The 54,966-nt window shown below is 71.9% G+C and carries 57 protein-coding genes and 2 tRNA genes (1 of these 59 only partly in view); 37 read left to right on the top strand and 22 right to left on the bottom strand.

Translation table 11 applies throughout. The features are described 5' to 3' along the window. From VHA72_RS01365 to VHA72_RS01355, 3 genes are all read right to left on the bottom strand, one after another. Positions 1-756, bottom strand: partial view of a glycine betaine ABC transporter substrate-binding protein gene (locus VHA72_RS01365; RefSeq protein ID WP_325572645.1) — the 5' portion only. The gene continues 144 nt to the left of window position 1, outside the view; only the first 756 of its 900 coding nucleotides appear in the window; the start codon lies at positions 754-756; the stop codon falls past the left edge of the window. A 104-nt stretch (positions 757-860) separates the two neighbouring features. After that, positions 861-1,772, bottom strand: coding sequence for an ABC transporter permease (locus VHA72_RS01360; RefSeq protein WP_325572644.1), 912 nt, complete (start codon positions 1,770-1,772; stop codon positions 861-863). Beyond that, entirely contained in the window at positions 1,765-2,991 is a 1,227-nt protein-coding gene (locus tag VHA72_RS01355) for a quaternary amine ABC transporter ATP-binding protein (RefSeq protein ID WP_325572643.1), read from the bottom strand. The genes VHA72_RS01360 and VHA72_RS01355 overlap by 8 nt, the downstream gene beginning before the upstream one ends. Positions 2,992-3,363: 372 nt before the next feature. Here VHA72_RS01355 and efeU point away from each other — a divergent pair, with 372 nt between their 5' ends. Genes efeU through efeB form a run of 3 tightly spaced genes read left to right on the top strand, consistent with a single transcriptional unit; the run spans position 3,364 to position 7,353 of the window. Beyond that, complete coding sequence (efeU, locus tag VHA72_RS01350; RefSeq protein ID WP_325572642.1) at positions 3,364-4,863, top strand: iron uptake transporter permease EfeU; 1,500 nt, start codon at positions 3,364-3,366, stop codon at positions 4,861-4,863. Beyond that, positions 4,844-6,082 carry an iron uptake system protein EfeO gene (gene efeO, locus VHA72_RS01345; protein WP_325572641.1) on the top strand — a complete coding sequence of 413 codons (1,239 nt, stop codon included), beginning with the start codon at positions 4,844-4,846 and terminating at the stop codon, positions 6,080-6,082. Before efeU ends, efeO begins: the two co-directional genes overlap by 20 nt. Next, complete coding sequence (gene efeB, locus VHA72_RS01340) at positions 6,082-7,353, top strand: iron uptake transporter deferrochelatase/peroxidase subunit (protein ID WP_325572640.1); 1,272 nt, start codon at positions 6,082-6,084, stop codon at positions 7,351-7,353. Before efeO ends, efeB begins: the two co-directional genes overlap by 1 nt. A gap of 21 nt (positions 7,354-7,374) precedes the next feature. Here efeB and VHA72_RS01335 read toward each other — a convergent pair whose 3' ends face one another. After that, entirely contained in the window at positions 7,375-7,944 is a 570-nt protein-coding gene (locus VHA72_RS01335; RefSeq protein WP_325572639.1) for an O-methyltransferase, read from the bottom strand. A gap of 272 nt (positions 7,945-8,216) precedes the next feature. Here VHA72_RS01335 and VHA72_RS01330 point away from each other — a divergent pair, with 272 nt between their 5' ends. The 5 genes from VHA72_RS01330 to cimA all read left to right on the top strand — a co-directional run bounded on the left by VHA72_RS01330 (position 8,217) and on the right by cimA (position 13,791). Then, complete coding sequence (locus tag VHA72_RS01330) at positions 8,217-8,342, top strand: hypothetical protein (RefSeq protein ID WP_325572638.1); 126 nt, start codon at positions 8,217-8,219, stop codon at positions 8,340-8,342. A gap of 10 nt (positions 8,343-8,352) precedes the next feature. Then, entirely contained in the window at positions 8,353-9,402 is a 1,050-nt protein-coding gene (locus VHA72_RS01325) for a 3-isopropylmalate dehydrogenase (protein WP_325572637.1), read from the top strand. A 12-nt stretch (positions 9,403-9,414) separates the two neighbouring features. Further along, positions 9,415-10,491, top strand: coding sequence for a branched-chain amino acid aminotransferase (locus tag VHA72_RS01320; RefSeq protein WP_325572636.1), 1,077 nt, complete (start codon positions 9,415-9,417; stop codon positions 10,489-10,491). An 11-nt stretch (positions 10,492-10,502) separates the two neighbouring features. Continuing rightward, the gene (locus VHA72_RS01315) at positions 10,503-12,008 is read left to right on the top strand and encodes a serine/threonine-protein kinase (RefSeq protein ID WP_325572635.1); all 1,506 of its coding nucleotides are present in this window, start codon (positions 10,503-10,505) and stop codon (positions 12,006-12,008) included. A gap of 220 nt (positions 12,009-12,228) precedes the next feature. After that, entirely contained in the window at positions 12,229-13,791 is a 1,563-nt protein-coding gene (cimA, locus tag VHA72_RS01310) for a citramalate synthase (protein WP_325572670.1), read from the top strand. 1 nt (position 13,792) lies between these two features. Here the strand turns inward: cimA and VHA72_RS01305 are convergent, their stop codons facing one another. Beyond that, complete coding sequence (locus VHA72_RS01305) at positions 13,793-14,509, bottom strand: M23 family metallopeptidase (RefSeq protein ID WP_325572634.1); 717 nt, start codon at positions 14,507-14,509, stop codon at positions 13,793-13,795. A 57-nt stretch (positions 14,510-14,566) separates the two neighbouring features. Between VHA72_RS01305 and VHA72_RS01300 the strand changes: the two genes are divergently transcribed. Together VHA72_RS01300 and VHA72_RS01295 are read left to right on the top strand one after the other, a co-directional pair. Next, entirely contained in the window at positions 14,567-15,154 is a 588-nt protein-coding gene (locus tag VHA72_RS01300) for a GNAT family N-acetyltransferase (RefSeq protein WP_325572633.1), read from the top strand. 9 nt (positions 15,155-15,163) lie between these two features. Next, positions 15,164-16,570, top strand: a complete 1,407-nt coding sequence (locus tag VHA72_RS01295; protein WP_325572632.1) for an amidase — start codon at positions 15,164-15,166, stop codon at positions 16,568-16,570. 1 nt (position 16,571) lies between these two features. On the opposite strand, the gene VHA72_RS01290 is transcribed toward VHA72_RS01295, so the two are convergent. Genes VHA72_RS01290 through VHA72_RS01275 form a run of 4 tightly spaced genes read right to left on the bottom strand, consistent with a single transcriptional unit; the run spans position 16,572 to position 19,651 of the window. After that, complete coding sequence (locus VHA72_RS01290) at positions 16,572-17,711, bottom strand: GGDEF domain-containing protein (RefSeq protein WP_325572631.1); 1,140 nt, start codon at positions 17,709-17,711, stop codon at positions 16,572-16,574. A 52-nt stretch (positions 17,712-17,763) separates the two neighbouring features. Continuing rightward, entirely contained in the window at positions 17,764-18,372 is a 609-nt protein-coding gene (locus VHA72_RS01285) for an energy-coupling factor transporter transmembrane component T family protein (RefSeq protein ID WP_325572630.1), read from the bottom strand. Further along, a complete protein-coding gene (locus tag VHA72_RS01280) occupies positions 18,369-19,055 on the bottom strand; it encodes an energy-coupling factor ABC transporter ATP-binding protein (RefSeq protein ID WP_325572629.1) in 687 nt (228 codons plus the stop codon). The genes VHA72_RS01285 and VHA72_RS01280 overlap by 4 nt, the downstream gene beginning before the upstream one ends. After that, entirely contained in the window at positions 19,052-19,651 is a 600-nt protein-coding gene (locus VHA72_RS01275; RefSeq protein ID WP_325572628.1) for a biotin transporter BioY, read from the bottom strand. The genes VHA72_RS01280 and VHA72_RS01275 overlap by 4 nt, the downstream gene beginning before the upstream one ends. Before the next feature lie 73 nt (positions 19,652-19,724). Between VHA72_RS01275 and VHA72_RS01270 the strand changes: the two genes are divergently transcribed. Continuing rightward, the gene (locus VHA72_RS01270; RefSeq protein ID WP_325572627.1) at positions 19,725-20,300 is read left to right on the top strand and encodes a TetR/AcrR family transcriptional regulator C-terminal domain-containing protein; all 576 of its coding nucleotides are present in this window, start codon (positions 19,725-19,727) and stop codon (positions 20,298-20,300) included. 39 nt (positions 20,301-20,339) lie between these two features. Here VHA72_RS01270 and VHA72_RS01265 read toward each other — a convergent pair whose 3' ends face one another. Together VHA72_RS01265 and VHA72_RS01260 are read right to left on the bottom strand one after the other, a co-directional pair. After that, positions 20,340-21,221 (bottom strand): 3-methyladenine DNA glycosylase, encoded by an 882-nt coding sequence (locus VHA72_RS01265; RefSeq protein WP_325572626.1) that lies wholly within the window; start codon positions 21,219-21,221, stop codon positions 20,340-20,342. A 14-nt stretch (positions 21,222-21,235) separates the two neighbouring features. Further along, the gene (locus tag VHA72_RS01260) at positions 21,236-21,823 is read right to left on the bottom strand and encodes a DUF998 domain-containing protein (protein ID WP_325572625.1); all 588 of its coding nucleotides are present in this window, start codon (positions 21,821-21,823) and stop codon (positions 21,236-21,238) included. Positions 21,824-21,889: 66 nt separating this feature from the next. On the opposite strand from VHA72_RS01260, the gene VHA72_RS01255 reads away from it, so the two are divergent. The 5 genes from VHA72_RS01255 to VHA72_RS01235 all read left to right on the top strand — a co-directional run bounded on the left by VHA72_RS01255 (position 21,890) and on the right by VHA72_RS01235 (position 25,456). Beyond that, complete coding sequence (locus VHA72_RS01255; protein ID WP_325572624.1) at positions 21,890-22,711, top strand: fumarylacetoacetate hydrolase family protein; 822 nt, start codon at positions 21,890-21,892, stop codon at positions 22,709-22,711. Between the two features lie 13 nt (positions 22,712-22,724). Next, positions 22,725-24,188, top strand: a complete 1,464-nt coding sequence (gltX, locus tag VHA72_RS01250) for a glutamate--tRNA ligase (RefSeq protein WP_414689735.1) — start codon at positions 22,725-22,727, stop codon at positions 24,186-24,188. Continuing rightward, positions 24,185-25,162 (top strand): CPBP family intramembrane glutamic endopeptidase, encoded by a 978-nt coding sequence (locus VHA72_RS01245; RefSeq protein WP_325572623.1) that lies wholly within the window; start codon positions 24,185-24,187, stop codon positions 25,160-25,162. Before gltX ends, VHA72_RS01245 begins: the two co-directional genes overlap by 4 nt. Positions 25,163-25,216: 54 nt before the next feature. Next, positions 25,217-25,288: transfer RNA gene (locus tag VHA72_RS01240), tRNA-Gln, on the top strand. A 92-nt stretch (positions 25,289-25,380) separates the two neighbouring features. After that, positions 25,381-25,456 (top strand) — tRNA-Glu (locus tag VHA72_RS01235). Positions 25,457-25,611: 155 nt separating this feature from the next. Here VHA72_RS01235 and VHA72_RS01230 read toward each other — a convergent pair. Then, on the bottom strand, positions 25,612-26,256 hold the full coding sequence (locus VHA72_RS01230) for a class I SAM-dependent methyltransferase (protein ID WP_325572622.1): 645 nt from the start codon (positions 26,254-26,256) through the stop codon (positions 25,612-25,614). Further along, a complete protein-coding gene (locus VHA72_RS01225; RefSeq protein WP_325572621.1) occupies positions 26,256-27,152 on the bottom strand; it encodes an NAD(P)/FAD-dependent oxidoreductase in 897 nt (298 codons plus the stop codon). The genes VHA72_RS01230 and VHA72_RS01225 overlap by 1 nt, the downstream gene beginning before the upstream one ends. A gap of 68 nt (positions 27,153-27,220) precedes the next feature. Between VHA72_RS01225 and VHA72_RS01220 the strand changes: the two genes are divergently transcribed. Next, entirely contained in the window at positions 27,221-27,793 is a 573-nt protein-coding gene (locus VHA72_RS01220) for a helix-turn-helix domain-containing protein (protein WP_325572620.1), read from the top strand. 4 nt (positions 27,794-27,797) lie between these two features. On the opposite strand, the gene VHA72_RS01215 is transcribed toward VHA72_RS01220, so the two are convergent. Continuing rightward, positions 27,798-28,982 (bottom strand): LCP family protein, encoded by a 1,185-nt coding sequence (locus VHA72_RS01215; protein ID WP_325572619.1) that lies wholly within the window; start codon positions 28,980-28,982, stop codon positions 27,798-27,800. Between the two features lie 136 nt (positions 28,983-29,118). Here VHA72_RS01215 and VHA72_RS01210 point away from each other — a divergent pair, with 136 nt between their 5' ends. After that, entirely contained in the window at positions 29,119-30,564 is a 1,446-nt protein-coding gene (locus VHA72_RS01210; RefSeq protein WP_325572618.1) for a DNA-3-methyladenine glycosylase 2 family protein, read from the top strand. Further along, the gene (locus VHA72_RS01205) at positions 30,564-31,043 is read left to right on the top strand and encodes a methylated-DNA--[protein]-cysteine S-methyltransferase (RefSeq protein WP_325572617.1); all 480 of its coding nucleotides are present in this window, start codon (positions 30,564-30,566) and stop codon (positions 31,041-31,043) included. The genes VHA72_RS01210 and VHA72_RS01205 overlap by 1 nt, the downstream gene beginning before the upstream one ends. A 107-nt stretch (positions 31,044-31,150) precedes the next feature. On the opposite strand, the gene VHA72_RS01200 is transcribed toward VHA72_RS01205, so the two are convergent. After that, positions 31,151-31,870 (bottom strand): IclR family transcriptional regulator, encoded by a 720-nt coding sequence (locus tag VHA72_RS01200; RefSeq protein WP_325572616.1) that lies wholly within the window; start codon positions 31,868-31,870, stop codon positions 31,151-31,153. A gap of 105 nt (positions 31,871-31,975) precedes the next feature. Between VHA72_RS01200 and leuC the strand changes: the two genes are divergently transcribed. Together leuC and leuD are read left to right on the top strand one after the other, a co-directional pair. After that, on the top strand, positions 31,976-33,388 hold the full coding sequence (gene leuC, locus VHA72_RS01195; protein ID WP_325572615.1) for a 3-isopropylmalate dehydratase large subunit: 1,413 nt from the start codon (positions 31,976-31,978) through the stop codon (positions 33,386-33,388). Positions 33,389-33,402: 14 nt separating this feature from the next. After that, positions 33,403-33,996: a 3-isopropylmalate dehydratase small subunit gene (gene leuD, locus VHA72_RS01190; protein ID WP_325572614.1), complete on the top strand. Its 594-nt coding sequence runs from the start codon at positions 33,403-33,405 to the stop codon at positions 33,994-33,996. A 132-nt stretch (positions 33,997-34,128) separates the two neighbouring features. Here the strand turns inward: leuD and VHA72_RS01185 are convergent, their stop codons facing one another. Further along, positions 34,129-36,210 (bottom strand): hypothetical protein, encoded by a 2,082-nt coding sequence (locus VHA72_RS01185; protein ID WP_325572613.1) that lies wholly within the window; start codon positions 36,208-36,210, stop codon positions 34,129-34,131. Then, entirely contained in the window at positions 36,207-36,674 is a 468-nt protein-coding gene (locus tag VHA72_RS01180) for a SigE family RNA polymerase sigma factor (RefSeq protein ID WP_325572612.1), read from the bottom strand. The genes VHA72_RS01185 and VHA72_RS01180 overlap by 4 nt, the downstream gene beginning before the upstream one ends. A 200-nt stretch (positions 36,675-36,874) precedes the next feature. On the opposite strand from VHA72_RS01180, the gene VHA72_RS01175 reads away from it, so the two are divergent. Beyond that, a complete protein-coding gene (locus VHA72_RS01175) occupies positions 36,875-37,684 on the top strand; it encodes an HU family DNA-binding protein (RefSeq protein ID WP_325572611.1) in 810 nt (269 codons plus the stop codon). Positions 37,685-37,837: 153 nt separating this feature from the next. Here the strand turns inward: VHA72_RS01175 and cofC are convergent, their stop codons facing one another. Beyond that, on the bottom strand, positions 37,838-38,458 hold the full coding sequence (gene cofC, locus VHA72_RS01170; protein WP_325572610.1) for a 2-phospho-L-lactate guanylyltransferase: 621 nt from the start codon (positions 38,456-38,458) through the stop codon (positions 37,838-37,840). 39 nt (positions 38,459-38,497) lie between these two features. Here cofC and VHA72_RS01165 point away from each other — a divergent pair, with 39 nt between their 5' ends. Both VHA72_RS01165 and VHA72_RS01160 read left to right on the top strand, forming a co-directional pair. Beyond that, on the top strand, positions 38,498-39,244 hold the full coding sequence (locus VHA72_RS01165) for a lysophospholipid acyltransferase family protein (RefSeq protein ID WP_325572609.1): 747 nt from the start codon (positions 38,498-38,500) through the stop codon (positions 39,242-39,244). Then, a complete protein-coding gene (locus VHA72_RS01160; RefSeq protein ID WP_325572608.1) occupies positions 39,241-40,242 on the top strand; it encodes an NAD(P)H-dependent glycerol-3-phosphate dehydrogenase in 1,002 nt (333 codons plus the stop codon). The genes VHA72_RS01165 and VHA72_RS01160 overlap by 4 nt, the downstream gene beginning before the upstream one ends. A gap of 116 nt (positions 40,243-40,358) precedes the next feature. On the opposite strand, the gene VHA72_RS01155 is transcribed toward VHA72_RS01160, so the two are convergent. Next, positions 40,359-41,426, bottom strand: a complete 1,068-nt coding sequence (locus tag VHA72_RS01155; protein ID WP_325572607.1) for a trans-sulfuration enzyme family protein — start codon at positions 41,424-41,426, stop codon at positions 40,359-40,361. 77 nt (positions 41,427-41,503) lie between these two features. Here VHA72_RS01155 and VHA72_RS01150 point away from each other — a divergent pair, with 77 nt between their 5' ends. The 4 genes from VHA72_RS01150 to VHA72_RS01135 are packed head-to-tail and all read left to right on the top strand — an operon-like array spanning position 41,504 to position 44,989. Beyond that, on the top strand, positions 41,504-41,992 hold the full coding sequence (locus tag VHA72_RS01150) for a hypothetical protein (RefSeq protein ID WP_325572606.1): 489 nt from the start codon (positions 41,504-41,506) through the stop codon (positions 41,990-41,992). Continuing rightward, the gene (locus VHA72_RS01145) at positions 41,989-43,341 is read left to right on the top strand and encodes a UDP-N-acetylmuramoyl-tripeptide--D-alanyl-D-alanine ligase (RefSeq protein WP_325572605.1); all 1,353 of its coding nucleotides are present in this window, start codon (positions 41,989-41,991) and stop codon (positions 43,339-43,341) included. The genes VHA72_RS01150 and VHA72_RS01145 overlap by 4 nt, the downstream gene beginning before the upstream one ends. Positions 43,342-43,352: 11 nt before the next feature. Continuing rightward, positions 43,353-44,450, top strand: coding sequence for a D-alanine--D-alanine ligase family protein (locus VHA72_RS01140; protein ID WP_325572604.1), 1,098 nt, complete (start codon positions 43,353-43,355; stop codon positions 44,448-44,450). After that, entirely contained in the window at positions 44,450-44,989 is a 540-nt protein-coding gene (locus tag VHA72_RS01135; RefSeq protein ID WP_325572603.1) for a GNAT family N-acetyltransferase, read from the top strand. Before VHA72_RS01140 ends, VHA72_RS01135 begins: the two co-directional genes overlap by 1 nt. Positions 44,990-44,998: 9 nt before the next feature. Here VHA72_RS01135 and VHA72_RS01130 read toward each other — a convergent pair whose 3' ends face one another. Continuing rightward, entirely contained in the window at positions 44,999-45,946 is a 948-nt protein-coding gene (locus tag VHA72_RS01130; RefSeq protein WP_325572602.1) for a D-alanine--D-alanine ligase family protein, read from the bottom strand. Position 45,947: 1 nt separating this feature from the next. Beyond that, positions 45,948-46,184: an Lrp/AsnC family transcriptional regulator gene (locus tag VHA72_RS01125; RefSeq protein WP_325572601.1), complete on the bottom strand. Its 237-nt coding sequence runs from the start codon at positions 46,182-46,184 to the stop codon at positions 45,948-45,950. Positions 46,185-46,314: 130 nt separating this feature from the next. Between VHA72_RS01125 and VHA72_RS01120 the strand changes: the two genes are divergently transcribed. Next, positions 46,315-47,259 carry a thiamine-phosphate kinase gene (locus VHA72_RS01120; protein WP_325572600.1) on the top strand — a complete coding sequence of 315 codons (945 nt, stop codon included), beginning with the start codon at positions 46,315-46,317 and terminating at the stop codon, positions 47,257-47,259. A 124-nt stretch (positions 47,260-47,383) separates the two neighbouring features. Here VHA72_RS01120 and rpmB read toward each other — a convergent pair whose 3' ends face one another. After that, positions 47,384-47,569 carry a 50S ribosomal protein L28 gene (gene rpmB, locus VHA72_RS01115; RefSeq protein WP_325572599.1) on the bottom strand — a complete coding sequence of 62 codons (186 nt, stop codon included), beginning with the start codon at positions 47,567-47,569 and terminating at the stop codon, positions 47,384-47,386. 164 nt (positions 47,570-47,733) lie between these two features. Between rpmB and fakA the strand changes: the two genes are divergently transcribed. The 8 genes from fakA to mutM form a co-directional block, all read left to right on the top strand. Then, positions 47,734-49,338 carry a fatty acid kinase ATP-binding subunit FakA gene (gene fakA / locus VHA72_RS01110; protein WP_325572668.1) on the top strand — a complete coding sequence of 535 codons (1,605 nt, stop codon included), beginning with the start codon at positions 47,734-47,736 and terminating at the stop codon, positions 49,336-49,338. After that, on the top strand, positions 49,335-51,560 hold the full coding sequence (locus VHA72_RS01105; protein WP_325572598.1) for an ATP-dependent DNA helicase RecG: 2,226 nt from the start codon (positions 49,335-49,337) through the stop codon (positions 51,558-51,560). The genes fakA and VHA72_RS01105 overlap by 4 nt, the downstream gene beginning before the upstream one ends. Then, positions 51,557-52,120, top strand: a complete 564-nt coding sequence (rsmD, locus tag VHA72_RS01100; RefSeq protein ID WP_325572597.1) for a 16S rRNA (guanine(966)-N(2))-methyltransferase RsmD — start codon at positions 51,557-51,559, stop codon at positions 52,118-52,120. The genes VHA72_RS01105 and rsmD overlap by 4 nt, the downstream gene beginning before the upstream one ends. A gap of 21 nt (positions 52,121-52,141) precedes the next feature. Beyond that, on the top strand, positions 52,142-52,624 hold the full coding sequence (gene coaD / locus VHA72_RS01095; RefSeq protein ID WP_325572596.1) for a pantetheine-phosphate adenylyltransferase: 483 nt from the start codon (positions 52,142-52,144) through the stop codon (positions 52,622-52,624). Positions 52,625-52,634: 10 nt separating this feature from the next. Beyond that, the gene (locus VHA72_RS01090; RefSeq protein WP_325572595.1) at positions 52,635-53,192 is read left to right on the top strand and encodes a YceD family protein; all 558 of its coding nucleotides are present in this window, start codon (positions 52,635-52,637) and stop codon (positions 53,190-53,192) included. A gap of 98 nt (positions 53,193-53,290) precedes the next feature. After that, entirely contained in the window at positions 53,291-53,476 is a 186-nt protein-coding gene (gene rpmF, locus VHA72_RS01085) for a 50S ribosomal protein L32 (RefSeq protein ID WP_081790257.1), read from the top strand. Beyond that, positions 53,397-54,197, top strand: a complete 801-nt coding sequence (gene rnc / locus VHA72_RS01080; protein WP_524538560.1) for a ribonuclease III — start codon at positions 53,397-53,399, stop codon at positions 54,195-54,197. Before rpmF ends, rnc begins: the two co-directional genes overlap by 80 nt. Continuing rightward, a partial coding sequence (gene mutM, locus VHA72_RS01075) for a bifunctional DNA-formamidopyrimidine glycosylase/DNA-(apurinic or apyrimidinic site) lyase (protein WP_325572594.1) occupies positions 54,197-54,966 on the top strand: 770 nt, incomplete at its 3' end. The genes rnc and mutM, both read left to right, overlap by 1 nt.

Below are 54,966 nucleotides of genomic sequence, written 5' to 3'. Positions count from 1 at the left end.
GTCGACCTCGGGGAAGTCGGTCGCGAAGCTGCCGGTGCCGATGGCGTGGATGCCGTCGGGCTTGCCCATCGCACCCTTGGGGTCCGTCAGGTCGTGGATGGGGTAGGCGGTGTAGGCCCAGTGCGGCCGCCACAGGTCGACGACGATCGGCTTCTTGGCCTTGGTTGCCTTCTCCAGGGCGGAGAGCATGCCGGACGTCGAGGACGTCTGCAGCTTCCAGTCGGAGAGGCCGTAGGCCTTCATCATCTTCTTGACCACGCCGGTCTCGCCGGCGCCCGGCTCGATGCCGGTGATGGTGCTGTCGAACTCGCTGGCGTGACTCTTCAGGTCGGCCAGCGACTTCACGTCGGTGACGTAGTTCGGCACCGCGATGGTCAGCGGCGCGCTGTCGTACCAGGTGGCGACGTCGGTCAGCTGCGCGCCGTACTGCTTCCAGTACGTCGCGTGCGTGGCGGGGAGCCAGCCGTCGAAGAACAGGTCGATATCGCCCTTCGACAGGCCGATGTAGGTGGGCCCGGCGTCGCCGACCTGCTGGATCTTGACGTCGTAGCCCCGGTCCTGGAGGACCTTCCGCCACAGGTGCGTGACCGCGACGTCCTCGTCCCAGTTGATGTAGCCGATGGTGATCTGCTTGCCGCCGCTGCTGGACTGTCCGCTGTCACCGGCGGTCTCGCTGTCGCCGCTGTCGCAGCCGGTGGCGGCGAGCAGCAGGGCAGCGGCCGCCAGCACGGCGGACGCCATCTTCAGGCGCTTCATCCTCACTCCTTCTCGTTTCATCTCTTGGTCGATCCGTTCCCGAGTGCGTGGGGGCAGGGGAGGGCGCGCCCCGGGAGCGGCTGCTCCGGGGCGTCGCCGTGGGGTCAGGCGGTCGCGGCCGCCAGCCGGGAGCGGCGGACCAGCCGGCGTATCCGGGCCAGGCCGGACTCGGTCTGGCCGCCGAGGCCGGCCGTGACCCGGTCGAGGTAGATGGCCAGGATCACCACCGACACGCCGGCCTCGGCGCCCAGCGGGATGTCGAGCGTCGACAACGCCTGGACCACCGAGCCGCCGAGCCCCTCCGCGCCGACCATGCCGCCGATGACGACCATGGACAGGGCCAGCATGATCACCTGGTTGACGCCGGCCATGATCGTCGGCATCGCGAGCGGGATCTGGACTCCGCGCAGGATCCGACCCGGCGTGGCGCCGAAGGCGTGTCCCGCCTCCACCGTCTCCGCGTCGACCTGCCGGATGCCCAGCTCGGTCAGCCTGACGCCTGGCGGCATGGCGAAGACGATGGTGGCCAGCGTCGCGGTGGCGTAGCCCAGGCCGAAGAGGAACAGCGTGGGCAGCAGGTAGACGAACGCCGGCAGCGTCTGCATGAAGTCCAGCGCGGGCCGGATCACCAGGGACGCGATCCGCGACTTCGCCGCCAGGATCCCCAGCGGCACCGAGAGGAGGACGGCGATCAGCCCGGCCACCACGATCAGCGCCAGGGTCTGCATCGCGTTCGACCACTGGTCGAAGCCGTCGATCAGCAGGAAGCCGACGGCGGCGAGCACGGCGGTCTGCCAGCCGCGGGCGAGCAGCGCGATCAGCGTCAGCACGACGACCACGGCGATGATCGGCAGGCTCAGCAGCTCGCCGGCCAGCCAGTCCACCGTCGAGTTGATCGCATGCGAGATCGCGTCGAAGAAGCCCGAGCAGTGGTCCTGCAGCCAGGTGACGACGTCGTCGACGGCGTTGCCGAGGCGGATCCGGGGCACCAGGTTCAGCGGAGTGAGTTCAGACATGCGCCGCCTCCTCGGTGAGCTCGGTGACAGCGGCGGGATCGGCCGTCCCGGCCTGCTCGCTCATCGCGGACAGCAGCGTCACCCGGGGGATCACTCCGATCAGCCGGTCCTGGTCGTCGAGCACGGGCAGCGGCAGTTGCGTCACGGCGGCCGGGCCGAACAGCTCCGCCACCGGCGTCTGTGCCCGCACCGTGGTGCCGGCGGTGCGCAGCAGGCCGTCGAGGCGGGCCCGGTCGAGGCCGGCGCTGATGTCCTCCTCGGTCACGTAGCCGAGCAGTCGGCGGTCGCGGCCCACGACGTACAGGCCCTTCTGCTGCTGTTCGCGCATCAGCCGGTGCGCGGCCCGCGGGCCCTGCTCGCCGCCGAGGACGGCGACCGGCTTCTCCATGATCGAGGACGCGGTCAGCACGCGCGTCCGGTCGACGTCGGCGACGAACTGGGCGACGTAGTCGTTCGCTGGATCGGTGAGGATCTCCTCGGCCGTGCCGATCTGGACGATCTGGCCGTTGCGCATCATCGCGATCCGGTCGCCGAGCCGCATCGCCTCGTTGAGGTCGTGGGTGATGAACAGGATCGTCTTGCCGAGCTGGTGCTGGAGCTCGATGAGCTGGTCCTGCATGTCGCGCCGGATCAGTGGGTCCAGGGCGCTGAACGCCTCGTCCATGAGCAGGATGTCGGTGTCGGCCGCGAGGGCACGGGCGAGTCCGACGCGCTGGCGCATGCCGCCGGAGAGCTCGTCGGGTCGGTGGTAGTCCCAGCCCTTGAGCCCGCACAGCTCCAGTGCGTCGTGAGCTCTGGTCCGGCGCTCGGCCTTGCTCACCCCACGGGTCTCGAGGCCATAGGCGGCGTTGTCGAGGACGGTGCGGTGCGGGAAGAGCGCGAAGTGCTGGAAGACCATGCTGATCCGCTCGCGCCGGATCCGGCGCAGGTCGCGCCTGGACGCCGTGGTGAGGTTCTCGCCGTACACCTCGACGGCGCCGGCGGTGGGCTCGTAGAGCCCGTTCATCATCCGGATCAGGGTCGACTTGCCCGATCCGGAGAGGCCCATCACGACGAAGATCTCGCCCTCCTCGACGGCGAACGACGCATCGATCACCGCCGGGGTGAGGCCGGCCCGAGCGACCGTCTCCCTGCTCTGGCCGGCTTGGAGGAGGGTCACGCCCTCGCGTGGTCTGCGGCCGAAGATCTTGTAGAGATGGTGCGCTTGGATTGCCGGCACGCGGCCCCCTCGGTCGTCCATTGGTTTACGCCGTTGTGACGCTTCGGTCAGGAAAAAAGCCGTTCCAACCCACCACAGGCAGGTGGTTTGCGCAAACCGGAACGGGATACCGGAGTTGGCCCGAAACCGCCCTGACCTGGGAAAACGCGCTAACGCCGCCTCATCCGCCGCCCAGGATTCACAGCCTGAGCCCAGTGAACGCATGCCTGGCGCACAGAGAGGCGGGGGCCGAATTAGGGAACGACTTCCGCAACTAATTCCGGCCCCGGTCTAGTCGGTAAGCCTTACCTAAGGTAGTCTCCCCTAAGACCGAGACCGCCGGGGCCGACCGCCCCTCGACCCGAATCGCAGAAGCCCGTGCTGCCTACCTTCGTGATCGGCCTCCGAGAGGGCCTGGAAGCGGCGCTGATCGTCTCGATCATCGCCACCTTCCTGCGTCGCAACGGCGCCAGCCTGCGCGGGCTGTGGATCGGTGTCGGCGCCGGCGTGGGGATCAGCCTCGCCGTCGGCGTCGTGCTCCGGCTGGTCGAGCAGAGCCTCCCGCAGGCCAAGCAGGAGGGCATGGAGACGGTCATCGGCCTGGTCGCGGTCTTCTTCGTGACCGGCATGGTCTTCTGGATGCGCACGCATGCGCGGTTCATGAAGCGCGACCTGGAGTCCGCCGCCGCCGACGCGCTCAAGAGCGGCACCACCACCGCGCTGGCGGTGATGGCGTTCCTGGCGGTGCTGCGCGAGGGCTTCGAGACGGCGGTGTTCCTGCTCGCCACGTTCCAGAGCGCCAGCAGCGCGCCGGCCGCGGTCTTCGGCGCGTTCGCCGGCATCGTGGTCGCGATCGGCCTCGGCTGGGGCATCTACCGCGGTGGCGTGCGGCTCAACCTGCAGCGCTTCTTCTCCATCACCGGCTTCTTCCTGATCCTGGTCGCCGCCGGCCTGGTGCTCAACGCGTTCCGCACCGGCCACGAGGCCGGCTGGGTGACCGTCGGCCAGGGCCGCACCGTCGACCTGTCCTGGCTGGCCCCGAACGGCTCGATCCGCTCCGCCCTGATCAGTGGCGTGTTGGGCATCCCGCGCGATCCGCGCGTCATCGAGGCCGTGGCCTGGCTGGCCTACCTCGTCCCGCTGCTGCTGGTCACGTTCCTGCCGGCGCGGCTACGTCCGGGTCAGACGCTCGCGCAGCGCCTGCGGGTCGCCGGTGCCGTGGCCGCGCTGGTGGGCGGCGTGGTGCTGCTCGTCGCCGTACCCTCCCCGACGGCGACGGTTGCTGCCTCGGCGCCGGTCGAGGGCGGCGGCACCGCCACCATCGCCGTGCACGGGCACACCGCCACCCTGACCGAGGGCGGCCGACGCGTCACCCTCACCGGCGGCGGCGAGCACTGGAGTGCCGCGCACGCCGCGGGCAGACTGCCGGCGTCGCTGAGCCTGACCGACCTGCTCGGCTACACCGGAAACCGCATCCCGGTCGGCATCGACGTCCACACGGCAACCGGGCCGTTCCAGGCGACCTGGTCCGACCGCACGGCCGTCACCGCCACGACGTACGGCGCCGGCCTGGTCGACGCCCAGGCGGGCGGCAAGCTGGTGCTCACCCTCAGCGGCGGCGGGCTGACGTCGCCGCGGGTGCTCAGTGTCGGCGCCCCGACGTGGCGGGTGGATCCGGCCCATGCCGCCGCGAGCCGGGCCGACATCGCCCAGGCCCGGGCGACCGCCCACGACCGGTTGATGTGGAGCCGCTGGGTCCCGGTCGCACTGTTCGCCACCGCACTTCTCCTGCTCGGGCAGGCCTACCGACGCTACTCACGCCGTGCATCGCTCCCGGTGCAGCAGGCTCCCGAAACGAAAGGCAGCACCGCCCATGTCGACAGCCTCGCGTAAGGTCGCCGTCGCCCTCGTCTCCGCCGTCTCGCTGGCCACCCTGGCAGCCTGCGGCAGCGGCAGCGACGACAACAGCACCAAGGCGGCCGGTGGCGACACCAGCGCCGCCGCCAAGGGCGGCGTGACCCAGGTCAAGGTCACCCTCACCTCGGGCGCGAACGGCGACACCTGCGGAGTCGACACCAAGTCGGTACCCGCCGGACCGATCACGTTCACCATCGCCAACCAGAGCGCGACCGGCGTCAGCGAGGTCGAGTTGCTGCAGGACCAGAAGATCGTCGGCGAGAAGGAGAACCTCGCCCCCGGCCTGGCGCCGGTCTCCCTGACCCTGACCCTGGGCGGCGGCGACTACCAGATCTACTGCCCGGGCGCGAGCGACGAGATGGTGCCGTTCACCGTCACCGGCAAGGCTGCGGCGAGCCCGACCGGCACTGCCGCCGACCTGCTGCAGCAGGGCACGGTCGGCTACGGCAAGTACGTGACAACGCAGGTCGACGCGATGGTCACCGCCGTCCAGAAGCTGCAGCAGGACATCGACTCCGGCGATCTCCAGGCCGCGCAGAAGCAGTACGGCGTGGCGCGGCCGTTCTACGAGAAGATCGAGTCCGACGTCGAGGGCTTCGTGCTGCCCGGCTACAAGCCGACCGACAACCACGGCAACCTCGACTACCTGATCGACATGCGCGCCTCGAACCTCGACCCGGCGGTGGGCTGGCACGGCTTCCACGCCGTCGAGCGCGACCTGTTCCAGGGTCAGAAGATCACCGCCAAGACCAAGAAGCTGGCCGCCGAGCTGACCACGAACGTGCAGAAGCTCGCTCAGCTGTCCACCTCGCTGACCTACAAGCCCGAGGACCTCGCCAACGGCGCCGCGGGCCTGCTCGAGGAGGTCCAGAAGAACAAGATCAGCGGCGAGGAGGAGAACTACAGTCACATCGACCTGGTCGACTTCGCCGCCAACGTCGAGGGCGCCCAGCAGGCGTTCGCCTACCTCAAGCCGGGTCTGACCGAGATCGACTCCGCGATGACCGACACCATCGCGCAGCGCTTCGACGCGGTGAACAAGATGCTCGACGGCTACCGCGACCCGGCACAGATCGGCGGCTACCAGCGCTACACCGCCGCGCTCAAGGCCTCGGACGCCAACAAGCTGAGCCAGACCGTGCAGGCGCTGCAGGACGCCCTGGCCCACCTCGCGGAGAAGGTCGCCACCGCCTGATGAGCACCAGCAGTACGACGGCCTTCTCGCGCCGGCGCCTGATCCAGGGCGCCGGCGTCGGCGCGGGCGCGGCCGTGGCGGTGGGGGCCGGCTTCCTGGGGGGCCGGGCCAGCGCGGACGAGTCCGGAGCGCCGGCCACCGACACCGGGGACCTCGTCGACCTCACCGTCGCGCACGAGTTCTACACCGGCAGCCACCAGGCCGGCATCGCCACCGAGCCGCAGCGGCACGTGGTCTACATGACCTTCGACCTGACCACCACCAGCAAGCAGGACCTGCAGGTGCTGCTGGCCCGCTGGTCGGCCGGGATCGCCCAGCTGATGGCGGGGCTGCCGGTCGGCGCGGTGCAGCCGAAGGGCGACGCCGCGGTGGCCGCGGACACGGGGGAGGCCTACAACCTGAGCCCGTCCGCGCTGACCGTCACGCTCGGCCTGGGCCCGGGCGTCTTCGACGACCGGTTCGGGCTGGCGGACAAGAAGCCGGCGCTGCTCGCCGACCTGCCGAAGCTGCCCAGCGACGCGCTGCAGCCGGCACTGACCGGCGGCGACCTGTCGCTGCAGGCGTGCGCCGACGACCCGCAGGTCGCCTACCACGCGATCCGCGACCTGGCCCGGATGGGCCGGGGCGTCGTCGACACCCGCTGGACGGTGCTCGGCTTCGGCCGGGCCTCGGCCGGCAAGGGCCAGGCGACCCCGCGCAACCTGCTCGGCTTCAAGGACGGCACCCGCAACATCAAGGAGCCCGAGGACATGGACTCCTTCGTCTGGGTCAAGGACTCCGCCGGGGACGTCGACTGGATGACCGGCGGCACCTACCAGGTAGCCCGCAAGATCGAGATGAACATCGAGATCTGGGACGCCGACCGGGTCTCGGACCAGGAGCGCATCTTCGCCCGCACCAAGGCCGAGGGCGCGCCGCTGACCGGCACCAAGGAGTTCGACACTCCCGACTTCCACCGCACCTCCGGTGGCAAGCCGGTCATCGACCCGAAGTCGCACGTGGCCCTGGCCGCGCACGAGAACAACAACGGCGTACGGATCCTGCGGCGCAGCTACAACTACACCGACGGGATCAACCAGTACGGCCAGCTCGACGCGGGTCTGCTGTTCATCGCCTACATGAACGACCCGGCGCACTTCATCCAGCTGCAGACCAAACTGGGCAGCTCGGACCTGCTCAACGAGTACATCTCGCACATCGGATCGGCGATCTTCGCCGTGCCGCCGGCGCCGGCCAAGGGGCACTACATCGGCGAGGCGCTGTTCTCCTGACTGCCGTGATCGCGTCGGTGCTCAGCGCTTGGTGGCGATGAGCACCGACGCGTCGGTGGCGACCATCACCTCGACGGTGGTGAACCGCTCGTCGGTCAGCCACTGCTCGCGCAGCGTGTCCACCCGGCCGTAGGCCAGCGGCGGCCACTGCTCGCAGGGCACGAAGTCGTCGAGCACGACGATGCCGCCCTCCTCGATCAGCTCGACGATGTTGTCCACGCCGATGTCGCCGGGCATCTCGGCGTCCAGGAACAACAGGGAGAACGGAGCGCGGTCGCGCAGCGTCGCCCAATCCACGGCCAGCACCTCGACCTGGGCGTCGTCGGCGAAGATCTCCGCGGCCGCGTGGGCGAGGTCGGCGTCCAGCTCGGCGCTGACGATCCGCGCCGAGGTGCCGCGTACGCCGGAGCGCAGCCACGCGGTGCCGACGCCGCACCCGGTGCCGAACTCGGCCATGGTTCCGCCGCGGGTGGCGGCCAGCGCCGCCAGCAGCCGGCCGGTCTCGTTGCGGCAGAACGACACGTAGCCCGCGCGACGGGAGACGTCGAAGGCACGGGTGACGATGTCGGGCAGCTCTGGCGGTGCGCTCACAAGATCAAGAGTCTCCCATCACCTGCCGGCGTTGACACCGGCGACATCCTGGGCGAAACGCTTCCGCGCGCCCGCCTGTCGTCGTACCCTCTTCCCATCATGCGTAACGCCCTGGCCATTACCCAGCTCGTCGTAGCACTCGTAGCCGAGTGCCGCGACGGGGCTTCCAGCGTTCGCTGATCGAGAGGCCACCCCGTCGCGGTGGCCCTCCGCTCCCAGCGGTTCCCCGGCTTCTCACCTCATCTGCTGGATCGAGAAGAAGGAATGCCGTCATGTACGCGAACCATCCCGAGTGGGGGCCCGCGAGCCACAACCCGGAGAACCCGCACAGCCTCGAGGCGACCCAGGTCGCGCTCGACATCCGGGCGGAGCACGGCGAGCGGCCGGACGACAACTAGTCTCTGGCCCATGACCAGCCTCAAGCTCGCAGTGATCCCCGGCGACGGCATCGGACCGGAGGTGACCGCGGAGGCCCTCAAGGTGCTCCAGGCGGCCTCCCCGGTGACGTTCGAGCAGACCCCCTACGACCTGGGCGCGGAGCGTTACCTGCGCACCGGCGAGGTGCTGCCCGAGTCGGTGCTCGCCGAGATCCGGCAGCACGACGCGATCCTGCTCGGCGCGGTCGGCGGCAAGCCGAACGACCCGAACCTGCCCCCGGGCATCCTCGAGCGCGGTCTGCTGCTCAAGCTCCGCTTCGAGCTCGACCACTACGTCAACCTGCGTCCCAGCCGACTCTTCCCGGGCGCGACGTCCCCGCTGTCGGAGGCGGTGCTCGGCCAGGGCGACATCGACTTCGTCGTGGTGCGCGAGGGGACCGAGGGCTCCTACACCGGCAACGGTGGCGCCCTGCGCGTCGGCACGCCGCACGAGATCGCCACCGAGGTCTCGGTCAACACCGCCTTCGGAGCCGAGCGGGTCATCCGCTACGCCTTCGCCAAGGCGCAGGCCCGGCCGCGCAAGAAGCTCACCCTGGTCCACAAGACCAACGTCTTGGTCAACGCCGGCTCGGTGTGGTGGCGTCTGGTGCAGGAGGTCGCCCGGGAGTTCCCCGACGTCACGGTCGACTACTCCCACATCGACGCGGTGATGATCTACCTGACCACCGACCCGAGCCGCTTCGACGTGATCGTCACCGACAACCTGTTCGGCGACATCATCACCGACCTCGCCGCCGCGATCACCGGCGGCATCGGCCTGGCCGCCTCCGGCAACGTGAACCCGGACAAGACCACGCCGTCCATGTTCGAGCCGGTGCACGGCTCGGCGCCCGACATCGCCGGCCAGCAGAAGGCCGACCCCACCGCGGCGATCCTGTCCGCGTCCCTCCTTCTCGACCACCTCGGGTACGCCGAGGCCGCCGCCGCGATCGACACCGCTGTCCTCAAGGATCTGTCGACCCGCGGCACGCAGCCGCGCACCACGGCCGAGGTGGGGGACGCCGTCGCCGCCCTCATCTGAGAGACTCACCACATGGAGTTCAGCACCACCCTCTCGACGAACCAGGTCAACGACGAGCGTCTCGCCGAGATCCTGGCCGACCCCGGCTTCGGCACGTACTTCACCGACCACATGGTCACCGTGGAGTGGACCCCCGACACCGGCTGGCACAACGCCCGGATCGAGCCCTACGGCCCGATCTCGCTCGACCCGGCGACGGCGGTGCTGCACTACGCGCAGGAGACCTTCGAGGGGATGAAGGCATACCGGCACGCGGACGGCTCGGTCTGGACCTTCCGCCCCGAGGCGAACGCCGCCCGGATGGCGCGGTCCTCCAAGCGGCTGGCCTTCCCGGAGCTGTCGGTCGAGGACTTCGTGGCGGCCGTCGACGCACTGGTGAAGGTCGACCAGCGCTGGGTTCCGGCGTCGGCGGAGGGTGAGGAGAAGTCGCTCTACCTGCGGCCGTTCATGTTCGCCTCGGAGACGTTCCTCGGGGTGCGCTCGGCGCACCACGTGACGTTCATGGTGATCGCCTCGCCGGCCGGTGCCTACTTCAAGGGCGGGGTGAAGCCGGTCCGGCTGTGGCTCTCGGAGCACTACACCCGCGCCGGCCGCGGCGGCATGGGCGCGGCCAAGACCGGCGGCAACTACGCCGCCTCGCTGGCCGCCCAGGACGAGGCCTACGCCCAGGGCTGTGACCAGGTGGTCTTCCTCGACGCCTCGGAGGGCAAGTACATCGAGGAGCTCGGCGGCATGAACATCTTCTTCGTGTACGCCGACGGCCGCCTGGTGACCCCGGAGACCGGCACGATCCTGGAGGGCATCACCCGCGCCTCGATCCTCGAGCTGGCCGCCAAGCAGGGCCTCAAGGTCGAGGAGCGCCGGGTCGCGATCGACGAGTGGCGCGCGGGCGTGGCGTCCGGTGAGATCAGCGAGGTCTTCGCCTGCGGCACCGCCGCGGTCGTGACCCCGGTGGGCGAGCTGGTCTGGGAGGGCGGCTCGGTCAAGACCGAGGCCGGTCCGGTCACCACCGGGCTGCGCAAGACGCTCGTCGACATCCAGTTCGGCCGCGCCGAAGACACGTTCGGCTGGATGCACCGGATCGTCTGAGCCGGGCTGACGTGAGCGCTGCCGCGTCTCGGACCGTCGGCGACTACACCCTCCTCGGCGTCCTGGGGGAGGGCGGCATGGGCGTGGTCCACCTCGCTCGCAACGAGGTCACCGGCGACCGGGTCGCGCTGAAGATCCTGCGACCGCAGATCGTCGGCGACGAGGAGGGCCGGCGTCGGCTGGCCCGCGAGGTCTCGTCGCTGCGCCGGGTGCACAGCCGCTGGGTGGCCGAGATCGTCGACGCCGACCCGTGGGGGCCGGTGCCGTACGTGGTGATGCGCTACGTGCCCGGCCGCTCACTGCACGACGAGGTGGCCGAGGAGGGCCCGGTGCGGGGGCGAGACCTGCACTGGCTGGCCCGATGTCTGCTCGACGCGGTGGCCGCGGTCCACGAGGGCGGCGTGCTGCATCGCGACGTCAAGCCGTCCAACGTGATCATGGAGGGCCGCACGCCGGTGCTGATCGACTTCGGGCTGGCCCGGGTCGCCGACGACCCTCGGATCACCCACACCGGCTGGCTGCTCGGCACCCCGGGCTATCTCCCGCCGGAGATCCTGCGGGGCGACGACGCCACGCCCGCCTCCGACGTCCATTCCTGGGCCGCCACCGTGGCCTTCGCCGCCACCGGCCGGCCGCCGTACGGCAAGGGCCCCTCGGCGGCGATCATGGACCGCGCCCGCCGCGGCGAGCACGACCTTGCCGGCATCGAGCCGGATCTGCGTCGGGTCCTCGACGCCGCGCTTTCCCCGGACCCGGCGCTGCGGCCCACGGTGACCGAGCTCCGGGCCTGGCTGCGTCATCCGGGCCGCCCGCTCCCGGGGCGTACGGCGGAGCGCCCGCCGCCTCGTCCGGACGTGCCGGAGGCCGCGGGGGCGCCCCGGACGCTCACCATCCTCGAGTCCGAGGACGCCACGCTTCAGGAGCCCGAGGGTCTCGACGAGGTGCCGGCGGGCAGCACTGCCGGAGAGCGGGCGCGGCGGTTCGTGCTCGCGGCCGGCCTGGCGACGCTGGTCGGGGTCGGCTTCGCGGCGTTCCCGTGGTCGACCGGCGCCGTCGTCCTGGTGCTGGTCGCGCTGCTGCGCGGGCTCTCGCTGGCCGGTTCGGTGCACGGCGAGCGCCGCGAGCTGCGCGGGGCGCGCTGGTACGACGGCCCTCGGCTGGTGGTCGGCACGCCCTGGCACCTGGTCAGGTCGCTGCCGAGCACCGTCGTGCTGGTGCTGTGGGCCGGCGGTCTCGCGGTCGCGGCCGGGCTGCTGTGCTACGCGGTCGCCGCCGGCACGACGGTGACCCTGCTCGCCTGCGGCCTCACCTTCGCGGTGATGCTGGCCTGCGGCCCGGGCGGGAGCCGGGTGCGCGGTCCGGTCGGCGCGCTGCTGCGGCCGGCGGCGCGCACCGGCAGGCGGTGGTGCGTCGCCCTGCTCGTGCTCGCCGGCATCGCGGCGTACCTCGGCGTGCGGCTGCACGGGGGTGTCTACTGGACCCCGGCGGGCGGTCCACCGCTGAGCGGGCTGGGTTGAGCGGGCCGGGTTGAGCGGGCCGGGTTGAGCTGGCCCCCGTCGAGAACCGCCCGGATGATGAGAGACGTCTGACGCGGAGCCGGGCGTCGTGGCAGGATGAGCCCGTGACGATCTCCCTGATCATCATTCGCTAGCGCGCTGAGCACCTCAGCGCGCCGACCTCTCGTATCCCGAGAGGTTTTTTTGTTGCCCGATCCCGACCACGAGACGAGTGAAGAAGATGGACCTGCAGGGCGCGTTCCACGTCTACGACACCACCCTGCGCGACGGCGCGCAGCAGGAGGGGCTCAACCTCTCGGTGGGGGACAAGCTGGCGATCGCGCGCCAGCTCGACGGCCTCGGCGTGGGGTTCATCGAGGGCGGCTGGCCGGGCGCCAACCCGAAGGACACCGAGTTCTTCGCCCGTGCCGCCAAGGAGCTCGACCTCAAGCACGCCCGGCTGGCGGCGTTCGGCTCCACCCGGCGCGCCGGCGGCAAGGCGGCCGACGACCCGTTGGTCGCCGCGCTGCGCGAGTCCGGCGCCGGCGTGGTGACGCTGGTAGCCAAGAGCCACGACCGGCATGTCGACCTCGCGTTGCGGACCACGCTCGAGGAGAACCTTGCGATGATCCGCGACACGGTCGCACACCTGCGCGCCGAGGGGCAGCAGGTCTTCGTCGACGCCGAGCACTTCTTCGACGGCTACCGCGCCAACCGCGACTACGCCCTGGAGGTGCTACGCACGGCGTACGACGCGGGCGCCGAGGTGGTCGCGCTGTGTGACACCAACGGCGGCATGCTGCCGGGCTGGATCGCCGACGTGGTGCACGACGTGGTCGACACCACCGGCGTACGGGTGGGCATCCACTGCCACAACGACACCGGCTGCGCGGTGGCCAACACGCTGGCCGCGGTCGAGGCCGGCGCCAGCCACGTGCAGGGCTGCATCAACGGGTACGGCGAGCGCACCGGCAACGCCGACCTTGTCGCCGTGGTCGCCAACCTGCAGCTCAAGGTCGGCCGCCAGGTGCTGCCCGACGGCCTGCTGCAGGAGGCCACCCGCACCGCGCACGCGGTCGCCGAGGTGACCAATGTGCCGCCGGCGTCACGACAGCCCTACGTCGGCTCCAGTGCGTTCACCCACAAGGCCGGCCTGCACGCCTCGGCGATCAAGGTCGACCCCGACCTCTACCAGCACATGGACCCCGTCGACGTCGGCAACGACATGCGGCTGCTGGTCTCCGACATGGCGGGCCGGGCCAGCATCGAGCTCAAGGGCAAGGAACTGGGCTACGACCTCTCCGACCGCGAGCTGGTCACCCGAGTCACCGACCGGGTCAAGGAGCGCGAGGCCGCTGGCTACACCTTCGAGGCCGCCGACGCCTCCTTCGAGCTGCTGCTGCTCGAGGAGGTGGAGGGTGCCCGGCCGTCGTACTTCGACGTGGAGTCGTGGCGAGTGATCAGCGAGGGCACCGGTCAGACCGAGGCGACCGTCAAGATCCACGCCGAGGGCACCCGCTATGTCGTCACCGGCGAGGGCAACGGCCCGGTCAACGCGCTCGACCAGGCCTTGCGCGCCGCGATCGTGCAGGCCTACCCGGTGGTGGAGCGCTTCGAGCTGATCGACTACAAGGTCCGGCTCTTCGACGACGGCCACGGCACCGACGCCAAGACCCGGGTGCTCATCGAGACCAGCGACGGGGAGACCACGTGGGTCACGGTCGGCGTCGGCGAGAACGTCATCGAGGCATCCTGGGAGGCGCTTGCCGACGGGCTCACGTTCGGGCTGTGGCGGCACCGCTGATTCACGCCCGGCTCAGCCGCAGCCAGCGCGCCGGGTCGACGGCCGTCCGATAGGCGCCGCCGGGCGGCCTCACCTCGAAGTGCAGGTGACAGCCGTCGGGCGCGCCCGAGTCGGAGGCCAGCGCGATTCGCTGACCGACCGCCACCCGGTCGCCGGGGTGGACGAAGACGGTGCGGGCATGGCCGATCAGCACGTCGTGTGGACCGCCGGGACCCTCGATCCGGATCCGGAACGGGTGGACGCCGTAGGCCGGGCCGGGCGTGCCGGGTGCGTCGGGCGGGAGCACCGTCCCGGCCAGCCCCGCCCGCAGCACCGTGCCGCAGGGCATCGCGACGTCGATGCCGTGGTGGAAGCCCTCGGTGCCGGGGCAGGCGGGGTCGTGGTCGTACCAGGGTGAGGCGTTGCAGCCGAACCCGATCATGATCCGGTGCGTGCCCGCGAACCACGGCGAGGAGTACCAGTGCCCGTCGGCGGTGTAGAACCGCCAGCGCGGGTCGGGGTGCGCCTCGCGGTGCTGCGACGAGGGCGTCGCGGCGGGTGTGGTGGGTGTGGTCGAGGGCGAGGCGATCGGGGTCGACGGCACCGGCGCGGGTTCGGCTGCGGTCGTCCGAGTGCCGGGTGCGCCGGGCGAAGTCCGGGTGCTCGACGGCGTCGTCCCGCAGCCGGCCAGCAGTACGGCGGCGACGGCGGCGACGGCGGCGTACCGGATCGGCCTCACCCGTCCGAGCCTACGGATGAGCCGACGATGAGCCTGCGGATGGCTAGGGTCTGGGCCATGGAGAGCAGCGGTGTGCGCGCCCTTGCGCCGACCTACCCGATCGAGACCGAGCGGTTGGTGCTGCGCCCGATCGACCCCATCACCGACGTCGACGCGATCCATGCCTATCGATCGCTGCCCGAGGTCTGCCGCTACGTGCCGTTCGAACCGCAGTCGCGGCAGGAGGTCGCCGAGCGGCTCGCGGATCCGGAGCACGTCCGGTCGTCGATCGATGCCCCCGGCCAGGCGCTCGATCTGGCCATCGTGCTGCGTGAGACGGGGGCTGTGGTCGGCGACGTCCTCCTCATGTGGCGCGACGAGACCAACGCCGAGATCGGCTACGTAGTCCATCCCGACCACGTCGGCCGGGGCATCGCCACCGAGGCCGCCGCCCCGATGCTGCGGTTCGCCTTCGATCCCGTCCACGGGCTCGGGCTCCACCGGGTCACCGCACGCATCGACCAGCGCAACCCGGCCTCGGCCGCCGTCCTGCGCAAGCTCGGGATGCGCCAGGAGGCGGTGCTGGTCGAGAACGAGTGGTTCAAGGGCGAGTGGTCCACCGAGGTCGACTTCGCGATCCTCGATCGCGAGTGGGCCGCGGACTAACGTCGTCCCATGGCAGAGCTGCACGACCTCACGGCGCTCGAGCAGGGCGAGCTGGTGCGGCGGTGCGAGGTCTCGCCGGGTGAGCTGGCCGAGCACTACTTGGACCGGATCGAGCGTCTCGATGACGTCGGCGCGTTCGTGACCGTCGCCGAAGGGCGGATCTCCACCTGTGCCCGCGAGCTGGCGATCGAGCCGGTCGGCGCCAGCCCGCTGTGGGGTGTGCCGACCGCGATCAAGGACCTCAACCTGACCGCCGGGGTGCGGACCATGTTCGGGTCGCGTGCGTACGCCGACTTCGTTCCCGACGTCTCCGACAACGTCACGCTCTCGATCGAGGCGGCCGGGATGATCTCGCTCGGCAAGACCAACACCCCCGAGTTCGGCTCGCCGGCCTACACCGAGCCGGACGTCGCGCCGCCAGCCGTCACGCCCTGGGACCGCACCCGGATCGCCGGCGGGTCCAGCGGCGGGGCCGCGGCGGCCGTGGCCGCCGGGCTGGTGCCGGTCGCCCAGGGCAGCGATGGTGGCGGCTCCATCCGGATCCCGGCCTCGTGCTGTGGACTGGTCGGCTTCAAGCCCTCGCGCGGTCGCGTCTCCGGCTCTCCGATGTACGGCGACCCGATCGGACTGGCCGTGGCGGGCCCCATCGCCCGGACGGTGCGCGATGCGGCGGCCTTCCTCGACGTCCTGGCCGGGCGGCGGACCGGCGACCCGTTCTGGGCGCCGGGGCCGATGGGGACGTTTCTGGAGGCCTGCGACCGTTCGCCGGGCCGGCTGCGGATCGCGCGATTCGTCGAGCCGGTGCTGCTGGACACGCCGGTGGACCCGGCCTGCGTGGCCGCCTACGAGGAGGCCTCCCGGCTGCTGGACTCGCTCGGCCACGAGATGGTCGACATCGCGCTGCCGCTGCCGCGCGAGGCGGTGGCGACGTTCGAGACGTGCTGGGCGGTGTTGACGGCGCTCTCGGTGGTGCCGCTGGAGCCGGCCCGGCAGGAGATGCTGCGGCCTCTCACCCGGTGGCTGGGGGCATGGGGCGCGGGCGTGTCGGGTCCTGAGTTCGGGCTGGCCATCGGCGCGATGCGGCGGTTCGCAGCCCAGGCGCTGCAGACGCTGGCGCCGTACGACGCGGTGCTCACCCCGACCCTGGCCACACCACCGCCGCGGGTGGGGGAGTTGCGCGACGACGTGGACCCCAGCCGCGACTTCGAGGCGCAGAAACGGTTCACGCCCTGGACCAGCGCCTGGAACGTCACCGGCATGCCGGCGGTGTCGCTGCCGCTGCACCAGACCTCCGCCGGGCTGCCGGTGGGGGTGATGCTCGCGGCCCGGCCGGCCGAGGACGAGCTGCTGCTCTCCCTCGCAGCGCAGGTGGAGGCGGCGGCACCGTGGCAGGACCGTCACCCGCCCGGCTGGTGAGTCAGCCCCGCACGACCCGCGAGCGGCCTCCGTCCTTGGCACGGTAGAGCGCGTTGTCCGCACGGGCGAGCAACTCCTGGACCGAGACACCGGGCATGATCGGGACCAGGCCGATGCTGACGGTCGGGATGCGACCGTCGGAGAGCCGGACGCTGCGCTGGAACGTGGCGGTCATCGTGGCCAGGATCCGCTCGGCGTCCGCCAGGTTGCGGGCCGGGAACAGCAGCGCGAACTCCTCACCGCCCAGCCGGCCACACAGCGCGTCCGGCCCCAGGGTCGAGCGGACGGCCCGGCCGAACGCCCGCAGCGCCATGTCGCCGGCGGCGTGGCCGAGTTGGTCGTTGATCTTCTTGAAGTGGTCGAGGTCGGCCATCGCCAGCATCGCCGGCTGGCGGGCGGCGATGAGCGCGGCCACCTCGCGTGGCGCCCGGGCGCGGAACTCCTGGCCGCGCAGCAGCCCGGTGAGGCCGTCGTACGTCGCCCGGCGGCGCAGGTCGCCCAGCCGCTGCTGCGTGCTCAGCGACGACATGCTGAAGGAGACGGTCACCAGCAGCACGATCAGCAGCAGCGTGGTGGGTGCGCTGCCGAAGCCGTCGCGGAACAGGACGCTGTCGGGCCCGCCCGCCTCGAAGGTGAGCGTGCGGCCGGCGTAGAACGCCGCGAGCACGCCCGAGACGATCCCCAGCGCCCGAGTCAGGCTGGCCTGCTCGGGGTCGCGGTGGATGGCCACCGCGAGCTCGGCGCAGGCCAGGCCGAAGAAGACGGTCATGAGCAGCAGATAGACGAAGCCGCCGGCCCAGACGTCGTTGCCCGGATGGTCGACGGCTCCGGCGGCGACGGCGACCAGAGGCGCCGGCAACAGCCATGGCCACCGCGGCGCGTGGACGTGCAGCGAGCGCGCGCCGTACCAGGCGGCCTCGGTCCCGGCGACGCCGAAGCCGTTCCCCAGCGGGTTGAGGACGGCCTGGGCGTCGGTGCCGTTGCCGAGGTAGCACAGCGAGCCGAGCACGAAGAGCATCAGCGACACCGTCCACCAGCCGGAGAACGGCGCACGGGTGGGACGGTAGGCGGCGACGTAGAAGAGCACCAGGAGCACCCCGGAGACCACGGCGAGGGTCAAGCGCAGGGTGACGACATCCATGGTGTCGCGTCCTCCGTTTCCCAGCGTGCCGTCCCGAGGCTCGTCTCCGAGCCTAGTCCTGGTCGCCGACGCCGCGGGCGTGAAGTGCGGCACCCGTCTCGTGGGCGCGCGCGACCACCCGGATCACGAACGGCACCAGCCGGGCCCGTAGCGATCGCTCCAGTCCTCGTGCCTGCGCTGCCTGCCGGGTCTCGACGGCGAGTTCGAGGGTGGCCGGGATCGCCCGGATGGTGAGCGCGAACGCGAGGGCCACCCGGTCCGCGTCCACGCCGACACGGCGCAGCGGCCGCAGGCCGGCGGTGATCGCGTCGAGGATGTCCTGCACCCGGGTGGTGGCGGTCAGGACCGTGGCCAGCAGCACCAGCGCGACGATGTCGCCCACCGTCTCGACCGCCCGCGGCCAGCCGTGTTGCCAGGTCTGCCAGGCGAAGAGGAGTACGGCGACCAGGGCGATCCCTCGCAGTGCCTTGACCGTGACCCGCAGCCCGGCGCCGGACCAGGCCAGCAACGCCGCGGCGACGGCGAGTGCGACCAGCGAAGCGGCCCAGCCGCGGGCGGCCACCGTCGCGACCGCTGCCACCAGCATCCCCAGCAGCTTGACGCCCGCCGGAAGCCGGTGCAGCAGCGTGGCGCCGGGGCGGTAGTCGCCGATCATGCTCATGTCGTGGCCCGGTAGTGATCGACCACGTCCTGCGCCGGCCCGTCGGCGACCACTCGGCCGTCGTCGACCAGCAGCGCCCGATCGCAGCGGGCGGCCAGCTCGAGGTCATGGGTGACCAGGACCAGCCGCTGGGGAAGGCCGAGCAGCAGGTCGCCGATCATCCGGGCATTGCGCAGGTCCAGCAGCGTGGTCGGCTCGTCGGCGACCAGGATGTCGGGTTCGGTGGCGAGCACCCCGGCCAGCGCGAGCAGCTGTCGCTGGCCGCCGGAGAGCCCGTGCACGCTGCGCTCGGCAAGGTGCTCGAGGCCGTAGCGGGTCAGCACCCCGAGCGCAGCCGCCTCCCGCTCGGATCTGTTGCGATGGGTGCGGCGCAGCGAGAGGGCGACATCCTCGGCCACGGTGGGCATCACCAGCTGGGCCGCCGGATCGGTGAACGTGAAGCCGACCTTGCGCCGTACCTCCCTGCCCTGGTGGGCCGGATCCAGGCCGTCGACCAGGACCCGCCCGGAGGAGGCGAGCGCGAGCCCGTTGAGCAGCCGGGCGAGGGTCGACTTGCCGGCGCCGTTGGGGCCGACCAGGGCGACTCGCCGCTCGGTCAGCTCCAGCGACGTCGGCTCGAGGATGAGGAGGTCGCCGTCGGCCACGGGGACCCGGACGGTGACCTCCTCGAGGAGGACGCTCACGCGGTCGTGGCGGCGGTGGCCTTCGCGACCGCGACCGGCCGACGGCGCAGCAGGCCCGGGAACGCCCGGTGCACGGCGGTGGCGACCACCGCCACCGCGACGGTCTTGAGGGTGTCGCCGAGCCAGAACACCTTGTCGACGTTCCACGAGGCCTGCCACGACAGGTCGGCGCGCAGGTGCAGACCGGCGATACCGGCGGCGTGGTTGAGCACGACGCCGACCATGCCCGCGACGAAGATCAGCGGGACGCTCCTGGCGATCGCGCGGCTGGGCAGCAGACCGACGATCAGGCCGGTCACGGCGGCCGCGAACGGGAAGGACGCCAGGTAACCGGAGGTCGGGCCGGAGAACGTGCCCAGCCCGCCGGCGCCGGCGGAGTAGACCGGCAGGCCGGCCGCGCCGATCGCCAGGTAGAGCAGCACGGCGAGGAAGCCGCGACGGGCGCCGAGGACCGCGCCGGAGAGGAGTACGCCGAAGGTCTGCAGGGTGATCGGGACCGGCCCCGCGACGTCCACCGCCGGCAGCAGGGCGCAGGCGGTGACCAGCGCGGCGAAGGCGGCGATCAGCGCCAAGTCGGTGGTCGTGCTCTTCTTCACTGCGTCTCTTCTCTCGTCTCGGCCGACCTGAACGGTGGTCAGGTGAACGATGTTCAGGTTAGGCTGGGACGCGATGAACCGCAACCACCGTCGCGATGTCGTCGCCAAGGCGATCGAGGTTCTCGACGACTACGGCCTGGCCGACCTGACGATGCGGCGGCTCGGTGCCGAGCTCGGCGTACGGCCCAGCGCGCTCTACCACCACTTCGCCGACAAGCAGACCCTGCTCGCGGCCGTCGCCGACGAACTGTTGGCGCGGGCGAACTGGCCGGCGACGGGGGAGTGGGCCGACCGTGCCGCCGCGATCTGCGCCACCCTTCGCGACCAGCTGCTGGCCTACCGCGACGGCGCCGAGCTGGTGGCGACGGTGCACTCCTTCGGGCTCGGCGCCCGCCAGCCCTACGAGCTGCTGGTCGCGGCGCTCGCCGAGGGCGGCGTCGGCGGCCTCGCCCCCCAGGCCGCCCGCACGCTCCTGCACTTCGTCTACGGGCATGCCGTCGACGAGCAGACCCACCTGCAGGCCGCTGCCGCCGGTGCGATCGACGACGACCCCCGCGAGAGTGACGACTTCGGCACCGGCCTCGGCATCGTCATCGCCGGGATCCAGGTCGTCCGCGCGGCTCGGCAGTTGGGGCCAACAGGCGCCTGACGGGCCGGCTGTCGGGGTAGTTCGGGGAGAAACGGTCTATTACTCGCTGGTAAATCGACCGTTTCTCCCCGAACTACCCCCGCGGGCGGCCGCGAGCAGCCGCTCGCACTCCCCGGTCAGCCGCTGGCGCAGCGGGGCGGCTCGGTCGGCGAAGGACCGCTGCGCGGCGGCGTACTCCTGCTTGCCCTCCGGCGTCTCGATCCTGACCGGCTCCAGGCCGAGGTCACGCAGGTCGTAGGGAGCGGCGCGCATGTCGAGGACGCGGATGTCCCAGGCCAGCTCGAAGCAGTCCGCGACCAGGTCGGAGGAGACCAGTGGGGAGAGCCGGAAGGCGTGCTTGTAGAGGTCCATCCCGGCGTGGAGACAGGCGGGCTGCTCGAAGTCGGCGCGGTCGTCGCGGCCGGGGCGCAGCGCGTTGAGGCCCACTGCTGCGGGCGTGAAGAAGCGGTAGGCGTCGAAGTGCGAGCACCGGATCCGGTGCGACTCCACCACCGTGTCGGTGCCGGCCGGTCCGAGCCGCAGCGGCCAGTCGTGCCGGGTCTGGTCGGCCCGGTAGACCATCGCCCACTCGTGCAGGCCGAAGCAGCCGAAGTTGGCGGCCCGGCCGGCCGTCGCACGCAGCAGCCGCAGCAGCGTCTCGACCAGCACCCGCTGCGACGCGGCATGGGCGGTGGTGACGGCGCCGTCGCGGTAGCCCTTGAGGCCGTCGTACTCCGGCGCGTCCAGCAGGCGCACGCCGAAGCCGGGGTGCCAGCGCAGCAGCTGGGCCGGGCGCTGGCTGTAGTAGGTGAAGAGAAAGTCGTGCACCGGGTGCTTGACCCGCGCTCCGCGCCGTGCCAGGTGCGGCTCGACGTAGGGGAGCAGGCGCTCGCGATGCGCCCGAGCGCGCGACTCCCACTGCGCCCGGTTCAGCTCCTGCACCGGAGCAGGGTAGGTCAGCATGCCCGTCGTACGGCCAACGGCACGGCCAGCGGCACCGCCACCAGCGCCAGGCCGCAGGCGCCCAGGAAGACCGCCTGGGCGGCGATGACGAGATCGTCGGCGACCACCGAGAAGACCATGAACAGCGCCGCCGCCACCCAGATCCCGATCACCGCCCGCATCCTCGGGGCGCGGCGGACCGCGAGCAGCGCGAGCGCCAGCCCCAGCACCGAGACCAGGCTGGCGACGTCGTGCGGCGCCAGCACCTGCCCGAGCCCGGTGCCGCACGCGGCGACGCTGGCGGCGCAGCGCGCGGAGATCGGGATGGTCGCCTCCAGGATGTTGCCGACGCCGAAGACCACGAAGCCGTCGCCGGCCGGCTCCCCCTGCCGGCGCAGCAACAGCCCGGCGAGTACGGCGGCGGCCCCGGCCACGATGTCGCAGACGACGAATACCTCGGCGTGGGGGTGCCCCGGGGCCTCCAGCACGCTCACGTAGCTGCCGTGCAGCCCGTCCGGATCCAGCACGAAGCCGAGCAGCCAGGCGTTGTAGAGCACGGCCGCGACGACGGCGAGGGCGAGGGTCGGGGAGAGGCGGGACATGGCGCCCCCAGTACAGCAGAAGGTCTCGCTTCGGCCGGGGCGTCGCCGGCCCGATAGGCTCGGTGGGTGCGCATCGCCCGATTCAGCGCCGGCGACGAGCCTCTCTTCGGCATCGTCACCGGCGACCTCGACGAGTACGGCCAACCCGACCCCGACGCGGAGATCGTCGCCCTGGCCGGCGACCCGATCTATGCCGGCATCAACCCGCTCGACCAGCGTCATCGGCTGGCCGACGTGCGGCTGCTCGCGCCGGTGATCCCACGCAGCAAGGTGGTGGCCATCGGCAAGAACTACGCCGACCACGTCGCGGAGATGAAGGGCGTCACCGGCGGCGACGCGCCCGCCGAGCCGCTGTTCTTCCTCAAGCCGAACACGTCGGTGATCGGCCCCGGCGACGCGATCGTCTACCCGCCGCAGAGCCAGAACGTGCACTTCGAGGGCGAACTGGCGATCGTCATCGGCCGGATCTGCAAGGACGTGCCGGTCGAGCGCGCCGCCGACGTGATCTACGGCTGGACCGTCGCCAACGACGTCTCGGCGCGCGACCTGCAGGTCAGCGACGGGCAGTGGAGCCGGGCGAAGGGCTTCGACACGTTCTGCCCGCTCGGCCCCTGGATCGAGACGGAGCTGACGCTGGACGACGTCAAGCAGGGGCTGCGGGTCCAGACGTTCCTGGAGGGCGACGTCAAGCAGGACGGCAACACCCGGGACCTGATCTTCGACGTACCCGCGATCATCGCGCACGTCACCGCGGCGATGACGCTGTTGCCCGGTGACGTCATCCTCACCGGTACGCCGGCCGGCGTCGGGCCGATGCAGCCCGGCCAGGAAGTGGAAGTCGCGATCGAGCGCCTCGGCGCGCTCACGAACACGGTTGCCCAGAAGTGAGTGGAGTGAAGAAGTGAACGTCCGCGTCCGCATGGCCCCCAGCCCGACCGGCAGCCCGCATGTCGGGATGATCCGCACGGCGCTGTTCAACTGGGCCTTCGCCCGTCATCACGGCGGCACCTTCGTCTTCCGGATCGAGGACACCGACAAGGAGCGCTCCACCAGGGAGAGCCTGGACGCGATCATCGACCTGATGCGCTGGCTGGGCCTGGACTGGGACGAGGGCCCGGGCGTGGGCGGGCCCTACGGGCCGTACTTCCAGTCCGAGCGTGGCGAGCTGTACGCCGACGCCCTCGCCAGGCTGCTCGAGGCCGGCCACGCCTACCCGTGTTTCTGCACCAACGACGAGGTCGAGGCGCGCCGCAAGGCGTCCGGCTCCAAGGTGATGGGCTACGACGGCTTCTGCCGCAACCTCGACGCCGAGACCATCGCGGCGTACAACGCCGAGGGCCGCCCCAGCGTGCCACGGCTGCGGATGCCGGACGGCTCGATCACCTGGAACGACCTGGTCCGCGGCGAGGTCACCTTCGAGACGAAGTTCGTGCCCGACTACGCGCTCGCCCGCGCCAACGGCGACCCGCTCTACACGCTGGTCAACCCGGTCGACGACGCGTACATGAAGATCACCCACGTCCTGCGCGGCGAGGACCTGCTCTCCTCCACCCCGCGGCAGATCGCGCTCTACGCCGCGCTGCAGGACATCGGGATCGCCGAGTTCACGCCCGAGTTCGGCCACCTGCCCTACGTCATGGGCGAGGGCAACAAGAAGCTCTCCAAGCGCGACCCCGAGGCGCACGCCTTGGCCTACCGCGACCAGGGCTTCCTGCCCGAGGGCCTGCTCAACTATCTGGCGCTGCTGGGCTGGGCGATCGCCGCCGACCGCGACGTCTTCTCCCTGGAGGAGATGGTCGACGCGTTCGACATCCGCGACGTCAACCCCAACCCGGCCCGCTTCGACCTCAAGAAGTGCGAGGCGATCAACGCCTCCCACATGCACCGGCTCTCCACCGAGGAGATCACCCGGCGCGCGCTGCCCTACCTCAAGCGCGACGGCGTGCTCACCGACCCGGTCTCGCCGGCCGACCAGCAGTTGCTGGAGCTGGCGATGCCGTTCGTCGCCGAGCGGGTCAACAAGCTGACCGAGGTCGGTGACCTGCTCCGCTTCCTGTTCGTCCCCGAGCAGGACTTCGTGGTCGACCCCGCCGACAAGGAGAAGGTGGTCGACACCGAGGACGGCCAGGCCGTGGTCCAGGCGGCGTACGACGCCCTGCTCCGCGTCGAGCCGTGGTCGGCGGCGCGGATCAATGACGCCCTGCAGGAGGCCCTGGTCGAGGAGATGGGACTCAAGCCGCGGGTGGCGTTCGGGCCGGTGCGGGTCGCGGTGACCGGCAAGCGGGTCAGTCCGCCGCTGTTCGAGTCGCTGGAGCTGCTCGGCCGCGAGCGCAGCCTGTCGCGTCTGCAGGCCGCACTGGGGTGACCGCCACGTCGGGGGAGCCGCGCGCCGGACTGGCCTACCACCAGCTGCACCGTGCCGGCCGCAACGGCTGGCTGTGGACGCTGCTGGGCGTCTTCGGGCTGATGCTGCTCACCCTGGTGGTGGCACAGTTCCTGCTGGAGGCGGCGTTCGCGATCGGCTTCGCGGTCAGCGGCGCCGACGTGAGCGCCTCGATGGACCGGATCGCCGACACCAAGCACGTGACGCCGGGCGCCCTGGCCTTCCTCAACCTGTCGCTGGCTGCGGCGATCCCGGTCGCGATGCTGGTCACCCGCTACGTCCACCTGATGCGCCCGGCCTGGCTGGCCTCGGTGCGGCCGCGGATCCGGTGGCGCTGGTTCGGGGTGTGTCTGGGGCTGGCCGTACTCGCCCTGCTCGCGACCCTGGTCGTCTCCGCGCTGCTGCCCTCACAGGGGCCCTCGGACACCAAGGTCGGCGGCGCGGTGAACCCCTGGACCCACCAGATGCGCGACTTCCTGCTGGTGATCCTGTTTCTCACGCCGCTGCAGGCGGCGGGGGAGGAGTACGCGTTCCGCGGCTACCTCACCCAAGCCTTCGGCGGGCTGTTCCGGGCGCGCTGGGCGGCCGTGGTCATCCCGGCGTTCCTGTTCGCGCTGGCGCACGGCGCGCAGGACGTGCCGGTCTTCTTCGACAGGTTCGCGTTCGGGCTGGTGGCGGGTGTCCTGGTGATCGCGACCGGGGGCCTGGAGGCGGGCATCGCGATGCACGTGCTCAACAACTTCCTGGCCTTCGGCCTGGCGCTCGTGTACGGCGACATGAGCTCGACGCTCAACGCCTCCTCGGGCAGCTGGTGGAACATCCCGGTCACGCTGACCCAGTCGCTGGTCTTCCTCGCGCTGGTGCTGTGGGCGGCACGCCGCCGTCGGATCGCGACCCGCACCGGGGCCGATGCCGCCGGGCGGGGCGATTTCGCCTCCACCGAACCGGCCGTGTAATCTTCTGGATCGCGCCCACCGCTCCGGCGGAGGGGCCGTTGACGATAAAGTCAATGGGATATGGTGTAATTGGCAACACGACTGATTCTGGTTCAGTTATTCTAGGTTCGAGTCCTAGTATCCCAGCGAATCCGAGGCTGAAAGCCGAGGATTTGGGTCGAAACCGAGGCTCCCGCTAAGGTTTCTGCTCGTCGGTCGGAAGGCCGACAATCGTGCGAGCCCCCGTTGTGTAGCGGCCTAGCACGCCGCCCTCTCACGGCGGTAGCGCCGGTTCGAATCCGGTCGGGGGTACCACAACAGCCGAGGGGCCCAGCGCAGTGCGCTGGGCCCCTCGGCGTCTCAGGCCGGCGCCGGGCCTCGGAAAAAGAACAGTTGACTTGGCCGGTGACACGCCAGCGTGTCGGTCGACCAAGTCAGCTGTTGCTCCCCGCTTGACCGGCTAATGGCGATCAGCCCGCCCGGCGGGCGAGCAGCGTGGAGTCGTGGACGTCGTAGGTCTCGCCCTCGCGTGTCATCCGGCGGGGGCGCTGCTCGACGGCGAGTACGTCGAAGTCCGCCGGCAGCCCCGGGACCAGATCGGCGGCCTCGAACATCGCTCGCCGCTTGCTGGCCGAGAGCTGGGTGAACACCGCCGAGGGGGCGTGTCCGACCACGAGCAGATGGCCCCCGGGAGCGACCGCCGCGGCGAGGCGACCGACGACGTCGACCATGCCGCCGTCCGGCGGGTGCAGGAAGTGGGTGGTGACCAGGTCGTAGCGCCGCTCGCCGGCGGCGAACCTGCGGGCGTCGACCTGCCACCAGTCGACCCGGTCGGCGACGCCGGCCTCGGCGGCGTGCCGCGCCGCCCGAGCCAGCCCGGCGGCGGAGAAGTCGGCACCGGTCACCCGCCAACCCTGCCGGGCGAGCCAGATCACGTCACCACCCTCGCCGCAGCCCACGTCGAGCGCGGTGCCGGGGGCGAGCCGGGACGCCTCGGTCACCAACTGGGCGTTGGGGCGGCCGCTCCAGACCTGCTCCTCGCCGGAGTAGCGCTCGTCCCAGCTGGCCGGCTCGAACATCTCCGCGTCCTCGTCGTGATGGTGATGCTCGCTCATCAGGCCACCCGCTTCCGGTGCTCGGCGAGGGCCGCGTCGGTGTCCTCGACGATGAGGTCGTGGTTGAGGATCGTGCCGGCCATCATGCCATCGGCGGCCGCGACGATGACCCCGCCGTACGGCGCGGCCGCGTTGCCGACGACTTTCACCCCGGGGGCCTCCGGCCCGCCCAGGAGGTCCAGCAGGGTGGTGTCGAGGATGGGCACGGTCGTGACGACCAGCGCCGCACGCCGCACCACCTCGCCGCCGGCCAGCTCGACGCCGGCCAGCGTGCCGTCCTCGACGACCACCCGGCTGATCTCCCCGGGGAGGCAGCGAATGCCGCGGGCGGCGAGCCGCTCGGCGTCCTCACCCACGGGTTCCGGCTGGCCGTTGAGCAGGATCACCACATCCTCGCTCCACTGCCGGAACAGCAGCGCCCGCTCGACGCAGTCGGGACCCGTGGCGATCACGCCGAGCGGCTCGCCGGCCAGCTCCCAGCCGTGGCAGTAGGGGCAGTGCAGCACGTCGCGGCCGAACCGTTCCGCCAGGCCGGGAATCTCGGGAAGCACGTCGATCACGCCGGTGGCCAGCACCACCCGCCGGGCGGCGACGCTGCCGCCGGACTCGAGCAGCAGCGTGAAGCCGTCGGCGGTACGACGGGCGGAGCTGACCCGCCCGACGCGCACCTCGACTCCGTAGCGGGTCACCTCCTCGCGGCCGATCGCGAGCAGCTCGGTGGGCCGCGTCCCCTCCCGGCCCAGGTAGTTGTGCATGTGGTCGGCGGGGGCGTTGCGCGGCTCGCCGGCGTCGATGACCAGCACCGATCTCAGCGATCGTCCCAACACCAGCGCGGCACTGAGCCCGGCCGGGCCGCCGCCCACCACGACCACGTCGTACGACTCGTCGATGTCCATGCTCGTCAGCGTGCGGGACGGTGGCCCGTTTCGACAAAGATTCTTGCTGCTTTGGCAAACTGGGAAGCATGGTGGAATTCGACCAGGTGCTCGAGGCGGTCGGCCCGCGGCTGCGGACGCTGCGGATCGCCCAGGGCGCGACGCTGGCCGAGGTGGCGGCGAGCACCGGCATCTCGGTCAGCACGCTGTCCCGACTGGAGTCCGGTCGGCGCAAGCCGACGCTGGAGCTCCTGCTGCCGCTGGCACGGGCCTACCAGGTGCCGCTCGACGAACTGGTGGACGCGCCCGAGACCGGCGACCCGCGGGTGCGGATCCGGCCGATCAAGCGGCACGGGAGGACGTTCGTGCCGCTGACTCGGCGGCCCGGCGGCCTGCAGGCGTTCAAGCTGATCGTGCCGCCGGAGGACCCGCCCGAGCCCTACCAGCCACGCAGCCACGAGGGCTACGAGTGGCTCTACGTCCTCTCCGGCCGGGTGCATCTCGTGCTGGGCGGCCGGCGACTCGACCTGGGGCCGGGCGAGGTGGTCGAGTTCGACACCCGTACGCCGCACGTCGTCGCCAACCGCGGCGAGCACCCCGCCGAGCTGCTCGCGCTGTTCGGGCCGCAGGGGGAGCGGATGCACGTCAGATCAGGAGAGTGACTCCTCAGGCGCACAGGCCGTTGGCGGCTGCCTCCTGGGCGGCCTGGGTGTCCGACGGCTGGCCGGACGGCGAGGTCGAGCCGGTCGGCGACGAGGGGGAGGTGGTGTCGCTCGACGTACCGGACGGGGAGGTCGAGCCCGGCGGCGCACCGGCCGAGATGGAGCCGGAGATGAGCGACTTCGACAGCGGCTTGTCGTCGATGATGCGCTTCCACAGGTTCTTGGCTCCGGGGAGCAGCTCGACCCGGCCCCAGCGCGGATCCGAGCGCGGTACGTCGTAGGGCTGGCTCGGCACCGTCACGAACCGGATGTGGGTCAGGTCGATGTGCTTGAGCTGCCCGGCGAGCTTGGTCAGGTCGTGCACGGTGTCGAACCCGGGGGAGGCGGTCAGCGAGTCGGCGGCCGCGCTGGCGAACTTGATCAGCCGGTCCGGCCGGGTCAGGGTGCCGGCCGAGACCACCTTGTTGATCATCGAGGAGATGAACGCCTGCTGCCGCTTCATCCGGCCGATGTCCGCGTTGGGGGTCGAGTAGCGCTCGCGCACGTAGTTGAGCGCCTGCTGTCCCTTGAGCGTCTGGGTGCCCGCCTTGAACACGATGCCATGCGCCTGGTCGTTGACCGGCTTGGGGATACAGACCTGGACGCCGTCGATCGCGTCCACCATCGACTTGAACCCCTCGAAGTCGACGGTCAGATAGCCGTCGATCTCGATGCCACTGACCGCCTCGAGCTGGCGCGCGGTGCAGGCGGGGCCGCCGAGGGCATAGGCCTTGTTCCACATCTGGGCGGTGCCGCCCGGGATCGTCTTGCCGCTGGTCGTGGTGCACGTCGGCCGGTCCACGAGCGTGTCGCGCGGGATGGAGACGCCGTACGCCGTCTTCCTGTCCGCCGAGACGTGCAGCAGGATGTTGGTGTCCGAGCCGCCCTCGCCGGTCTCGTTGTCGATCTTGTTGCCCGCGCCGCTGCGGGTGTCGATGCCCATCACCAGGATGTTGAGCGGGTCTTTGGGGCCGGTGTGCTTCTTCTTGGCCAGGTGCTTGATTGCCTGCCCGGTCTTCAGGTTGGCGTCGAGGTGCTTGTAGAAGACGGCCACCAGGGAGCCGGTCGCCAGGGCGAGGGCCACCAGCGTGGTCACGATGACCGTCGCGATGGCGCGACGATGGTGCGGCGCCATCGGACCGGTGGTCATGGGCGGATCCTGCCAGACGCGCCTGAGAGTGACATGAACACCGCTGGATGCGCTCTCACGGCGTGTCGTGGATCGGCGCCGCCGCCGTGTCCGATTCCCGCCAGAAACCGTCGGTGGGGTGGGGCAGGATGGAGCCATGGAACTCGACGTCGACGTCTGCTACCGCGCGGTCAGCTCGCGCGACCGGCGCTTCGACGGCGTCTTCTACACCGCCGTGCGGACCACCGGCATCTACTGCCGGCCCTCCTGCCCGGCCCGCACGCCGGCCCGCGCGAACGTGTCCTTCCATCGCAGCGCCGCCGCGGCGCAGGCGGCCGGCTACCGGGCCTGCAAGCGCTGTCTGCCCGATGCCACGCCGGGCAGTCCGGAGTGGGACGTCGTCGCCACCGCAGCCGGCCGGGCGATGCGACTCATCGCCGACGGCGTGGTCGACCGCGAGGGCGTCGAGGGGCTCGCCCGCCGGGTCGGCTACACCCCGCGTCACCTGTCCCGGCTGCTGCTGGCCGAGCTCGGCGCGGGTCCCTTGGCGCTCGCCCGGGCGCGGCGCGCGCAAACCGCTCGGGTGTTGATCGAGACCACCGCGCTCCCGTTCGCGGAGATCGCGTTCGCCGCCGGGTTCGCCAGCATCCGCCAGTTCAACGACACCATTCGCGAGGTGTACGGCGCCACACCGTCGCAGCTGCGCGGCTCCCGCTCGCGCACGCCCGCCTCGGGCTCGATCGCGATGCGGTTGGCGGTGCGCACGCCGTTCGCCGGCGCCGCGCTGCTGCGCTTCCTGGCGGGGCACCTCGTGCCGGGCGTGGAGACCGCGGGCGACGGCTGGTTCGCCCGCACTCTCGACCTGCCGCACGGGCCCGGCGTCGTGCGGCTGGAGCTCGCCGACCTGGCCGGTTCGGGGACGGCGTTCGTGCCGGCGACGTTCACCCTGACCGACCTGCGCGACACAGCCGCGGCGGTGGAGCGGGCCCGGCGCCTGCTCGACGCCGACTGCGACCCGCTCGCGGTGGGCACCCAGCTCGGCGCCGATGCCCTGCTCGGGCCGTTGGTCGCGGCGGCACCGGGCCTGCGGGTGCCGGGCTGTGTCGACGGCCCGGAGCTGGCGGCCCGGGCGATCGTCGGCCAGCAGGTCAGCGTCGCGGGCGCCGCCACCGTGCTGGGCCGGCTCGTCGCCGCACACGGCACGCCGATCGAGTCCGGCATCGAGGGCCTCACCCACGTCTTCCCCTCGCCCGAGCGGCTCGCCGGCGTCGATCCCGAGGAGCTGCCGATGCCGCGGGGTCGCGGCCGAGCGCTGGCGGGCCTCGCGGCCGCCGTGCTCGACGGCCGGGTGGCGCTGGACAGGGGCGCGGAACGCTCCGCCGTACGCGACGCGCTGATGGGACTGCCGGGCATCGGCCCGTGGACGGCCGACTACATCGCGCTGCGCGCGCTCGGCGACCCGGATGTCTTCCTGCCGACCGACGTGGGCCTGCGGCGGGCGCTCGCCCGGCTCGGGGCCGCGCCGGATCCCGACGGCTGGCGCCCCTGGCGGTCCTACGCGTCGGTCTCTTTGTGGAACTCCCTCGACCTGGAGGTCATGTGATGTGGACGGTGATCGACTCGCCGGTCGGCGCGCTGCGCCTGGTGGCGCGTGAGGACGCGATCGTGGCGATCGACTTCACTCCGTTCGGGTACGCCGACGGCCGCCCGCGCGGCGAGCGCGTCGACGACGACCCGCTGCTGCTGACCTGCGCAGCTCAGCTGCGGGAGTACTTCGCCGGCGAGCGGACCGAATTCGACCTGCCGCTCGCCCCGGAGGGGACGCCGTTCCAGCGGAGGGTGTGGCAGGAGCTGACCCGGATCGGCTACGGCCGGACCGCGTCGTACGGCGAGATCGCGGGGCGGTTGGGCCTGACCGGCCACGGTGCCCGCGCGGTCGGGCTGGCCAACGGCCGCAATCCGATCCCGGTGGTGATCCCGTGCCACCGCGTCGTCGGCGCCGACGGCTCGCTGACCGGCTATGCCGGTGGCATCGAGCGCAAGCAGCTGCTGCTCGACCTGGAGACCGACTCCCTCTTCTAAGAGTCGAGAAGGGGATCTTGCACCGCCGAATCGGGGATTTTTCACCCGCGAAAGGGCGGCAAGATCCCCGACTCGCGAGTGCGAAATCCCCTTTTCGCGGGGAGGGGTTACTCGGCGGCGCGGCGCAGCGACTCGGAGAGTCGCTCGGCGGCGGCGAGCACGGCCGGGGCGTGCATCCGACCGGGCTGGCGGGTCAGCCGCTCCAGCGGCCCGGAGACCGAGACCGCGGCGATGATCTTGCCGCCGGGGGAGCGGACCGGGGCGCTCACCGAGGCCACGCCGGCCTCGCGTTCGCCGATCGACTGCGCCCAGCCACGCCGGCGGATGCCGGAGAGGGCGGCCGCGGAGAACGCGGCGTTCTGCAGGCCGCGGTGCATTCGCTCGGGGTCCTCCCAGGCCAGCAGCACCTGGGCCGCGGAGCCGGCCCGCATGGTGAGCTGGGACCCGACCGGGATGGTGTCGCGCAGCCCGGAGGGTCGCTCGGCGGCGGCCACGCAGACGCGGAAGTCACCCTGCCGACGCCACAGCTGGGCGGACTCGCCGGTGATGTCGCGCAGCCGGGCCAGCACCGGCCCGGCGGTGGCGAGCAGCCGGTCCTCGCCGGCCGCGGCGGACAGCTCGGCCAGGCGCGGGCCGAGCACGAATCGGCCCTGCATGTCGCGGGCCACCAGCCGGTGGTGCTCCAGCGCTACCGCCAGGCGGTGCGCGGTCGGCCGGGCCAGGCCGGTGCCCGCGACCAGGCCGGCCAGCGTGGCCGGTCCGGACTCGAGGGCGGTCAGCACCAGGGCGGCCTTGTCCAGCACGCCCACTCCGCTTGAGGTGTCCATATAGCAAGACTAACGTCTCACAAACTGGAACCGCAAGCGCTCTCCGGCCTACCGTGTCGGAGTCGGTCGAGGACGACCGTCGTACAGGAGAAGCAGGGAGTTGTGATGGGCAGGACACTGTCGGAGAAGGTGTGGGACGAGCATGTCGTCCGGTCGACCCCGGGGGAGCCGGATCTCCTCTACATCGACCTCCACCTCATTCACGAGGTGACCAGCCCGCAGGCCTTCGACGGGCTCCGCCTGTCGGGCCGCAAGGTCCGCCGCCCCGACCTCACCCTGGCGACCGAGGACCACAACGTCCCGACCCTGGACTGGGACAAGCCGATCGCCGACCCGGTCAGCAAGACCCAGGTCGAGACGCTGCGCAAGAACGCCGCCGAGTTCGGCGTGCGCCTGCATCCGCTCGGTGACGAGAACCAGGGCATCGTGCACGTCGTCGGCCCGCAGCTGGGCCTGACCCAGCCCGGCATGACGATCGTGTGCGGCGACTCGCACACGTCTACCCACGGTGCGTTCGGCGCGATCGCGTTCGGCATCGGTACGTCGGAGGTCGAGCACGTGCTCGCCACTCAGACGCTGCCCCAGGCGAAGCCGAAGACGATGGCCGTCACCGTCAACGGCTCGCTGCCGGCCGGGGTCACCGCGAAGGACCTGATCCTGACGCTGATCTCCAAGACCGGCACCGGCGGTGGCCAGGGCTACATCGTGGAGTACCGCGGCCAGGCCATCCGGGAGCTCTCCATGGAGGCCCGGATGACGATCTGCAACATGTCGATCGAGTGGGGCGCCAAGGCGGGTCTGATCGCCCCCGACCAGACCACGTTCGACTACATCGAGGGCCGCCCGGAGGCGCCGAAGGGCGCCGAGTGGGATGCCGCCGTCGCCCACTGGAAGACCCTGGTCACCGACGAGGACGCGGTCTTCGACAAGGAGATCGTCCTCGACGCCGCCGAGGTCACCCCGTTCGTCACCTGGGGCACCAACCCGGGCCAGGGCGCCCCGCTGGGCGCGTCGATCCCCGACCCGGCCGACTTCGCCGACGAGCAGGACCGGGTCGCCGCGGAGAAGGCGCTGGCCTACATGGGCCTGGAGGCCGGCACGCCGCTGCGCGAGGTCAAGGTCGACACCGTCTTCATCGGCTCCTGCACCAACGGCCGAATCGAGGACCTGCGGCTGGCCGCCGAGACCATCAAGGGTCACAAGGTCGCCGACGGCACCCGGCTGCTCGTCGTACCCGGCTCGGTCAAGGTGCGCCAGCAGGCACAGGAGGAGGGTCTGGACAAGATCTTCATCGAGGCCGGTGCCGAGTGGCGCGGGGCGGGCTGCTCGATGTGTCTGGGCATGAACCCCGACACGCTGCAGCCGGGCGAGCGCTCCGCCTCCACCTCCAACCGCAACTTCGAGGGGCGCCAGGGCAAGGGCGGCCGCACCCACCTGGTCTCGGTGCCGGTAGCCGCCGCCACCGCCGTTCGCGGCACCCTCTCCGCCCCGGCCGACCTCGAGCCGGCCAACGCCTGATCAGGAGTACGACGATGGACAAGTTCACCACTCACACCGGCGTCGGCGTCCCGCTCAAGCGCAGCAACGTCGACACCGACCAGATCATCCCGGCCGTCTACCTCAAGCGGGTCACCCGGTCCGGCTTCGAGGACGGCCTGTTCGCCGCCTGGCGCGGTGACCCGGAGTTCGTGCTCAACCAGGACGCCTACCGGGCCGGCACCGTGCTGGTCGCCGGCCCCGACTTCGGCACCGGCTCCTCGCGTGAGCACGCCGTGTGGGCGCTGCAGAACTACGGCTTCAAGGTGGTCATCTCCAGCCGCTTCGGTGACATCTTCCGCGGCAACTCGGGCAAGGCCGGCCTGCTGACGGCCCTCGTCGACGAGAAGGTCGTCCAGAAGCTGTGGGATTACCTCGAGGACAACCCGGGCGGCCAGATCACCGTCGACTTGGAGGCGCAGACCGTCTCCACCGCCGACGGCTCGGTGACCGACTCGTTCGACATCGACGAGTACACCAAGTGGCGGCTGCTCAACGGCTTCGACGACATCAGCCTCACCCTGCGCCACGAGGCCGACATCGCCGCGTTCGAGAGCACCCGGCCGAGCTGGAAGCCGGCCACCCTCTGAGCCTCTGAGCCCTCCTGGGGACGCGGGGAGCCTTCGTCGTACGGCGAAGACTCCCCGCGTCTGTGTCCGGGCCCGTCCACTCGGCCTCGGCGCGCACGCCGTCGGTCAGGGACGCAAGGCTGATGACCTCCGTCACCAGCCGCCACGGAGTCGCGGAAACGCGATGCCCCGGGTGTCGGACCAGATCTGTGCGCAGGCACCGCTGGTCGTGTCGCAGCGGAAGAGCGGGCCGCCGTCCTCGTCGCCGGCGCTGACGAGGACGGCCTTCGCGGACTCGAACCCGATCGGGTCATAAACGTGCTGTGGCAGGTGGAGCGCGACCGCGCGTCCGGTGTGCAGGTCCAGCACCGAGGCCGTGCCGTCGTTGTCGAGCGTGAGGGCCGCCGAGCCGCCCGGTGACAGTCCGGCGAGGAGGGAGACGCCCTTGAGGACGCTGATGCCCGAGTCGCCGACCACGACCGACCCCTGCTTGATCGCGGCCGACGTCGTGGCGTCGAGCCGTCGCGGAGCGTGCCCCGGCAGCCATGCGTAGCCGTGCTGGGCATCGGAGTCGAAGTAGATGACGGTGCCGTCCCGCTCGATCCCGGCGATGTCCTCGGGAGCGATCATCGTGTCGCGTAGGTCGATGGTGCCCAGCACTCGATGCTGTGACACCGACCAGGCGGTCATCCGCAGCGTGGTCTGATGGCGCCAGCTCATCGCGACCGCCACCGCGCCGTCGGGGGAGAGGTACGGGGCATAGGAGGACTCGTGATTGGAGAGTCCGATCGAGGTCAAGGCCGGGATGGGCACCAGCCGGCCACCCTCCACCAGGCTCACGGTCGTCGTGTTGGCGCCGTTCGCCTTGGCTCCCAGCTCGGTCAGGCGCAGTGCCAGCACGGTCCCGCCGCTGGCAACGGCTCGGGTGAGATCGTTGCCGATCGACCGACCGTCCAGGTGGAGGACGCCGTCGCGGACGTAGGGGACCAGCGGCGCGGATGTCGGGACGCCCGCCGTCGGGTTGCCGGTCGGAGCAGCAGCGGAGGCGGCCGGCCCGTTCGTCGCCCACTGCCACGATCTCCATCCGGCGGGGAGCTTCTCGACCGTGGCGCAGCCGCCGGTGCTCACGTTGCAGCGGACCAGCTCGGCCTCCTGACTCGTGCCGACGACGCCGAGCACGTCGGTGTCGGACTCGAACCCGATCCAGCTGTGCAGCCGCGCGGGAAGCCTCGGCTCCACCTCCGCGCCGGTGGCCGTCGAGATGAGAGCGGGCGCATCCGGGCCCCGCGCATAGACGGCGCCGGAGGGAGACCACACGGTGCCGCTGCTGTCGTCGTTGCCGGGATCCGCGAACCGGGTCACGTCATGCCAGGTGTCGTCGTCGGCTTCGCCGAGGATCTCGTTGTCGACGAGCGGGCCGGCCGGCGTGACCGTGAACATCCCGTAGGGCTGGCTGGCGAACGGCTCGCCGAGCTGCGCAGGAGCGCCGGAGCTGGGATGCCACACCCAGTCGGTCTCCGGGCCGGCGAAGTCGGCGGGCTCCTGGGCCCAGTAGATCCGGTCCTGACCGTCGACCCCGAGTAGGCTGAGCGAGTTGCCGCCACCGGTCCAGTTCGAGAACGGCAGAGCAAGGTCGACGTGGTCGATCTCAGTGTCGTCGGTGGTGCGGTAGGCCGTGACCCGCGTGCTGTTCTGGGTGGGGTTGGTGACCACCGCGAGCAGACTGCCATCCGGGGAGAGCTCCATGGCCTGCCAGCCGGTCCAGGGTTGTGCGTCGGAGTGTGACGGGCCGACCGGCTTCAACCGGCCGTCGACCAGATGCGACCAGGACCAGGGATCCTTCTTCGAGGTGGTCACGTAGGTCGTGCCGCCGCGGCTGAGGATCCGGTTCCCGCCCGTCGGCATGGTCAGGCCGCCCGCGTGGAGTGTGCCGTGGTCGAGGTAGGCCAGTATGGGCGGCTGGCTCGCGGGGATGCTCGGCGACGGCGCCGAGGTGCGATGAGCCGGGACGGGGCGGTGGTGGCCGCCCTGGCCGACGAGTGCCACCGGGAGGCACACCGCCACGACCGCGGCGGCGGCGGCGACGGCGGTCCAGAGTGCGGCCCGGCGACGCCGTACCTCCCGAAGCGCCCGGCCGCGGGCGACCACGTCGTCCAGAGCGAGGTGCGGGGTGTCCGCGCCATCGGCGGTGGATTGGAAGAGATCGGCGAGATCGCGTGCGAGCTGGTCGGTCATGACGGCACCTCCTCGAGGCGGGTGCGGAGGGCGCGGAGCGCATCGTGGGCCTGCGACTTCACCGTGCCGACGGAGACGCCCAGCACACGTGCCGTCTCGGCTTCGGTGAGGTCTTCGTAGAACCGCAGCACCAACACGGCGCGCTGCCGTGGCGGGAGCATCAGCACGTTCGCCCACAGGTCCAGCCGCTGGCTCGGGTCGTCGGCGGGTGGTTCGGGTACGGCGAGAGGCAGCCGAGTGCGGCGCCGGGCGGCACGACGGCGGTCGCTGACGAACTCGTTCATCAGCATCCGGCGCACGTAGGCGTCGGGGGAGTCGGCCCGTCGCACCCGCGACCAGGCCGCGTACGCCTTGACCAGTGTCGCCTGGGCGAGGTCGTCGGCCTCGGCCTCGTCGCCGGTGAGCAGTAGGGCGGTGCGGAAGAGCACCGGCCAACGCGTGCCGGCGTACTCCTCGAACTCCATCGCACCACCTCTCGCCTCCATGACGTCACCCGAGCCTCGCAGGGTTGGGTCGTGTCGGCAGGAGATTCGGCGCTGTCGGGCTGTGGCGCATCTGACCGTGAAATCGGGAGCTCCCGCATGGTGCCCGGGCGTCGCTGTCTCTAGGGTGCAAGGAGAACGTCGGGCGACCCGGCTCGGCCTGTTGTCGCGAAAGGTTGATCGTGAAGAGGTCTCAGCTGATCGACGCGCTCGCTGCGCGATTCGAAGGGAACAAGAAGGCTGCCGCCGACGCGCTCGACGCGGTGATCGACACCATCACCCGCGAGGTCGCTCGCGGTGAGAAGGTCGTGATCAAGGGCTTCGGCACCTTCGAGAAGGTGCTGCCGAAGAAGGCGGCGGCCAAGAAGGGCACCAAGAAGCGCTCGTTCGTACCGCAGTTCAGCGCCGCCAAGGAGCTCAGCGGGGTGGTCTCCGGTGCCATCAAGCTGCCGAAGCTGCCCAAGGCGCCGGCGCGGAAGACGCCGAGCGCTGCCCCGGCGACGGCGACGACTCCGGCCGCCCCGACGACTCCGGCCGCCCCGGCGACTCCGGCCGAGAAGGCCGCGCCCGCCGCCTCGGGGAGCCCGGCGAAGAAGGCGACGCCGGCGACCACCTCCGCCAGCCCGGCCGAGAAGGCAGCGCCCGCTTCGGCCGGGAGCCCGGCGAAGAAGGCGACACCCGCCGCCTCCGGCGGTGCGGCCACGAAGGCGCCTGCGAAGAAGACCGCGGCTAAGAGGACCACTGCGACGACCGCGACGAAGAAGGCCGCGGCCAAGAAGGCCCCGGCCAAGAAGACTCCGGCCAAGAAGACGGCTACGACGACGGCGACGAGCAAGACCGCAACGAGCAAGACCGCAACGAGCAAGACCGCCGCGAAGAAGGCCCCGGCCAAGAAGACGGCCACGAGCAAGTCAGCCGCCACGAAGAAGGCGACACCGACCACCCCGGTTACGCCGCCGGCGGAGAGCACCCCGCCCTCCTCGGAGTCCTGAGCGACGGGCGGGCCGTCCACACCCGGGGTGGCCCGCCCGGCGTACGTTCTGGTTCATCGAGGTAGGCAGACCAACCGCCGCTTTCCGCGTGGAGTTCACCGGGGATGTGCCTGCTCGCCCTGCATACCTCGACGAACATGCAAGCCGCTCCACTCAGGCCAGCAGCCCCAGCTGCCCCGCGGCCAGGGTGGTGCGGGGGCCCAGTCCCAACGGGACCACGTCCCTCAGGTCGGCCAGGGTGTCCACGTCGTGTCGCAGCGAGACGAGCTCGCCCGGCACCGGCGTCGCGCCGGCGTCGGCGTGCAGCGCGGCCGAGTCGGGTCCGTAGCGCGGTGAGAAGTCGGTCGCGGCCGAGTAGAGCGTCGTGCCGGTGCCCGCGGCATCCGTCACGAACGCCGCGGGCGACCCGTTCACCGCCGCCAGCGCCGCCTCCAGGTCGGCCGGCCGCAGCGCGGGCAGGTCGCCGCACAGCGCGACCGGCCGGGCGCCCGGCCAGCGCCGTACCGCCTCGGCGGCGGCGAGCCGCAGGGAGCCGTTGAGGTCGTCGGTGACGCCGTCGGGGATCGCCGAGCAGCCCAGTCCTCCGACCGCTCGGGCGAACAGCGCGTCGTCGGTCACCACCAGCACCGCTGTCACCGAGGGTGTGGCGAGGCAGGCGGCGGCGGTGTCGAGCGCGAACGCCGTGGCCAGCGCGGTGCGGGCCCCGGGGGCGAGGTCGAGCCGGGACTTGCCGCGCGCGGGCGGCTTGACCGGGAGAAGTACGACGAAGGACATCGCGAAGAATCGTCGCAGGTACCGGTAGCCTCCTTCCTCGTGGGTAAGTACCGGAAGCTGCAGCAGAAGCGCGGCTGGGCCTGGTGGGTCGTCGTCCCGATCGTGAAGCCGGTCCTGCTGGCGACCACGACACACGAGTGGATCGGCGCGGAGAAGATCCCGGCGACCGGCGGCTGCATCCTGGCGCTCAACCACGTCTCGCACATCGACCCGCTCACCGCCGCCCACATCACCTGGGACTACGGCCGGCTCTCGCGTTACCTGGCCAAGTCGAGCCTGTTCAAGAACCGGCAGTTCGCCAGGTTCCTGCGCGCCGCGGGCCAGATCCCGGTCGACCGCGGGGCCGGCGCCGGCGCGTTCCAGGAGGCCGTCAAGGCGGTGAACGACGGCGAGCTGATCGTCGTCTACGTCGAGGGCTCCATCACCAAGGACCCCGACGGCTGGCCGATGGTCGGCAAGAGCGGTGCCGCCCGGATCGCGCTGGAGACCGGCGCACCGGTCATCCCGGTGGGGCAGTGGGGCGCGCAGAACCTGCTGCCGGCGTACTCCAAGAAGCCCAACCTCAAGGGCCGCACCAAGATCACCATGAAGGTCGGCGATCCGGTGCCGCTGGACGACCTGCGCGCCAAGGACCACGACGTCGCCACGGTCAAGGAGGCCACCGACCGGATCATGGCCGCCATCGTCGGCCTGGTCGAGGACATCCGCGGCGAGAAGGCGCCGGCCGAGCGCTTCGACCCGCGCGCGCACGGCATCAGCGGCACCGGGAACCCGAACAAGCGATGAGCAAGATCGCAGTCCTCGGAGCCGGCTCGTGGGGTACGGCGTTCTCGATCGTGCTCGCCGACGCGGGCAACGAGGTGACACTGTGGGCCCGTCGCGAGGAGGTCGCGGCCGGGATCAACGAGACCCGCACCAACGCCGAGTACCACCCGCAGGTGCGCCTGCCGGACGCGATCTCGGCCACGCACGACATCGAGAAGGCGGCGTACGGCGCCGAGGTCGTGGTGCTCGCCACCCCCTCCCAGGCACTGCGCGGCAACCTGACCCAGTGGGTCCCACACCTGCCCTCGGACGCGGTGCTGGTCTCGCTGATGAAGGGCGTCGAGCTCGGCACGCTCAACCGGATGAGCGAGGTGATCGCGCAGGAGACCGGCGCCGGGCCGGAGCGGATCGCCGTGGTCAGCGGCCCGAACCTCTCTCCGGAGATCGCTCGCCGCGAGCCGGCCGCGGCCGTGGTGGCCTGCGCCGACGAGACCGTCGCCACCCGGCTGCAGGGGCTGATCCACACCCCGGCGTTCCGGCCCTACACCTCCACCGACGTGATCGGCTGCGAGCTGGGCGGCGCGTACAAGAACGTCGTCGCGATCGCGGTCGGGATGGCCGTCGGGCTGGGCTTCGGGGACAACTCGACCGCCTCGGTGATCACCCGCGGGCTGGCCGAGACCGCCCGCCTGGCGATCAAGATGGGCGCCGACCCGATGACGCTGATGGGACTGGCCGGCCTGGGCGACCTGGTCGCCACCTGCTCCTCACCGCTCTCGCGTAACCGCACGTTCGGCGAGAAGCTCGGCCGCGGGCTGAGCGTCGAGGAGATCACCGGCGGCACCCACCAGGTGGCCGAGGGCGCCAAGTCGTGCCACTCGCTGCGTGAGCTCGCCGCCAGCCACGGGGTGGACGCCCCGCTGGCGCAGTACGTCGACGAGGTCGTGGCGGGTCGGATGACCGTCACCGACACCATGGACGCGATGCTGGGCCGGCCCACCAAGGCCGAGCGCGCCTGAGCCGGACGGCCACCCGCCGCGGCTCAAACTGTCACCGTGACAGTTTGCGCCGCGGGTGACACTTCCGAAGTGTCACCCGCACCGCAAAGTGTCACGGTGACACTTTGGATGGGGGATCAGAGCCGGTCGAGTGCGGCGCGCAGGTCGGACCAAAGGTCCTCGACGTCTTCGATGCCCACGCTGAGCCGGATCAGCCCCTCGGGTACGTCGGAGGACTCGCCCTTCCACCGCCGGCGTCGCTCGAACGTCGACTCCACCCCACCCAGCGACGTGGCGTGCACCCAGATCGAGGTGTCATGGGTGACCAGGTCGGCCGCCTCGGCCGAGGCCAGCACGATCGCCAGCATGGCGCCGAAGCCGGGGTAGCGGACTTCGGTCACGGCCGGGTGGGACGCCAGTCGGGAGGCCAGCGTGGCGGCGTTTCCGGCGGCCCGCTCGACCCGCAGCGCCAGGGTGCGCAGGCCGCGCAGGGCCAGCCAGGCCTCGAACGGCCCGGGGATCGCGCCGATCAGGTCGCGTCGACCCTTGAGCACGTCCCACAGCGTGTCGTCGCGGACCACCACGGCGCCCATCACCACGTCGGAGTGCCCGGCGAGGTACTTGGTCGCGGAGTGCACCACGATGTCGGCGCCGAGGGTCAGCGGCTGCTGCAGCAGGGGAGTGGCGAACGTGTTGTCCACGACCACCCGTGCCCCGACCTGGTGTGCGGCGTCGATCAGCGCCGGCAGATCCGCCAGCGCCATCCCCGGGTTGGTCGGCGACTCGATCCACAGCAGTGCGACGTCCTCGTCCAGGGCCGCGACCACCGCGGCGGTGTCGGCGATGTCGACCAGCCGGGTGGTCAGCCGGCCGCGGGCCTCCAGGTCGCCGAGCTGACCAATGGTGCCCAGGTAGGACTGGCCGGCCACCACCACCGAGTCGCTGACCAGGTCCAGCACGGTGGCCACGGCCGCCAGCCCGCTGCCGAACGCCAGCGCGCGGCCACCCTCCAGCGCCCCGAGCGTCTCCTCGAACGCCGCCCAGGCGTCGTTGGCGTAGCGGCCGTACTCCTTGGCGCCGCCCGCGACGTACGTCGAGGCCATCGTGATGGGGACGTTCAGCGGCTGGTCGGGCTCGTGCGACGGTCGGCCGGCATGGACGGCGAGAGTGGCGGGGCGCAGGTCGGAGAGGTCGTGGTCGGACACACCCCGAGCGTAGGGCCTGGGAGCCGGCCCCGGCATCGTGCCCCGGATAGGGTGGCGGCCGTGAGGAGCCCCCTGACGTGAACGTGGTGTACGCCGTCGTCGTCAGCCTGCTGACCCTGGTCTCCTACCTGCGCTGGCTGCGGGTCGCGCAGCGTGAGCACCTCCGGCCGGGCCGGTTGCTCGCGCTGGAGGGCGAGTGGGTCCGGGCCCGGCCCGTCGAGGGCTGGCTGCTCGGGCTGGTGGTCCTGGTCTGCCTGGCGTCGTTCTGGCTGCCGTGGGGCGGCGTGGTCGGCGCCCTGCTGTGGCTGTCGTGGCCGGTGGGCGAGCCGTTCGGCGGCGGCCGGATCGAGCCGACCGGCGGGATCAAGCGCGTCGCCGCGATCGTGGTCGCGCTGCACGTCGTGCTCACCGTGGTCCTCACCCTGGTCCCCTCGCACGCCTACGTGGTGCTGCCGATCGCCGCCGTACCCCTGGTGGAGTTCGCGCTGCTCCTCGCTCGGACTCCCCAGCCGGACGCCCATACGGACGCCCGGCCGGACGCCCATACGGAAGAGGCACAGGCATGATCCCGCTGACCCTGGCCGAGATCGCGGACGTGACCGACGGTCGAGTGGAGGGCGACCCCGCAACGACGGTCGACGGCCCGGTCGTGATCGACGGCCGGGAGGAGGCGCCGGGCGGGCTGTTCGTGGCGTTCGTGGGGGAGCGGACCGACGGCCACCTCCACGTCGCCCAGGCCGCCGCCAACGGCGCCGTCGCGGTGCTGGGCAGCCGCCCGACCGAGCTGCCGACGGTGATCGTCGACGACGTCCAGCGGGCCCTCCAGCGGCTCGCTGCCCACGTGGTGGCGCTGCTGCACGGCACCGGCGCGCTGACGGTCGTGGGCATCACCGGCTCGCAGGGCAAGACGTCGACCAAGGACCTGCTCAGCGCGGTGCTGGCGGATCAGGCGCCGACGGTCGCCACCCGCGGGTCGTACAACAACGAGATCGGGATGCCGCTCACCGCGCTGCGGGCCACGCCCGAGACGCGCTACCTCGTACTCGAGATGGGCGCGCGCGGGATCGGCCACATCGCCGAGCTGGCGGCGCTGGTCGAGCCCGACATCGGGGTGGTGCTCAACGTCGGCGAGGCCCACCTCGGCGAGTTCGGGTCGCGGGAGGCGATCGCGGTCGCCAAGGGCGAGCTCGTCGAGGCCGCGCGTGGCACCGCCGTCCTCAACGCCGACGACCCGCGGGTCGCGGCGATGGCCGCCCGGACCAGCGCCAGGATCGTGACGTTCGGGAGCCGGCAGCCGGCCGACGTCCGGGTGGAGGGGCTGACGCTGGACGGGCTGGGCCGGCCCTCGTTCGTCCTGGTCACGCCGGCGGGCTCGGTGCCGATCACGCTCCAGCTACTCGGCGCCCACCAGGCGACGAACGCGGCCGCCGCGGCCGCCGCCGCCCTCGCCGCCGGCCTGGAGCCGGCCCGGATCGCCGAGGCGCTGAACGCCGTCACCAGCCTGTCGAAGTGGCGGATGGAGCTGCACGAGCTGCCCAGCGGCGTGACGGTGCTCAACGACGCCTACAACGCCAACCCGGACTCGATGCGGGCCGCACTGGACACGCTGGCCACGATCGGCGCCGGCGGCGCCCGCACCATCGCCGTGCTCGGCGAGATGAAGGAGCTCGGCGAGACGGCTGCGGAAGCGCACCGCTCGATCGGCGCCTACGCCGCCGAGCGTGGCATCGACCGGATCGTCGTCGTCGGCCAGGCGGCTCGGGCGATCGCGGAGGGCGCCGGCGAGAGCACCTTCGTGCCCGACAACGACGCCGCGCTGGCCTGGCTGCGCGACCAGCTGGCACCGGGCGACGTGGTGTTGGTCAAGGCGTCCAACGGGGCGCGCCTGTTCGAGGTGGCGGAGGCCCTTGGCTAGGGTCGGGCATCATGGCCGACGCTGACCCGACCCCCGCCGAGCCCACCCGCAAGATCCGCGTCGCACTGCTCTTCGGCGGCCGCTCCGGCGAGCACGCCATCTCCGCCGCCACCGCGGCCGGCGTGATGAAGGCGATCGACCGGGAGAAGTACGACGTACTCCCCGTCGGGATCACCCGTGAGGGTCAGTGGGTGCTGGCCGGAGGCGACGCCAGCCGCTACGAGCTGAGCGCCGACCACCTGCCCGAGGTCACCAGCGAGACCGGGACGGCGGTCGCCGGGCTGGGCGAGATCGGCCACGTGGACGTGGTCTTCCCGCTGCTGCATGGGCCGTTCGGCGAGGACGGCACCATCCAGGGACTGCTGGAGCTGGCCGACGTGCGCTACGTCGGCTGCGGCGTACTCGCTTCCGCGGTGGGCATGGACAAGCACTACATGAAGCTCGTCTTCGCCGGTCACGGCCTGCCGGTCGGCCCCTACGTCGTGGTGCAGCCGCGGGAGTGGGAGCAGCGCCAGGCCGAGGTGGTCAAGCGGGTCAGCGACCAGCTCGCCTTCCCGGTCTTCGTCAAGCCCGCGCGGGCCGGCTCCTCGCTCGGGGTCACTCGTGTCGACGACGTCTCCGGCCTGGCCGAGGCGATCGAGGCGGCCCGTTTCCACGACCCGAAGGTGCTGGTCGAGCAGGGCATCGCGGGTCGCGAGATCGAGTGCGCCGTGCTCGGTGGCCGCGGCGGCGCCGCGCCGCGGGCGTCGGTGCCCGGCGAGATCGTGGTCGACCACGACGCGGCCGACTTCTACGACTTCGAGGCCAAGTACCTCTCCGCCTCCCAGGCCCGCACCGACGCGCCCGCCGACCTGCCCGACGAGGTCGCCGAGCGGATCCGCGACCTGGCGGTGCGGGCGTTCGAGGCGATCGGCGGGGAGGGGCTCTCCCGGGTCGACGTGTTCGTCACGCCGCACGGTGAGGTGGTGCTCAACGAGATCAACACGATGCCCGGGTTCACCCCGATCTCGATGTACCCCAAGATGTGGGAGGCGACCGGGCTGTCCTACGCCGAGCTGATCGACGAGCTCATCCAGCTCGCGCTGGAGCGGCCGACGGGGCTGCGCTGATGAGCACGCCTCGGTACGACGTCCGCCGGGTCCGGGCCGAGGACTGGCCGCAGGTGCGCGCGTCCCGGCTGGAGGCACTCCGCGACCCGGTCGCCCCTCTGGCGTTCCTCGAGACCTACGAGGCGGCGCTGGCCCGTCCGGACGTCGAGTGGCAGGAGCGCGCCGCCAGGTCCGCCACCGGCGACGACGTCGCCCAGTTCGTCGCGATCGCGGCGAAGCGATGGGTGGCGACCGTGACCGGCCTGCGGGAGCGGCCCGGAGCCGACGACGTCGTCGGCGAGGCGGTCGAGCGCGACCAGGTCCACGTGGTCGGCGTCTGGGTGCACCCCGACCACCGCGGGGCCGGGCTGCTGGCTCGTCTCGTCGACCGGGTCGAGGAGTGGGCGCGCGGGTGCGGTGTCGATCGGCTGCGACTGCTCGTGCACACCGACAACGGCCGCGCCCGGTCGGCGTACGCCAAGATCGGCTTCGTGCCGACCGGGCGGAGGGTGCCGCTGGAGGCCGGCGAGGAAGTGGAGATGGAGCGCCGGCTCGGCTGAGCCGCCCCGTCAGGCCCGCGCGAGCGCGCGTCGCAGCAGGGTGTCCGCGACCTCGCCCAGGGTGGTGCCCGACGCCGTACAGGCGTAGGGGAAGACCGAGGTCTCGGTCGTGCCCGGGATGATCGCCGTCTCCAGCAGCACGAAGGAGCCGTCCGCGGAGACGATGAAGTCGCTGCGGGACAGGTCGCGCAGGCCGAGCACCTGGTGGGCCCGGCAGGCGACCTCGCCGAGCCGGTCGAGCAGGTCCTCGGACAGGTCCGGCTTGGCCAGGCCGACGAACTCGGCGGTGTAGCGCGCGGCGAAGTCGAACTCGTGGCCCTTGGTGAAGTCGATCGCGATCGGGGTCAGCGGCCGCAGGCCCTCGTCGGACTCCAGCACGACCACCGAGACGTCGATGCCCTTGTGGAACTTCTCGATCAGGGCGTCCTCGCAGTAGGCGTAGGTCTCCACCAGCGCCGAGGGCAGGGCGGCCAGGCCGTCCACGCCGGTGACCCCGAGCGCGGAGCCGCCGCGGGTGGGCTTGACCACGACCCGCTCGCCCAGCCGCTCCAGCACGTGCTCCATCAGTGCGCTGGCGCCGATGTCGCGGAACGTCTGGGCCGACAGCCCCACGCTCTGCGGCACCGGGATGTCCGCGCGGCGCAGCAGCTCGCGGGCGGTGCCCTTGTCGAAGGCGACCCGGCAGGCTCGGGCGGTGCTGCCGACGTAGGGCAGGCCGATCAGCTCCAGCAGCGTCTGGATCTCGCCGTCCTCGCCGAACTGCCCGTGCAGCGCCGGCATCGCGACGACCGCCTTGTCCCGCTCCAGGTTGTGCAGCAGGTTGCGGTCGAAGTCGTACGACGCCACGTCGACCCCGGCCGCGCGCAGCTCGCGCACCAGGTTGCGACCGCTGGCGAGTGAGACGTCGCGCTCGTGGCTGAGACCGCCGGCGATGACGGCGACGAGACCCTGGCTCATGTCAGATGTGCACCACGGGGCAGGTCAGCGTGCGGGTGATGCCCTCGAGGGTCTGGATCTTGGCGACAACCATCTTGCCGAGCTCGTCGACGTTGCGGGCCTCGGCCCGCACGATCACGTCGTAGGGCCCGGTCACGTCCTCGGCCTGGGTGACGCCCTTGACCTGGGCGATCAGGCCGGCGACCTCCGCGGCCTTGCCGACATCGGTCTGGATCAGGATGTAGGCCTGCACGACCATGGGGGCTCCTTCCAACGGCTTGCCTCGGTCCAGCGGCTCGCCGGTCCGCCGTTCAACCTATACCGAGCGGTAGAGGTGTCCATAGGCGGCGGCTGTGCGTGGACGGTGGGTGCGGTGTTTGGATGAACCCATGACCGGTGACCAGACGCTGGCCGACGTCGGCGAGTTCGGGCTGATCTCTGCGCTCGTCGAGCACTTTCCGCAGGGCGAGCACGTGCTCGTCGGCCCGGGCGACGACGCCGCCCTGCTGCGGATCAAGCAGGGCCATGTCGTCGTCTCCACCGACCTGCTGGTCGAGGGCCGGCACTTCCGGCGCGACTGGGTCGGCGGGTACGACGTCGGTCGCCGTGCCGCCGCCCAGAACCTCTCCGACGTCAACGCGATGGGCGGTGTCGCGCACTCGCTCACCGTGGGCCTGGCGGCGCCGGCCGAGCTGCCGGTCGCCTGGGCGCTGGACTTCGCCCGGGGCTTCGCCGAGGAGTGCGCACTGGTCGGAGCCTCGGTCGTCGGCGGCGACCTGACCCGGGCGAGCGAGATCGTCATCGCCGTCACCGTGATCGGCGCGGTGCGGCAGGCGCCGGTGCTGCGGTCGGGGGCGCGGCCGGGCGACGTGCTCGCGATCGCCGGGCGACAGGGCTGGTCCGCCGGCGGCCTGGCGGTGCTGGGCCGCGGCTTCCGCTCGCCGCGGGTGCTGGTCGAGGCCTACCGCCGGCCCGAGCCGCCGTACGCCGCGGGCCCGCTGGCGGCCGCTGCCGGGGCGACGGCCATGATCGACGTCTCCGACGGGCTGCTCGCCGAGGCGGGTCACCTGGCGGCCGACTCCGGCGTGGCCATCGACGTACACACCGGTGAGCTGGAGGTGCCCGAGCCGTTGCACGCCGTCGCCGCCGCCACCGGCGCCGACCCGATCAGCTTCGTGCTCGGCGGTGGCGAGGACCACGCGCTGCTGGCGACGTTCCCGGCCGGCACGACGCTTCCGGAGGGCTTCCGCGCGATCGGCGCCGTCGCCGAGGGGTCGGGTGTGACAGTCGACGGGCTGGCCTACGACGGGCCGACGGGCTGGTCGCACTTCTGACGGTTCCCCGAGCCCGCCCTGCATACCTCGACGCATACCTCGACCAAGCGGCAGATACCTGACCAACCAACGACGAAGGCCGCCGCCCGGACGGGCGACGGCCAACGTGTGAGTCAGCGTGGGGTCAGCGCGAGACCTTGCCGGCCTTGAGGCAGCCGGTGCAGACGTTGAGGCGCTTGGGGGTGCCGTTGACGACCGCGCGCACGCGCTGGATGTTGGGGTCGAAGCGGCGCTTCGTGATCTTGCGGGACCACGGCCGGTTGTTGCCGAAGCCCGGCTTCTTGGCGCAGATGTCACAGACGGCAGCCACCGTGAACTCCTGAATGATCGTTGTCTAGGTCTCGAACGTCGCCAGCGCGCTGCGCCAGGCAACCGAACGAGCGTATCCGATGGCCGCCCTCCGGCGGAAATCGTGGTGGCCGCACTACTGTGTGGCCCACCCGAGAATACCTGGCGAGGGGGCACGTGACCGACATGGAGGCGCTCGACCTGGCGGTGGTACGGCGGTTCGCCGACCTCGCCGTGGACGCGCTGGCCGGTCATCGTGAGGAGATCGACGCGCTCAACGTCTACCCGGTGCCCGACGGCGACACCGGCACCAACCTCTACCTGACCGTGGTGGCCGGGCGCGACGCGATCGAGGAGGCGCAGCCGGTCGACGGCCGGGCGGCGGTGCTCGCCTTCGCCCGCGGCGCGCTGGTCGGTGCCCGGGGCAACTCCGGGGTGATCCTGGCCGAGATGCTCGCCACCGCGATGCGCCGGCTGGCCCGGGCCGGCGTCGACGAGCGCCGTGCCGCGGTGCTGGCCGAGGCGCTGGTCGAGGCGAGCGCCGCGTCGTACGCCGCGGTCGGCACGCCGGTCGAGGGCACCATGCTGACGGTGTGCCGGGCGGCCGCGGAGGCGGCGGATCGGCAGGCCGCCGACGAGCGTGCCCGGTCGCGCGACGTGCTGGCGGCCGCGGCGCAGGCGGCCCGCGAGGCGTTGGACGCGACGCCCGGCCAGCTCGACCGGCTGGCCGAGGCGGGCGTGGTCGACGCCGGCGGCCGCGGCGTGAGCGTGCTGTTCGACGCGGTCGAGACCGCGCTGACCGGCCGGCGCCAGGCCGAGGCGGCGGTCCGGGCCGCGCCCCGGCAGCAGCCGCACGCCGACCTGACCGAGGACGGCCCGTCGTACGAGGTGATGTACCTGCTCGACGCCGACGAGGACACCACCGAGGAGAGCATCGCCGGGCTGCGCGAGAGGCTCGCCGGCCTGGGCGACTCGCTGGTCATGGTCGGCGACGACGGCCTGTGGAACGTCCACGTCCATGTCGACGACGTCGGCGCCGCGATCGAGGCCGGCATCGCCGCGGGCCGGCCCCGCCGGATCCGGGTCACCCACTTCGTCGAGCAGGACCGGCAGCACGCCGACCGGCGTGAGGCGGCCGGCCGGGCCGTGGTCGCGGTCGCCGCCGGGCCCGGGCTGAGCGAGCTGTTCGGCCAGGCCGGCGCGGTCGTGGTCGAGGGCCGCCCGGTGACCCGTCAGCTGGTCGAGGCGATCGTCGGCACCGGCGCGGCCGAGGTGATCGTGCTGCCCAACGACCACGCCAGCCTGCGCGCGGCCGAGGCGGCCGCGCGCGCCGCCGAGCAGGACGCCGGCATCCGGGTCGCCGTCATCCCCAGTGTCGCCCAGGTCCAGGGCCTGGCCGCGCTGGCGGTGCACGAGCCGGCCGCGCCGTTCGACCGCGACGTCCTGGAGATGACCGCCACCGCCCGGCACGCGCGGCACGGCGCCGTCACCATCGCCGACCGGCGCGCCCTCACCCTCGCCGGCCCGTGCGAGCCCGGCGACGTGCTCGGCGTCATCGACGGCGACTTCGTCCGGGTCGGGGACGACGTGGAGCGGGTCGCCCTCGACGTCCTCGCCCGGCTCGTCGGCGGTGGCGGTGAGATGGTGACGCTGGTCAGCGGGCACGACGACGCCGACGGCGCCCTCGCCGCCGCGGCGGCCGCCTGGGTCGAGCAGCACCACCCGACCATCGACGTGGTCACCTACACCGGCGGGCAGGTGCGCTACCCGCTGCTGGTGGCGGTCGAGTGATCACCCTCGACTCGCCGATCGAGACGGTGCTCGGCGACACCAAGAAGACCGAGAAGGTGATCGCCGGGCTCGGCCTGCGCACCGTCGGCGACCTGCTGCACCACTTTCCCCGCCGCTACCTCAACACCGCCAACCTCAGCGCCGTGCCGCAACTGCACGAGGGCGAGATGCTGACGGTGCTGGGCGAGGTGGTCAGCAGCCGGGTGGCGACCTACCGGGACCGGCGCACCGGCCGGCCGGCGTACCGGGTGGAGACGGTGCTGCAGACCGACGGTCCGCGGCTGTCGATGACGTTCTTCGCCAAGCGGCAGCACATCGCGGAGTGGAACGCCCGCCGACTCGCGCCCGGCACCCGCGGCGTCTTCCTCGGCAAGGCCGGCAGCTTCCGCGGGCAGTGGCAGCTGACCAACCCGCAGATGGTCCTTTTCGGCGACCCCGCCGAGGCCGAGACCAGCGAGGACGCCGTCACCATCGAGGCGCTGACGGCGCTCTTCCCGATCTATCCGCTCACCGCGGGCGTGCTGTCGTGGGACCTGCAGCGCGCGGTCCGGTTCGCCCGCGAGGTGGTCACCGGCATCGAGGACCCGATCCCGGCCGACCTGCGGGAGCGGTACGGCGTCGTCGACCTGCGCACCGCGTTCGACTGGATCCACCAGCCCGAGGACATCGAGCAGGTCCGGGCGGCCCAGCGCCGGTTCCGCTTCGGTGAGGCGCTGAACCTCCAGCTCGTCCTCGGCCGTCGCCGCCGCGCGCTGGCCGCCCAGGGCGCGCAGGCGCGCACCGGCGGGGGCGACCTGCTCGCCCGCTTCGACGCAGCCCTGCCGTTCGCGCTCACCGCGGGACAGCGACAGGTGGGAGAGGAGATCGAGCACGACCTGGCCCAGCCGCACCCGATGAACCGACTGCTGCAGGGCGAGGTCGGCTCCGGCAAGACCCTGGTCGCGCTGCGCGCGATGCTGCGGGTGGTCGACTCCGGCGGCCAGGCCGCGCTGCTGGCGCCGACCGAGGTGCTCGCCCAGCAGCACTTCCGCTCCATCACCGCGATGCTGGGCGAGCTGGGCGGCGGCGGTCTCCTCGGCGGTGGCACGACGGTCGAGCTGCTCACCGGCTCGATGACCAAGGCGCAGCGCAAGGAGCCGCTGACCCGGATCGCGATCGGCGAGTCCGGGATCGTGATCGGCACTCACGCGCTGCTGACCGACCAGGTGATCTTCGACGACCTCGGCCTGGTCGTGGTCGACGAGCAGCACCGCTTCGGCGTCGAGCAGCGCGCCGCCCTGACCGACAAAGCCGGCACGCCGCCGCACGTGCTGGTGATGACCGCCACCCCGATCCCACGCACGGTGGCGATGACCGTCTTCGGTGACCTCGAGGTCTCCACGCTCACCGAGCTGCCCGCCGGCCGCGCGCCGATCCAGACCAACCTGGTGCCGCTGGCCGAGCGGCCGGGCTGGCTCGACCGGGTCTGGGAGCGGCTGCGCGAGGAGGTCGGGAAGGGCCACCAGGCCTACGTGGTGGCGCCGCGGATCAGCGGCGACGATGCCGAGCAGGGCGAGAGCGACGCGCTGGACCTGGATGAGGACGGCAATCTCGTCAAGGCACAGCCCGGTCAGCTGACCAGCGTCGTCGACCTGGCGCAGCAGCTGTCCGAGGGGCCGTTGTCGGGGCTGCGGGTCGCCGTCCTGCACGGGCGGCTGGCGCCGGAGGAGAAGGACCGCGCCATGCGCGCCTTCGCCGCCGGTGAGGTCGACGTGCTGGTCTCCACGACCGTGATCGAGGTGGGCGTGGACGTGGCCAACGCCACCGCGATGGTGATCGTCGACGCGGACAGGTTCGGCGTCTCCCAGCTGCACCAGCTGCGCGGTCGGGTCGGCCGTGGTGGCCTGCCGGGGCTGTGCCTGCTGGTCTCCCACGCCGAGCCCGGTACGCCGGCCCGCGAGCGGCTGGAGGCGGTCGCCGCCACCACCGACGGCTTCAAGCTCTCCCGGGTCGACCTGGAGCAGCGGCGCGAGGGCGACGTGCTGGGCGCCTCCCAGTCGGGCTACCGGTCGAGCCTGGAGAACCTACGGGTGCTGCGCGACGAGGAGACCATCCTGCAGGCGCGTGCGGCGGCCACCGCGCTTCTGGACGATGATGTGGACCTGCACCAGGCGCCGGCGCTCGCCCGAGCGGTGGCGGAGATCGAGAGGTCGGCGGCAGCCGAGTACATGGAGAAGTCGTGACGCGGATCATCGGGGGTACCGCGGGCGGACGTCGCCTGAGCACGCCACGAGGAGCACAGACCAGACCGACCAGCGACCGGGTGCGGGAGGCGTTGTTCTCCGCCATCGAGTCGTGGTGCGGATCGCTGCAGGGGCTCCGGTTCCTGGACCTCTACGCCGGCAGCGGCGCCGTCGGCCTGGAGGCCTGGTCGCGGGGCGCCGGCGTGGTCACCCTGGTCGAGCAGGACCGGCGGACGGCGGCGCTGATCACGAGCAATGCCCGGGCGCTCGGCTTCGCCCGGGCCAACGTGCTGACCGCCTCGGTCGCGGCGACGCTGACCAAGCCGCCGGCCGCGCCGTACGACCTCGTCTTCCTCGACCCGCCCTACCCGCTGGCGGAGGAGCCGCTCGCCGAGGACCTGGAGTCACTGGTGGCGCACGAGTGGCTGGTGCCCGGCGCGCTGGTCGTCGTGGAGCGGTCCGCGCGCAGCCCGGAGCCGACCTGGCCGCCGGGCTTCGAGGACGTGCGCGGTCGCCGGTACGGCGAGACGACCCTTTGGTACGGTCACGCCGGGTCCTGACCGCCATCTGGAGGAGCTCGCATGCGTCGCGCCGTCTGTCCGGGATCGTTCGACCCGGTGACCAACGGTCACATCGACATCTTCCAGCGCGCGTCGCGCCTCTTCGACGAGGTCGTGGTGGCGGTGGGCGTCAACGTCTCCAAGAGCCGGCTCTTCTCCGCCGAGGAGCGGCTGGAGCTGCTGCGCGAGGCCACCGCCGACCTGCCGAACGTGCGGGTGGACGGCTTCACCGGGCTGATCGTGGAGTTCTGCAGGGACGTCGACGCGGTCGCGATCGTCAAGGGCATCCGGGGCGCGACCGACTACGAGTACGAGCTGCCGATGGCGCAGATGAACGTCCACCTCACTGGGATCGAGACGGTCTTCCTGCCGGGTGCGACCGGCAACGTGTTCGTCTCCTCCAGCCTGGTCAAGGAGGTCGCGGCCTTCGGCGGCGACATCGCGGCGTTCGTGCCGCCGTACGTGCTCGACGCGCTGGAGCGGAAGCTGGCTGCGCGTCAGTAGGCTTGCGGGCGTGAGCAGCCTCGACCCGCGCGCGCCCTTCGTCCTCGACACCCGCGACCTCGGTCGCCGAGCGGGTGGCCAGCGCGAGATCACCCGCACCGTCCCGGCGCCCGCCGACCTCGGCATCGAGGTGCTGGGCGTGCCCGAGGGCGCGCCGGTGGATCTCGACGTCCGCCTGGAGGCGGTGATGGAGGGGGTCCTGGTCACCGGCAGCGCGCACGCCGAGCTGGCCGGGGAGTGCGTGCGCTGCCTGGACCCGATCCGCGACGAGGTCGACGTCGCCTTCCAGGAGCTCTACCTCTACGACGCGCCCGAGGCCGGCGACGACGACGCCGACGAGGTCAGCGTGGTCCAGGACGACCTGATCGACCTCGAGCCGGTGATCCGTGACGCCCTGGTGCTGGAGCTGCCGTTCCAGCCGCTGTGCTCCGACGACTGCCCGGGGCTGTGCCCCGAGTGCGGCGCCTCGCTCAAGGAGGATCCGGGCCACAGCCATGAGGCGCCGATCGACCCGCGCTGGGCCGGCCTGGCCTCGCTGCGGGGCGACGCCGCCGAGGGCGAGGACTGAACCGCCCGATTGGAGCGATGACCCGCCGGCGGTTTAGACTTCTGCGGTTGCCTTTCCCGGTCTCGGGGAGGGCTCACGGATTTCACGAGGAGAGAACAGTGGCTGTCCCGAAGCGGAAGATGTCGCGCAGCAACACCCGCCACCGCCGTTCGGCCTGGAAGGCCGTGGCGCCGACGCTGGTGACCTGCGCGAACCCCGCCTGCGGTGCCAAGCACCTCCCGCACCGGGCGTGCGGCGAGTGCGGTCAGTACGGCGCTCGCGCCGACCGCCGTCAGGTTCTCTGACGCAGGCTCACGGGACCGGGCCGGTCTCCTGACCAACTACGCCGAGCTGCGGTCAGCGCTCGGGGACCCCGAACTGGACCCCGAGCTGCTGGAGCGCGCCCTCACGCATCGCTCCTACGCCTACGAGAACGGTGGCATCCCCACCAACGAACGACTCGAGTTCCTCGGTGACGCCGTGCTCGGCGTCATCGTGACCGAGACGCTCTATCTCAAGCACCCGGATCTGTCCGAGGGCCGGCTGGCGAAGCTGCGCGCGGCCGTGGTCAACGCCCGCGCCCTGGCCGGCGTCGGCCGTGCGATCGGGCTCGGGCAGCACATCAAGCTGGGCCGCGGCGAGGAGGCCACCGGCGGCCGGGACAAGTCCTCGATCGTCTCCGACACCGTCGAGGCGGTCATCGGGGCGATCCACCTCAGCGGCGGCATCGAGGTCTCCAGCCAGGTGGTGCACCGGCTGTTCGACCCGCTCATCGAGGCGGCCTCGGCCCTCGGCGCGGGCCTGGACTGGAAGACCTCGCTGCAGGAGATCACCGCCGAGAAGGGCCTCGGCGTGCCCGACTACGTCATCACCGACGAGGGCCCCGACCACATGAAGACGTTCACCGCCAAGGTGCGCGTCGGCGACCGGCTCTACGGCAACGGCGTGGGGCGGTCGAAGAAGGAGGCCGAGCAGGCCGCGGCCGAGACGGCGTACCTCGAGCTGACCGCCACCCCTGCGGACTAGTGCCCGAGCTGCCCGAGGTCGAGGTCGTCCGTGCCGGCCTCGAGCGCCATGTCGTGGGGCACACCATCCGTGCCGTCGAGGTCCTCCACCCCCGCCCGGTACGGCGACACGCCGCCGGGCCGGTCGACTTCGCCGCCGCGCTGCGCGGCCGCACGCTGGTCGCGGCCCGCCGCCGGGGCAAGTACCTGTGGCTGCCGCTGGACAACGGCGACGCCCTGATGGCCCATCTCGGGATGAGCGGCCAGCTGCTCGTCCAGCCCGTCGACGCGCCGGACGAGCGGCATCTGCGGGTGCGCTTCCACCTCGCCGATCGAGGCCTCGAGGCCCGTGAGCTGCGCTTCGTCGACCAGCGGATGTTCGGCGGCCTGTCGATCAGCGCCGGGGGAGCCGAGCTGCCGGCGGAGATCGCCCACATCGCCCGCGACCCGATCGACCCGCTCTTCGACGACGCCCTCTTCATCGCGCGGGTGCGCCGCTCGGCCAGCGGTATCAAGCGAATCCTGCTCACCCAGACGGTGATCAGCGGGGTGGGCAACATCTACGCCGACGAGGCGCTGTGGCGCGCCCGGCTGCACGGCGAGCGCCCCGGCCTCCGGCTGACCAGGGCCCAGGTCACCGAGCTGCTCGGCCACGTCCGTGCGGTGCTGGGCGACGCGCTCGCCCAAGGCGGCACCTCGTTCGACGCCCTCTACGTCAACGTCAACGGCGAGTCCGGCTACTTCGACCGCTCGCTACACGCCTACGGTCGCGAAGACGACCCCTGCGCCCG

The sequence above is a fragment of the Nocardioides sp. genome (genome assembly GCF_035547795.1).
In the GTDB taxonomy this organism is placed as follows: domain Bacteria; phylum Actinomycetota; class Actinomycetes; order Propionibacteriales; family Nocardioidaceae; genus Nocardioides.
The sequence above is the reverse complement of the archived record's forward strand: the minus strand, read 5'-3'. Positions and strand labels throughout refer to the sequence as shown.

Excerpts from the sequence above, each read along its gene's own strand:
- efeO (WP_325572641.1), top strand. The coding sequence starts at position 4,844 with ATGTCGACAGCCTCGCGTAAGGTCGCCGTCGCCCTCGTCTCCGCCGTC.
- VHA72_RS01220 (WP_325572620.1), top strand. The coding sequence starts at position 27,221 with ATGGTGGAATTCGACCAGGTGCTCGAGGCGGTCGGCCCGCGGCTGCGG.
- VHA72_RS01360 (WP_325572644.1), bottom strand. The coding sequence starts at position 1,772 with ATGTCTGAACTCACTCCGCTGAACCTGGTGCCCCGGATCCGCCTCGGC.
- VHA72_RS01325 (WP_325572637.1), top strand. The coding sequence starts at position 8,353 with ATGACCAGCCTCAAGCTCGCAGTGATCCCCGGCGACGGCATCGGACCG.
- VHA72_RS01330 (WP_325572638.1), top strand. The coding sequence starts at position 8,217 with ATGTACGCGAACCATCCCGAGTGGGGGCCCGCGAGCCACAACCCGGAG.
- cofC (WP_325572610.1), bottom strand. The coding sequence starts at position 38,458 with ATGTCCTTCGTCGTACTTCTCCCGGTCAAGCCGCCCGCGCGCGGCAAG.
- efeB (WP_325572640.1), top strand. The coding sequence starts at position 6,082 with ATGAGCACCAGCAGTACGACGGCCTTCTCGCGCCGGCGCCTGATCCAG.
- VHA72_RS01140 (WP_325572604.1), top strand. The coding sequence starts at position 43,353 with ATGGCCGACGCTGACCCGACCCCCGCCGAGCCCACCCGCAAGATCCGC.
- VHA72_RS01135 (WP_325572603.1), top strand. The coding sequence starts at position 44,450 with ATGAGCACGCCTCGGTACGACGTCCGCCGGGTCCGGGCCGAGGACTGG.
- VHA72_RS01125 (WP_325572601.1), bottom strand. The coding sequence starts at position 46,184 with ATGGTCGTGCAGGCCTACATCCTGATCCAGACCGATGTCGGCAAGGCC.
- VHA72_RS01295 (WP_325572632.1), top strand. The coding sequence starts at position 15,164 with ATGGCAGAGCTGCACGACCTCACGGCGCTCGAGCAGGGCGAGCTGGTG.
- VHA72_RS01290 (WP_325572631.1), bottom strand. The coding sequence starts at position 17,711 with ATGGATGTCGTCACCCTGCGCTTGACCCTCGCCGTGGTCTCCGGGGTG.
- leuC (WP_325572615.1), top strand. The coding sequence starts at position 31,976 with ATGGGCAGGACACTGTCGGAGAAGGTGTGGGACGAGCATGTCGTCCGG.
- VHA72_RS01270 (WP_325572627.1), top strand. The coding sequence starts at position 19,725 with ATGAACCGCAACCACCGTCGCGATGTCGTCGCCAAGGCGATCGAGGTT.
- VHA72_RS01200 (WP_325572616.1), bottom strand. The coding sequence starts at position 31,870 with ATGGACACCTCAAGCGGAGTGGGCGTGCTGGACAAGGCCGCCCTGGTG.
- VHA72_RS01205 (WP_325572617.1), top strand. The coding sequence starts at position 30,564 with ATGTGGACGGTGATCGACTCGCCGGTCGGCGCGCTGCGCCTGGTGGCG.
- VHA72_RS01215 (WP_325572619.1), bottom strand. The coding sequence starts at position 28,982 with ATGACCACCGGTCCGATGGCGCCGCACCATCGTCGCGCCATCGCGACG.
- VHA72_RS01120 (WP_325572600.1), top strand. The coding sequence starts at position 46,315 with ATGACCGGTGACCAGACGCTGGCCGACGTCGGCGAGTTCGGGCTGATC.
- VHA72_RS01180 (WP_325572612.1), bottom strand. The coding sequence starts at position 36,674 with ATGGAGTTCGAGGAGTACGCCGGCACGCGTTGGCCGGTGCTCTTCCGC.
- VHA72_RS01160 (WP_325572608.1), top strand. The coding sequence starts at position 39,241 with ATGAGCAAGATCGCAGTCCTCGGAGCCGGCTCGTGGGGTACGGCGTTC.
- cimA (WP_325572670.1), top strand. The coding sequence starts at position 12,229 with ATGGACCTGCAGGGCGCGTTCCACGTCTACGACACCACCCTGCGCGAC.
- VHA72_RS01225 (WP_325572621.1), bottom strand. The coding sequence starts at position 27,152 with ATGGACATCGACGAGTCGTACGACGTGGTCGTGGTGGGCGGCGGCCCG.
- fakA (WP_325572668.1), top strand. The coding sequence starts at position 47,734 with ATGGAGGCGCTCGACCTGGCGGTGGTACGGCGGTTCGCCGACCTCGCC.
- VHA72_RS01285 (WP_325572630.1), bottom strand. The coding sequence starts at position 18,372 with ATGAGCATGATCGGCGACTACCGCCCCGGCGCCACGCTGCTGCACCGG.
- coaD (WP_325572596.1), top strand. The coding sequence starts at position 52,142 with ATGCGTCGCGCCGTCTGTCCGGGATCGTTCGACCCGGTGACCAACGGT.
- VHA72_RS01185 (WP_325572613.1), bottom strand. The coding sequence starts at position 36,210 with ATGACCGACCAGCTCGCACGCGATCTCGCCGATCTCTTCCAATCCACC.
- VHA72_RS01130 (WP_325572602.1), bottom strand. The coding sequence starts at position 45,946 with ATGAGCCAGGGTCTCGTCGCCGTCATCGCCGGCGGTCTCAGCCACGAG.
- leuD (WP_325572614.1), top strand. The coding sequence starts at position 33,403 with ATGGACAAGTTCACCACTCACACCGGCGTCGGCGTCCCGCTCAAGCGC.
- VHA72_RS01145 (WP_325572605.1), top strand. The coding sequence starts at position 41,989 with ATGATCCCGCTGACCCTGGCCGAGATCGCGGACGTGACCGACGGTCGA.
- VHA72_RS01320 (WP_325572636.1), top strand. The coding sequence starts at position 9,415 with ATGGAGTTCAGCACCACCCTCTCGACGAACCAGGTCAACGACGAGCGT.
- VHA72_RS01260 (WP_325572625.1), bottom strand. The coding sequence starts at position 21,823 with ATGTCCCGCCTCTCCCCGACCCTCGCCCTCGCCGTCGTCGCGGCCGTG.
- VHA72_RS01300 (WP_325572633.1), top strand. The coding sequence starts at position 14,567 with ATGGAGAGCAGCGGTGTGCGCGCCCTTGCGCCGACCTACCCGATCGAG.
- VHA72_RS01230 (WP_325572622.1), bottom strand. The coding sequence starts at position 26,256 with ATGAGCGAGCATCACCATCACGACGAGGACGCGGAGATGTTCGAGCCG.
- VHA72_RS01210 (WP_325572618.1), top strand. The coding sequence starts at position 29,119 with ATGGAACTCGACGTCGACGTCTGCTACCGCGCGGTCAGCTCGCGCGAC.